This window comes from Streptomyces cupreus (assembly GCF_014257025.1).
GTDB classification, from domain to species: domain Bacteria; phylum Actinomycetota; class Actinomycetes; order Streptomycetales; family Streptomycetaceae; genus Streptomyces; species Streptomyces cupreus.
This window is the reverse complement of the sequence record NZ_JACMSF010000003.1, coordinates 1-56,236: the sequence shown is the minus strand read 5'-3', so window position 1 is coordinate 56,236 and position 56,236 is coordinate 1. Positions and strand designations below refer to the sequence as shown.

Sequence of the window (56,236 nt, the reverse complement as noted above, 5' to 3'; positions counted from 1 at the left end):
GCGCCAAGCCGGGCGGCACGATCACCGTGCTCCAGCGCGACAGCTTCGCGCACCTGGACCCCGGCCAGATCTACGTCTCCGACGAGATGGCCCTGTCGCAGCTGATCCACAGAGGACTCACCGGCTACAAGGCCACCAGCGACGACGGCAAGGAGCACGAGGTCGTCGGCGACCTGGCCACCGACTCCGGTACCACCACGGACGGCGGCAAGACCTGGAAGTACACGCTGAAGGACGGGATCAAGTGGGCCGACGGCTCCGCGATCACCTCCGCCGACATCCGCCACACCTTCGAGCGGCTCTTCGCGCCGTTCATCTCCAACGGCCCGACCTACATCCAGCAGTGGATGGCCGACACCCCGGGCGCCGAGTACCGGTCGCTGCTCAAGGACGGCCCGTACAAGGGCAAGCACCTGCCGGACACCGTCCTTGAGACCCCGGACGACAAAACGATCGTCTTCAAGTTCAAGTCGGCCAAGCCGGACCTGCCGTACGCGCTGGCCATGGCGGGCTACTCGATCGTCTCGGAGAAGAACGACACCAAGGAGAAGTACGACAAGGAGCCGATGACGGCCGGTCCGTACAAGATCCAGGAGTTCAAGTCCGGCAAGTCCATGACGCTGGTCAAGAACACCAACTGGGCCGCGGACACCGACCCGATCCGGCGTCAGTACGTCGACCAGTTCAACTTCCAGTTCAACAAGCAGTACGAGGACTCCACCAAGGCCATCCTCGACGACTCCGGCACCAACGCCACCGCGGTCAGCTTCAGCAACCAGGTCGACGCGGGCAACCTGTCCAAGGTGCTCGGTGACGCCTCCATGAAGTCCCGCACGATCTCCGGCTACCAGCCGTACGTGGGCCAGATGAACATCAACCTGTCCCAGAAGGAGATGCAGGACAAGACGGTCCGCGAGGCCATCGCCTACGCCCTGCCCGTCACGCCGTTCGTGCGTGCCTACGGCGGCACCGACGCGATGGAGGTCGCCGGCGGTCTGATCAGCCCGACCGTCTCCGGCTACGACGCGAGCTTCGACCCCTTCGGCAAGAAGAAGAAGCCCGCGGGTGACCCGGCCAAGGCCAAGGAACTGCTGGACAAGGCCGGCAAGTCGGGTATGAAGCTGACCTTCGGCTACATCAACACCCCTGAGGGCCAGCAGTACTCCACCGCCATGGCGGCGGGCCTGGAGAAGGCCGGCTTCGATGTGCAGCGCCAGGAGATCCCGGCCGAGACCTACTACGACCAGGTCTCCAGGGTGAAGAACAACTTCGACATCTTCCACACCGCGTGGGGTGCCGACTGGCCGAGCGCCTCGACCGTCATCCCGCCGCTGTACGACGGCCGCCAGATCCAGGACGGCGCCTCGAACTACTCGCACATCAACGACTCGAAGGTCAACGCCGACATCGACAAGGCGTCCACCATCACCGACCCGGTGAAGGCCGCCGAGGCGTGGAACGCCATCAACGAGTACATCGTCAAGGACGTCGTCTCCAACATCCCGACGGCGTACTACAAGCAGACCCAGATCGCCGGCTCCGGCCTCGGCGGCTTCGTCTACGACGACGTCATCGGTGGTGTCGACCCGCGCCGGCTGTTCGTGAAGTAACCCCTTCCCGACCGCGGTGCCCGGTGCGCCCCGTCCCGTGACGGGGCGCACCGCGCCGAACGGCCTTCGAGTCCGAAAGCTGCCACTGAGATGCTGCGCTTCCTCTTCCGCCGGATCCTCGGCTCGATCGTGATCCTGATCCTGCTGACCGTCGTCGCCTTCCTGCTCTTCTTCGGCATGCCCCGTGACCCGGCGCTGCTGATGTGCGGCAAGACGTGTACGCCCGAGGCACTGGAGAACATCCACCGCACGCTCGGCATCGACAAGTCGATCCCCGAGCAGTTCTGGATCTTCATCTCCGGGCTCGTCGCGGGCCGCGACGACTTCTCCCAGGGGCCCTGCCCCGCACCCTGTTTCGGGTACTCGTACCACACCAACGAGCAGGTCTGGTCGACCCTGTTGGACCGGCTGCCGCTGACCGTCTCGCTCGCGCTCGGCGCCACGGTGGTGTTCCTCTTCGTCGGGCTCGGCACCGGCATGATCGCCGCCTGGCGGCGCGGAACCCTGGTGGACAAATCCTTCACCGCGGGCTCCATGGTGCTCAGTTCCATGCAGATCTACTTCCTGGGCCCGCTGGCCATGGCCGTGCTGGTGTACCAGACCCACCTCTTCGACGAACCCCGCTACACCGAACTCACCAAGGATCCCGTCGCCTGGTTCACCGGGCTGATCATCCCCTGGGTCGTCCTGTCCACGATCTTCGCGGCGCAGTACACCCGTATGGCGCGCTCGTCGATGATCGAACAGCTTCAGGAGGAACACGTCCGCACCGCCCGCGCCAAGGGCATGAGCAGACGGTACGTCTTCTTCCGGTACGCCTGGCGTGGCTCCCTCATCCCGATCGTCACCATCATCGGCATCGACCTCTCCTCGATGCTCGGCGGCGCGATCATCACCGAGTACACGTTCGGACTGCCCGGACTCGGTCATCTGGCGGTGGAGTCGGTGCAGTTCAGCGATCTACCGCTGCTGCTCGGCGTGATGCTGTTCGCCGCCGCCGTGATCCTGCTGTGCAACATCGTCGTCGACGCCGTGTACGCCGTGATCGACCCGCGCGTGCGGCTGTCCTAGCCGCCCCTTAGGAGCACTTCGTGACCACTTTGACCAAGGAGGCCGGGGCGCCCGTCCCGGCCGGCGCGGGCGCGTTTCTCTCGGTGCGGGACCTGCACGTCAGTTTCCGGACCGAGGACGGCATCGTCCGGGCCGTCGACGGGCTCTCCTTCGACCTCGAACGCGGCCGTACCCTCGGCATCGTCGGGGAGTCGGGCTCCGGGAAGTCCGTCACCAACCTGACCATCCTCGGCCTGCACAACCCCATGTTCACCACCGTCGAGGGCGAGATCCTGCTGGAGGGCCAGGAGCTGACGACCGCCCGGGAGTCGGAGCTGGAGAAGCTGCGCGGCAACAAGGTCGCGATGATCTTCCAGGACCCGCTGACCGCGCTCTCCCCGTACTACACGGTGGGCCGCCAGATCGCCGAGCCGTACATGAAGCACCGGGGCGCCTCCAAGAAGGAGGCCTGGGCTCGGGCGGTGGAGATGCTCGGCAAGGTCGGCATCCCCAACCCCAAGGAGCGGGCGAAGGACTATCCGCACCAGTTCTCCGGCGGTATGCGCCAGCGCGCGATGATCGCCATGGCGCTGGTCTGCGACCCGGACCTGCTGATCGCGGACGAGCCGACGACCGCTCTCGATGTGACGGTCCAGGCGCAGATCCTCGACCTACTGAAGGACCTTCAGCAGGAGTTCGGCTCGGCGATCATCTTCATCACGCACGACCTCGGGGTCATCGCCGACATGGCCGACGAGATCATGGTGATGTACGCGGGCGGCGCGATCGAACGGGGCTCGGCGGGCGAGGTGCTCAGGGCGCCGCAACACCCGTACACCTGGGGCCTGCTGAACTCCATGCCACGGATCAACTCGGACGTCGGCGCACCCCTCGCGCCCATCCCGGGCTCCCCGCCGTCGCTGCTCAACCCGCCCCCGGGCTGCCGGTTCCATCCGCGCTGCACCTTCCAGGGCCGGGTGGGCGGCAACCGCTGCGTCACCGAACGCCCGCTGCTGGGCACCGACAGGGCCTCCGCCTGCCATCTGACGGCGGAACAGAAGCGGACCATCTTCATCGAAGAGATCAAGCCCCGGCTGGGCTAGGGCCAGGAGGACATGTCATGACAGAGGACCTCGTCCTCCCCGCTCCCCGGCAGGCCGCGACGGCCGGGGAGCCGCTGCTGAAGGTGGAGGGGCTGACCAAGCACTTCCCGGTGAAGGGCGGGTTCCCGATCCGCCGGACCGTCGGCCATGTACAGGCCGTCGACGGCATCGACCTGACCGTGCACGTCGGTGAGAGCTTCGGCCTGGTGGGGGAGTCGGGCTGCGGCAAGTCCACCACCGGGCGGCTGATCACCCGGCTCCTCGAACCCACGAGCGGCTCGATCTCCTACCGCGGCCAGGACATCACCCACGCCAGCCGCAAGCAGATCGCCCCGATCAGGTCCGAGATCCAGATGATCTTCCAGGACCCCTACTCCTCCCTCAACCCCCGGCAGACGGTCGGCAAGATCATCTCCGGTCCGATGGAGATCAACGGCATCAACCCGGAGGGCGGCCGCGAGAAGCGGGTCCGCGAACTCCTGGAGATCGTCGGCCTCAACCCCGAGCACTACAACCGCTTCCCGCACGAGTTCTCCGGCGGCCAGCGGCAACGCATCGGTGTGGCAAGGGCGTTGGCCCTGGAGCCGAAACTGATCGTGGCGGACGAGCCGGTGTCGGCCCTGGACGTATCGATCCAGGCCCAGGTGGTCAACCTGCTCCAGAAGGTGCAGGACGAACTCGGCATCGCCTTCCTGTTCATCGCCCACGACCTCGCCGTCGTACGGCACTTCTCGCAGCGCGTCGCGGTCATGTACCTCGGCAAGGTGATCGAGGTCGGCGACCGCGAGTCCATCTACACCCGCCCCCGCCACCCCTACACCCACGCCCTGCTCTCCGCGGTGCCCGAGGTGAACCTGGCCGACGAGAACGCGGCCCCGCGGGAGCGCATCCGTCTGGCCGGCGACGTACCGTCCCCGATCAACCCGCCCTCCGGCTGCCGCTTCCGCACCCGCTGCTGGAAGGCCCAGGACAAGTGCGCGACCGAGGAGCCGCCGCTGATCCGCCTCTCCGGCAACCACGAGGGCCACTTGACGGCCTGCCACTTCCCGGAGGACCCGACGATCGAGGCGCGGGCGGAGGACATCGTGCTGGACCCGGCGCTGGCGGCCCTGGAGGAGTCGCTGGAGGAGGCCGGTGACGGGGACTGAAATCTCCGGGCTCGCGGTTGTCAGGGACCTTCGCCCCCAGTCCCGTACGCTCGGTCACCGCGAGCCCGGACGCCCGGAGCGGCCGAGAATGGAACAGGGCCCGTGCCGGGGAGGCACGGGCCCTCGCTCCCCGGGGAAGCGGACGATCAGGGGCTCGGGTCAATGGGCCGTTGAAAGTCCGTTCCGGTGGCGGCGGCTGACGAAAAGGGGTGTGTCAGGCCGCTGCCTCGGGGTCCTTGGCGAGACGGGGCGCGGGCACGGTGGCCTCCGTCTCCGGGTAGTGGCAGGCGGTCAGATGGCCCGGCTTGTTGCCCTCGACCTGGACCAGCGGCGGCGCCTCGGAGGCGCACTTCTCCGTCGCCTTCCAGCAGCGGGTGCGGAAGCGGCAGCCGGAGGGCGGGTTGATCGGGGAGGGCACGTCGCCGGTCAGGCGGATGCGCTCGCGGGCGGGCTTGTCGTCCGCCGACGCTTCCGGTACGGCGGACAGCAGGGCCCGCGTATAGGGGTGGCGCGGGTTGCCGTACAGGTCGTCGCGGTCGGCGATCTCGACGATCTTACCGAGGTACATGACGGCCACGCGCTGTGAGAAGTGCCGCACGACGGCGAGGTCGTGGGCGATGAAGACGAACGCGATGCCCAGTTCCCGCTGCACCTTCTGGAGCAGGTTCACGACCTGGGCCTGGATCGAGACGTCCAGCGCGGAGACCGGCTCGTCCGCGACGATGAGCTTCGGCTCCAGGGCGAGTGCGCGGGCGACACCGATGCGTTGCCGCTGGCCGCCGGAGAACTCGTGCGGGAAGCGGTTGTAGTGCTCGGGGTTGAGGCCGACGATCTCCAGGAGTTCGCGGACCCGCTTCTCGCGGCCGCCCTCCGGGTTGATGCCGTTGATCTCCATCGGACCGGAGATGATCTTGCCGACCGTCTGCCGGGGGTTGAGGGAGGCGTAGGGGTCCTGGAAGATCATTTGGATCTCGGAGCGGACGGGGGCGAGCTCCTTGCGGCCCGCGTGGGTGATGTCCTTGCCGCGGTAGGAGATCGTGCCGCTCGTCGGCTCCAGCAGCCGGGTGATCAGCCGCCCGGTGGTGGACTTGCCGCAGCCCGACTCGCCGACCAGACCGAGGGCCTCGCCCTCGCCCACCTGGAAGTCCAGGCCGTCCACGGCCTGAACGGCACCGATCGTGCGCTTGATCGGGAAGCCGCCCTTGATCGGGAAGTGCTTGGTCAGTCCGCTGACGTCCAGGAGCGGTTGCGCGTTGCTCATGATGGTGAAGTCCCGTCTCGTGTACGTCAGTCAGTGCCGGGAACCGGCGAGGTCGGCGAAGAGGTCCTGGCGCTGCTCCATCGGCAGGTGGCAGGCGGAACCCCGGCCGTCCACCACCTCCAGCAGCGGCCGCTCGGTGGCACACAGCCCGCCCGCGACCTTGTCGGTGAAAGTGCACCGCGGGTGGAAACGGCAGCCGGAGGGCGGGGTCAGCAGCGACGGCGGAGCACCCGGGATCGGCGACAGCGGCACATCGACCGGGCCGTCGAGGCTCGGCATGGAGCTGAGCAGACCCAGGGTGTAGGGGTGCTGCGGGGTACGCAGCACCTCCTCCTTGGTGCCCCGCTCCACGCACCGGCCGCCGTACATGACGAGCACGTCGTCCGCGATGTCGGCGATGACGCCCAGGTCGTGCGTGATGAAGATGATCGCGGTGCCGAACTCCTGCTGGAGGTCCTTGAGCAGGTCGAGGATCTGCGCCTGGACGGTCACGTCGAGCGCGGTGGTCGGCTCGTCGGCGATCAGGAGCTCGGGGTCGCACACCAGCGCCATGGCGATCATCGCGCGCTGGCGCATACCGCCGGAGAACTGGTGCGGGTAGTCGTCCACCCGGACGTCCGGCTGGGGGATCCCGACCCGTCGCAGCATCTCGATCGCCCGCGCCCGGGCCTCCTTCTTGGAAGCGCCGGTGTGCTTGCGGTACGTCTCGCCGATCTGCGCGCCGATGGTGTGGAACGGGGACAGCGAGGCCAGCGCGTCCTGGAAGATCATGGACATCTTGTTGCCGCGCAGCAGTTCGAGTTCCTTCTCGGTGGCGGAGAGCAACTCCTTGCCGTCGAGAAGGATCTCGCCGTCGATCGTGGTGCGGCGGCGGTCGTGCAGCCCCAGGATCGTCAGGTTGGTGACGGACTTGCCGGAGCCCGATTCACCCACGATGCCGAGCGTCTGGCCCTTGGCGAGGTCGAAGGTGAGCCCATCGACGGCCTTGACGATGCCGTCCTCGGTGGAGAAGTGGACCTGAAGGTCCTTGACGGAGAGGAAGGGCTGCTGATCGGTGCTCGTCACGGGGACGCTCCTGAGGGGGTGATGCGAAGGGTCGGGGGTGGGGCGGAGGTCAGGCGAGCCGGATCCGCGGGTCGATAAGGGCGTAGACGGCATCGACGATGATGTTGAAGAAGACGATCGCGCCGGCCGCCAGGAGGGTCACCCCGAGCAGCATCGGCAGGTCGCTCTGATCCACCGACGCCACGGCGAGCCGGCCGACGCCATGCAGGCTGAAGGTCGACTCGGTGATGATGGCACCGCCGATCAGCGTGCCCAGGTCGATGCCGAACAGCGTGACGATGGGACCCATCGCGCCGCGCCAGGCGAACCGGAAGAACACGTTGGACCGGGACAGGCCCTTGGCGCGGGCCGTACGGACGTAGTCCTCGCTGAGCTGCTCGACCATCTGGGAGCGGGTCATACGGGTGTAGTTGGCGGTGAAGATGATCGCCAGGACGAGCCAGGGCAGCAGCAGGCCCGAGAACCAGGAGGACGGGTCCTCCAGCAACGTCTTGTTGTCCTGAGGCTGGTCGAGCCATCCGAGCTTCGCGACGAAGATGAACATCGCGAGGTAACCGACGAAGTAGATCTGAAGCGAGGAGCCGAGCAGCGACGCCGAGCTGGCGAACTTGTCCAGGAACTGGCCCTGCTTGAGGGCGGCGAGCATGCCCGCGCCGACACCGAAGACCAGGAAGATGGCGGCCGCGCCGAAGGCGAGCGAGAGGGTCGTCGGCAGGCGGTCCATGATCGTGTCGAAGACTGGCACGTTGTTGGCGAAGGAGTAGCCGAAGCAGGGGGCGTCGCAGCGCCCGAAGCCGGTGTAGTCCCGACCGACGAAGACGCCCTTCAGCCACTCCCAGTACTGCACCGGAATGGAGTGGTCGATGCCCAGGTTCTTCCGGATCTGCGCGAGGTTCTCGGGCGTGCAGTTCTTGCCGCAGGACATCATGGCGGGGTCACGCGGCACGGCGTAGAAGAGCCAGAAGGTGATGGCACTGATGATCAATAGGATGACCATCGCGCCGATGACTCGGCGGACAAGGAAGCGGAACATGAGGCGTGACTTTCCGGACGGGGCGCCGTCGCCGGGAGGGAAGTAGAGGGGGGTGGGCCGCAGGGGCGGCCATGTGAATGACCGCCCCGAGAGGTCTGCTCGCTTACTTCTTGGCGTAGAGCTTGCAGAGCGCGACGCAGGTGTTGGCGCCGTCCCAGAGGACGTTGCCGACCTTGGAGCCGTAGATGTAGTTACGGATCTTGTGGTAGTCCGGGACGACCGCGGCCAGCTCACAGATCATCTTGTCGACCTCGCCCCAGGCCTTGTTGGCCTCTTCCACGTCCTCGATCTTGGCGGCCGCGTCGATCGCCTTGTTGACGCTCGGGTCGTTCAGCTGGGCGTAGTTGCTACGGCCGTCGCCGATGTTCTCGCCGTGCCAGGTCGGGCGGAACTCCGAGTAGCCGTTCGGCCAGTCCGGGCTCCAGCCGGCGCCGAACAGGTCGAAGCCGTTGTCCAGCTTGCCGATCTGCGTATAGAAGGTCGACTTGTCGACCTGCTTGTTGACGACCTTGAAGCCGGCCTCCTCCAGCGCGTTCTTGAGCGCGACGGCGACCTTCACCTGTGTGTCCGACTGCTGGTAGGCGATGACCAGCTTGTAGCCGACTTGGCCGGCCTCCTCCAGCAGGGCCTTGGCCTTCTCGGGCTGCCCACCCGGGTTCTTCTTCACGTCGTACAGGTCGAACGGGGTGTAACCGGGCGTCACCGGGGCGAAGATCGTGGTGGCGATCTCGGTGGTGGCGGGGCCACCGTTGATCGTCTGGATCTGCTGGTGCGGCCAGGCGTAGTTGATGGCCTGGCGGACCTTCTTGTCCTTGACGCGGGTCATGTTGATCGGGCTGTAGTACGTGGCCGTGTCGACCGCGGTGAGGACGCGCTTCTTGTACTCGGCGTTGGTGAGAACCTGGGCGACGCGCTCGGGCGCGATCTCGTTGAAGATCGGCACCGCGTACTGGTCGTCACCCTTGTCCGCGATCCAGCGGTCGGTCGACGCGACCAGCTCGTAGCCCATCTGGAAGACGTACTTGTCCGGGTAGGCGTTGCGAATCGAGTCCGTCTTCGGGTCCCAGTGCTCGTTGCGCACGAAGGTCATCTGCTTGCCGATGTTACGGCTGTCGATCTTGTAGGGGCCGCAGGAGAACGGGCGCTGGTCGTACTTCTCCTTGGTGTCCTTCTTCTTCGGCACCAGGGAGTAACCACGCATCGCGAGCGTGTAGTTGAAGTCGACGCGGGCTTCCTTGAGGCGGAAGGTGACGGTCTTGTCGTCGATCTCGATGGAGTCGAGGCTCTTGCCGTCGAACGGGCCCTTGTACTTGTCGCCGCCCTCCAGGAAGTCCTGGACGTAGCGCGGACCCTCGGTGACGAACGTGGCGAAGAGGCGCTCGAAGGTGTGGCGGACGTCGTCCATGGAGAGGTCGGAGCCGTCCTCCCACTTGATGCCGTCCTTGAGGGTGAAGGACCAGGTCTTGCCACCGTCCTTCATGGTGCCGGCGTCGGTGGCGGCGTCGCCGACCAGGGTGGCGTTGCCCTTCTCGTCCAGCTTGTAACCGGTCAGACCACGCATGATCGGCACGGTGATGGCGGCCTCGGTCGAGACATAGATCTGCGCCGGGTCCATGTGGTCCATGTCGAACTGCTGGAACGAGTAGATCGTCCCGCCCTTGACCGCGCCCTTGACCTCAGGCGCCGGACCGGTGGAGTCGGCCTTGGTGCCCACCGGGATCTCGGTGGTCTTGGAGCCGCTGACCTTGGGGGCGTTGTTGTTGGAGGAGCCCCCCTCGTCGCCGCTGCCGCAGGCGGTCAGCACCGAGGCCGACACCGCGGCGACACCCGTGGCGATGATGAAGTTTCTGCGCGAGAAGGACATCGCAATCCTGCCTTCGAAATGTGTAGGGATGAGAGAAATCCGGCACCCCGGCGCCTTCGCCGTGGTCCTGAAAAGGGCCGGAGTCAGCGCTTGGACTTCGGGTCGAGCGCGTCGCGCACCGAGTCACCGAGGAGGTTGAACGCGAGCACGAAGATCACCATGGACAGGCCCGGGAAGAGCATGAAGGTGAGGTCCTCGGTGTAGAACTGGGCGCCGCGCTGGATCATGACGCCCCAGTCCGGGGTCGGGTCGATCATGCCGACACCGAGGAAGGCGAGGCCTGCCTCCGCGGTCACGAAGTGCGGGAGCATGAGCGTGGACTGGATGATGATCGGCGTCCACAGGTTGGGCAGGAGCTCCTTGAAGACGATGCGCCCCGGCGACGCGCCAGTGACCCTGGCGGCCTCCACGAACTCCCGCTCGCGCAGGCCGAGTACCTGGCCGCGCAGCAGTCGGGCGATGGAGGCCCAGCCGAAGGTGGACAGGACGATGATCAGGGCGGTGGCCCGCAGCCAGGTCGGGATGTTCTCGTCGGGAGCGATGAAGAGGCCGTAGACGACCGGCATGAAGGCGATGAAGAACAGAGTGGACGGGAACGACAGCAGGATGTCGATGACCCGGCCCACGAGGTAGTCCGTCTTGCCGCCGAGGTAGCCCGCGGTGACACCGATGACCACGCCGAGGATGGTCGTGAGCAGGGTGGCGGCGACCGCCAGACCCAGTGAGGTGCGGATCGCGTAGAGCAGGAAGGTGAAGACGTCGCGGCCGAGTTGAGGCTCGATGCCGAACCAGAACTCGGAGCTCATACCGCCGTTGGGGCCCGCCGGGTACGCGAACATGTTGAGCAGCTCGGGCCGCTTGCTGGCGTACGTCGTGTACGGGTCCTTGCCGTACAGCTTGGCTATGAGCGGTGCGGCGAGCGCGATCACGAAGAAGAAGATCACGATGCACGCGGATATGACGCCCGTGCGGTCGCGCTTGAACCGGCGCCAGGCGAGCTGCCCGGGGGAGCGGCTCTCGTTGGCCTTCGGGGCGTCAGAAGTGATCGACTTCTCGACGCTCTCGTCGGTCGCCTCAAGCGGGGCAGCCGCTGATGGAGTTGGGGGGGTCATGGTGCTCCTGGCCCAAGGGAGGGTCTGAATGACTCCGCAGGGCGCTCCCCTACGGGCTACGCCGGACTTTTTCAACGCAATTCATTCAAGGTCAATAAATTCTCGGTCGGCTTGGTTGTCTATTTACCTTCTTTACTCCGTCTTGACTGTTCCGTAGCTACGCGGGTAGCGCACCGTGATCGAGTTGTGCCTTGACTCGGGCCAACTGGACTATTCGGGCAAGGAGTTCGTTATGCGGACGCCCTAGTGCCGAAATGCGTACATCGGAGGGTCCGAATCCAACGGTTCGGCATCGGATGCCGAAGATCCATTGCGCCGCGCATCCAAGATCCATTCGGACGGGCCCGAATGGGTCTGAGAAGCCCCCCGAAAGGTGGGGTGCGTATGCGGATTGCCGCTTTTGCATTGATATTTGCCGGTAACGGAACAGCGCCCAGGCGCTGGAGGCACATGGCAGTCATGAGGAGGCACTCCATGCGTGGAGCCACGCACGCCAAATGGGCCGCTTGCGCGGTGGCGGTAGCGCTCGCGGCGACGGCCTGCGGAGGCGATGACAGCGACAGCGGCAGCGGCACCGGAAGCGACAGCGGCGCGGTGCTCAGCTCCTCCTGGGGGGACCCGCAGAACCCACTGGAGCCCGCCAACACCAATGAGGTGCAGGGCGGCAAGGTCCTCGACATGATCTTCCGCAGCCTGAAGAAGTACGACCCGGAGACGGGCGAGGCCGAGGACATGCTCGCCGAGTCCATCGAGACGACCGACTCGCAGAACTTCACCATCACCATCAAGGACTGGACCTTCAGCAACGGTGAGAAGGTCACCGCCAAGTCCTTCGTGGACGCCTGGAACTACGGCGCCAGCCTGAAGAACAACCAGAAGAACGCCTACTTCTTCGGCTACATCGAGGGCTACGACAAGACCCACCCCGAGGACGGCAGCAAGCAGAGCGCCGACACGCTCTCCGGTCTGAAGGTCGTCGACGACAAGACCTTCACCGTCAAGCTCAGCCAGAAGTTCTCCACCTTCCCCGAGACCCTCGGCTACCCCGCCTTCGCCCCGCTCCCGCAGGCGTTCTTCGACGACCACGACGCCTGGCTGAGCAAGCCCGTCGGCAACGGCCCGTACGCCATCGACTCCTACGCCAAGGGCTCGCAGATGTCACTGCGCGCCTGGGACGCCTACCCCGGCGAGGACAAGGCGCAGAACGGCGGAGTCGACCTCAAGGTCTACACCGACAACAACACCGCCTACACCGACCTGATGGCCGGCAACCTCGACCTGGTCGACGACGTCCCCGCATCCCAGCTCCAGAACGTCCAGGCCGACCTCGGCGACCGCTACCTCAACACCCCCGCCGGCATCATCCAGACGCTCGCCTTCCCCTTCTACGACGACGACTGGAACAAGGCCGGCATGGAGAAGGTCCGCACGGGCCTGTCCCGGGCCATCGACCGCGAGCAGATCACCGAGACCATCTTCCAGAAGACGCGCACCCCGGCCACCGACTGGACCTCCCCGGTGCTCGGCGAGGACGGCGGCTTCAAGGAAGGCCTGTGCGGCGACGCCTGCGAGTACGACGCCGACGCGGCCAAGCGGCTCATCGAGGAGGGCGGCGGGCTCCCCGGCGGCCAGGTCAAGATCACGTACAACGCGGACACCGGCTCGCACAAGGAGTGGGTGGACGCCGTCTGCAACTCCATCAACAACGCCCTCGACAACGAGCGCGCCTGCGTCGGCAACCCGGTCGGCACCTTCGCCGACTTCCGCAGCCAGATCACCGACCACAAGATGAGCGGCCCGTTCCGGGCGGGCTGGCAGATGGACTACCCGCTCATCCAGAACTTCCTCCAGCCGCTCTACTACACCAACGCCTCCTCCAACGACGGCAAGTGGTCCAACAAGGAGTTCGACGACCTCGTCGACCAGGCCAACGCCGAGAGCGACACCGCCAAGGCGATCGGCCTGTTCCAGGACGCCGAGGAGGTCGTACGGGACAACATGGCCGCCATCCCGCTCTGGTACCAGAACGGCAGCGCCGGCTACTCGGAGCGGCTGTCCGACGTGAGGCTCAACCCGTTCAGCGTCCCCGTCTACAACGAGATCAAGGTCGGCTGAGCGCCCATGGGACGGTACGTCGTCCGGCGTCTGCTCCAGATGATCCCGGTCTTCATCGGGGCGACCCTGCTGATCTTCCTCATGGTGAACGTGATGGGCGACCCCATCGCCGGGCTGTGCGGAGACCGGCAGTGCGACCCGGCGACGGCCGCCCAGCTGGAGAAGGAGTTCGGCCTCGACAAGCCGGTGTGGCAGCAATACCTGACGTACATGGGGAACGTCTTCACCGGCGACTTCGGCACCGCGTTCAACGGTCAGGAGGTCACCGAGCTGATGTCGACGGCGTTCCCGGTGACCATCCGGCTGACGATCGTCGCGATCCTCTTCGAGATCGTCATCGGCATCACCCTGGGCGTCGTCACGGGCCTGCGCCGGGGCCGGCCCGTCGACACCGGCGTTCTGCTGGTCACCCTCGTGGTGATCTCGGTGCCCACCTTCGTCACCGGCCTGCTGCTCCAGCTCCTGCTCGGCGTCGAGTGGGGCTGGATCAAACCTTCGGTCTCCACCGACGCCACCTTCGACGAGCTGATCGTGCCGGGCCTGGTCCTCGCCTCGGTCTCCCTCGCCTACGTCACCCGGCTGACCCGGACCTCCATCGCGGAGAACAAGCGGTCCGACTACGTCCGTACGGCCGTCGCCAAGGGCCTGCCCCAGCGCCGGGTGATCACCAGGCATCTGCTGCGCAACTCGCTGATCCCCGTGGTCACCTTCATCGGCACCGACATCGGCGCCCTGATGGGCGGCGCGATCGTCACCGAGCGGATCTTCAACATCCACGGCGTGGGCTACCAGCTCTACCAGGGCATCCTGCGGCAGAACACCCAGACGGTGGTCGGCTTCGTGACCGTCCTCGTGCTGGTCTTCCTGGTCGCCAATCTGCTTGTCGACCTTCTCTACGCCGTTCTCGATCCGAGGATCCGCTATGCCTGAGCAGCCTGACGACGACGGCGCGATCGCCGCGACCGGTATGGGCGGCGCCATGGACCTCGCGACGTCCGAGGGGGAGACCCTGGAGAAGACACGAGGAGGTCCGGAGGGCGCCGGCCCCCAGGAGAAGCCCCGCTCGCTGTGGTCCGACGCCTGGCGCGATCTGCGCCGCAACCCCGTCTTCATCATCTCCGGGCTGATCATCCTCTTCCTGGTCTTCATCTCCCTGTGGCCGTCGGCGATCGCCTCCGGCAGCCCCCTCAAGTGCGACCTTGCCAAGGCCCAGCAGGGCTCCCAGCCCGGACACCCCTTCGGCTTCAACGGCCAGGGCTGCGACGTCTACACCCGTACGGTCTACGGCGCCCGTACGTCCGTCACCGTCGGCGTCTGCGCCACCCTCGGAGTCGCCCTCCTCGGCAGCGTGCTCGGCGGGCTCGCCGGGTTCTTCGGCGGGGCCTCGGACTCGGTGCTGTCCCGGATCACCGACATCTTCTTCGCGATCCCCGTCGTCCTCGGCGGCCTGGTGCTGCTGTCGGTCGTCACCAACAACAGCATCTGGCCGGTCATCGGGTTCATGGTGCTGCTGGGCTGGCCGCAGATCTCCCGCATCGCCCGCGGCTCCGTCATCACCGTCAAGCAGAACGACTTCGTCCAGGCCGCCCGCGCCCTCGGCGCCTCCAACTCCCGCATGCTCCTGCGGCACATCGCGCCCAACGCCGTCGCCCCGGTGATCGTCGTGGCGACCATCGCGCTCGGCACCTATATCGCGCTGGAGGCGACCCTGTCCTACCTCGGCGTCGGACTGAAGCCGCCGAGCGTCTCCTGGGGCATCGACATCTCGGCCGCCTCCCCCTACATCCGCAACGCCCCGCACGCCCTGTTGTGGCCCTCGGGCGCCCTGGCGATCACCGTCCTGGCCTTCATCATGCTCGGCGACGCGGTCCGCGACGCCCTCGACCCGAAGCTGAGGTGACGGTGTCATGCCTCGAAAACTGCGCGGGCTCGTGCTCGGTGCGGCGGTCGGCCTCGGCTCGTCGTGGGGTTCCGGCGTCCGGACAGGTCCTGTTCCGGCGTCCGCCGTCCGCGAGGACGTGGTACGCGACGCCTTCGACCCCGAGGTGAGGTGAGTCGTGCTTCTCGAAGTGCGTGATCTGCACGTGGAGTTCCGGACCAGGGACGGCGTCGCCAAGGCGGTCAACGGCGTCAACTACTCCGTCGACGCGGGCGAGACCCTCGCCGTGCTCGGCGAGTCCGGCTCCGGCAAGTCGGTCACCGCGCAGACCGTCATGGGCATCCTCGACATGCCGCCGGGGCGGATCACCGCGGGCGAGATCCTCTTCCAGGGCAAGGATCTGCTGAAGCTGAAGGAGGAGGAGCGCCGGAAGATCCGCGGCGCCGAGATGGCGATGATCTTCCAGGACGCGCTGTCCTCACTGAACCCCGTGCTCAGCGTCGGCGACCAGCTCGGCGAGATGTTCACCGTGCACCGGGGGATGTCGAAGAAGGACGCCCGCGCCAAGGCCGTGGAACTGATGGACCACGTCCGCATCCCGGCCGCCAAGGAGCGGGTCAAGCAGTACCCGCACCAGTTCTCCGGCGGTATGCGCCAGCGCATCATGATCGCGATGGCGCTGGCCCTGGAGCCCGCCCTGATCATCGCCGACGAGCCCACCACCGCCCTGGACGTCACGGTCCAGGCCCAGGTCATGGATCTGCTCGCGGAGTTGCAGCGCGAGTACAACATGGGCCTGATCCTCATCACCCACGACCTCGGCGTGGTCGCGGACGTCGCCGACAGGATCGCGGTGATGTACGCGGGCCGGATCGTGGAGTCGGCCCCCGTGCACGACATCTACAAGGCACCCGCCCACCCCTACACCCGGGGCCTGCTCGACTCCATCCCGCGCCTGGACCAGAAGGGCCAGGAGCTCTACGCCATCAAGGGCCTGCCGCCGAGCCTGATGCACATCCCCAAGGGCTGCGCCTTCCACCCCCGCTGCCCCATGGCCCAGGACGTCTGCCGCACCGACGAACCTCCCCTGTACGAGGTGACCCCGTCCGACGGGGAACGGGGCAGCGCCTGCCACTTCTGGAGGGAGTGCCTGCATGGCTGAGCCGATTCTTCAGGTCAGCGGGCTGGTCAAGCACTATCCACTGACCACGGGCATCCTCTTCAAGAAGCAGGTCGGCGCGGTCAAGGCCGTCGACGGCGTGGACTTCGAGCTGGAGCAGGGCGAGACCCTCGGCATCGTCGGGGAGTCCGGCTGCGGCAAGTCGACCGTCGCCAAGATGCTGGTCAACCTGGAGAAACCGACGGCGGGTTCGATCAAGTACAAGGGCGAGGACATCACCACCCTCTCCGGCAAGGCCCTGAGGACGGTCCGCCGCAACATCCAGATGGTCTTCCAGGACCCCTACACCTCGCTCAACCCCCGGATGACGGTCGGCGACATCATCGGAGAGCCCTACGACATCCACCCCGAGGTGGCCCCGAAGGGCGACCGGCGCCGCAAGGTGCAGGAGCTGCTGGACGTCGTCGGCCTCAACCCCGAGTACATCAACCGCTATCCGCACCAGTTCTCCGGCGGCCAGCGCCAACGCATCGGCATCGCAAGGGGGTTGGCGCTGCGCCCCGAGATCATCGTCGCCGACGAACCGGTCTCCGCGCTGGACGTCTCGATCCAGGCCCAGGTCATCAACCTCCTGGACCGGCTCCAGAACGACTTCGACCTCTCCTACATCTTCATCGCCCACGACCTGTCGATCGTCCGGCACATCTCCGACCGGGTCGGCGTGATGTACCTCGGCCGCATCGTGGAGATCGGCAAGGACGCCGAGATCTACGACCATCCCACGCATCCCTACACCCAGGCGCTCCTCTCCGCGGTCCCCCTCCCCGACCCGGAGGCCCGGGAAAACCGCGAGCGGATCATCCTGGCCGGCGACGTCCCGTCCCCGACGAACATCCCCTCCGGCTGCCGCTTCCGCACCCGCTGCTGGAAGGCCCAGGACCGCTGCGTCCACGAGGTCCCCCTCCTCGCGGTCCCACCCCACCTCCGCCTCCTGGAAGGCCCGCAGGCACACGACTCCGCCTGCCACTTCGCGGAGGAGAAGCAGGTGGTCCCGGCCGAGGAACCGGAGTAACACGGAGGCAACTCCACTGACCCGATTCCGATATACGGACGCGTCAGTCTGAACAACGTACGGCCGTGCGGGTGCCGTAAACGGACCGGGATGCGCCATGTCATCCCGGTCCGTTGCCGTACCTACAGCCCCAGCGAACGCTTCAGGAAGTCCACCTGGAGCAGCAGCAGGTTCTCCGCGACCTGCTCCTGCGGCGTCATGTGTGTCACCCCCGACAGGGGCAGAACCTCGTGCGGGCGGCCCGCCGACAGCAGCGCCGAGGACAGACGGAGGGCGTGGGCGACCACCACGTTGTCGTCGGCGAGACCGTGCACGATCATCAGCGGGCGATGCGGATCGGCGGGGTCGGACAGGCCCTCGTCGGTGAGCAGGGAGCTCTGCGCGTACGACTCCGGGTGCGCCGCCGGGTCGCCCAGGTACCGCTCGGTGTAGTGGGTGTCGTACAGCCGCCAGTCGGTGACCGGCGCTCCCGCGATGGCGGCGTGGAAGACATCGGGGCGGCGGAGCACCGCGAGCCCCGCCAGCCAGCCCCCGAAGGACCAGCCGCGGATGGCGACCCGGTTCAGGTCGAGCGGGTGGGTCTTGGCGAGGTCCTGGAGGGCGTCGATCTGGTCGTCGAGAGCGACGGTCAGGTCGTGATGGATCTCCTTCTCCCACGCGGGCGAGCGGCCCGGCGTGCCCCGGCCGTCCGCCACGACCACCGCGAACCCCTGGTCGGCGAACCACTGCGAGGTGAGGAGAGCGTTGTGCGCGGCGACCACACGGGGGCCGTGCGGACCGCCGTAGGGGTCCATCAGCACCGGAAGGGAGGTGTCACCGCGGTAGTCCGTTGGCATAAGCACGGCGCACGGGACACGGCGTGCGCCCCCTTGGGTGAGCGTCACGCGCGGGGACAGACCGGGATTTTCGGCGTACGAGGCAATGGTCGCCGTGCCCTTCCCGTCCCGGAAGACCCGCACCCGCGCCCCCGGCCGGTCCGGCGCCGCGGACACCAATACGGTCACGCCCCCGGAGCGCACCGCCGAGTGCACGCCGGGCTCCTGGGACACGCGCTCCACCCCGAGTTCGTTCACCCGATAGACATGCACCTCGCCGATCTCCGGTTCCGCCGCCGCTTCCCCGGCGGACGCCGATACCAGCACGTCGTCGTCCGAGACGTCCAACACCGCACGGACGTGCAACTGCGCTCCCGTCAGCGGTCGTTCACCCACCGCCAGCACCCGCGCGCCCCCCTCGTCCGCGATCCGCACGAGCTGCCCCGAGGGGCTCCAGCACGGCACCCCAGGGAAAAGTTCAAGCCAAACTGGATCTTCGTCCGCGTGCACCATCCGGGTCGCCCCCGACTCCGGGTCCACGGCCAGGAACAACTGGCTGCGCTGGTCGCGCGCCTGGACGAGAAGCAGCGGCGCACCCGCCGCTGACCAGTGCACATGCGCCAGATACGGATAGCGCGCCCGGTCCCACATCACCTCCGTGCGCCCCCCGTCGAGGCCGATCACGAACAGCCGTACGTCCGCGTTGGCGGTTCCCGCCGCCGGATACGCCACCCGCTGCGGCTCACGTTCCGGATGGGCCGGATCGGAGATCCACCACCGGCTCACCGGCGCGTCGTCCACCCGTGCCACCAGCAGCCGGTCCGACTCCGGACCCCACCAAAAGCCCCGCGAACGCCCCATCTCCTCGGCCGCGATGAATTCCGCAAGACCGTAGGAGACCTGCTCCGACTCCCCTTCGGCGAGCGTCCGTTCACCCTCGCCCTCGGCGCCGACCACATGCAGGGCGCCCTGGGCGACGTAGGCGACATGGTGGCCGTCGGGGGAGGGGCGCGGGTCGATCACCGGTCCCCTGACGGGGAGTTCGCGTGCCGTCCCGGCCCGCAGCTCGGCCACGAAAAGCCGCCCTGACAAGGCGAAAGACGCCAGCTCCAGGGCCTCGTCGGTGGCGTAGCCGACGATGCCGGCGCCGCCCTCGCGGCTGCGTTCGCGCCGGGCCCGCTCCTGCGGGGAGAGGTGCTCCGCCGTACCGCCGAGGAGGGCGCGCGGGTCCGCCGCCACGCGCTCCGTGCCGTCCCCGGGGTCGAGCACCCACAGCGCGTTCGCCCGGTCCGTACCGGAGGAGGAGCGCAGGAACGCGACCCGCGAACCGTCGGGCGCCACGGTGAACGCGCGTGGCGCGCCGAGCGTGAACCGCTGGGTGCGCGCGTGCCGTCGGGGGAAGGAGTCAGACATCGTCGTCATGCCCCGACCATATTGGCCATGCGCCCCCTTGTGCGGCCGTGCGCCGATCGATGCGCGCGTACGGATAGTTATGATCACTAGCGCATAGTGGGTATGAACCTGCTGGCTGCCTTATGGATTTATCTGCCCCCTAAGTCCGACCCCCGCGCTCTTGGGATCTTTGGAGGTGAGCCGCCGTGGCACTCTCGATTTCGGCGGTGGTGCTGCTGGCGATCATCGTCTTCTTGCTGATCAAGAAGTCAGGACTGAAGGGCGGGCATGCGGTCGTCTGCATCCTGCTCGGCTTCTATCTCGCCTCCTCGACGATGGCACCCACCATCAGCGACCTGACCACGAGCGTGGCCAGCATGATCGGCAGCATCAAGTTCTGATCACTCCATGACCTCCCCCTTAGGGTGGGGTCCATGACGGAACTGCCCGCCCGTCGTCTGCTGCTGGTGCACGCGCACCCGGACGACGAGTCGATCAACAACGGCGCGACGATGGCCGCGTATGCCGCCGAGGGTGCCCATGTGACCCTGGTCACCTGCACGCTCGGCGAGCGCGGCGAGGTCATCCCGCCCGGCCTCGCCCATCTGTCCGGCACCGCCCTCGGCGAGTACCGCCTGGGCGAGCTCACCGCCGCCATGAGCGCGCTCGGCGTCGACGACTTCCGTCTGCTCGGCGGCCCCGGCCGCTACCGCGACTCCGGGATGATGGGCCTGCCCGACAACGACGACCCGGACTGCTTCTGGCGGGCCGACGTCGACGAGGCCGCCGGCCATCTGCTGGAGGTGATCCGCGAGGTACGCCCCCAGGTCCTGATCACCTACGACGACAACGGCGGCTACGGCCACCCCGACCACATCCAGGCCCACCGCGTCGCCATGCGCGCCGCCGAACTCGCGGCCGACGCGGGCTGCCCGGTCGCCAAGGTCTACTGGAACCGCGTCCCGCGCACCGTCGGCGAGCAGGCCTTCGCCCGCCTGCAGGCCGCCCTGCCACAACTGCCGTTCACCAAGACGGCCACCCTCGACGACGTCCCCGGAGTGGTCGGCGACGAGCGGATCACCACCGTCGTCGACGGCACCGCGCACACCGCCGCCAAGACCGCCGCGATGGCCGCGCACGCCACCCAGATCGAGGTGTCCGGCGAGTACTTCGTCCTCTCCAACGAGCTCGCCCAGCCCGTCTTCACCACCGAGTACTACGAGTTGGTACGCGGCGAGAAGGCCGGAGCGCCGGAGACCGACCTGTTCGCGGGGATCGAGGACGCGTGATGAAGAACGACCGGACGCCGATGCTGGCCCAGCCGCTGGGCCTGCCCTCCTTCACCCGGTTCGCCCTGCTGTTCGGGCTCTTCGTGCTCGGCGCGGTCGTCGCGGCCGCCGGTGCGCTGATCCAGGGCGCCTGGTTCCCGGGCGGGCTGATGCTGGCGCTCGCCGGTGAGATCGGGCTGTGCCTCGGCGGCGCGCTCATCGCCCGCGGCCGGGCCGGGGCCGTCGCACCGGCAGGCGGCTGGATGCTCGCCGTCATCCTGCTCACCGCCAGCCGCCCCGAGGGCGACTTCGTCTTCGCCTCGGACGGCGGCTCGTACGTCTTCCTCCTCGGAGGGATGGCCACAGCTGTGATGTGCGCCACCCTCGCGCCGACGCGGCAACCGAACGACGACGACGTCCGACTTGGCAAGTGACGTACTACTTCTCCGCGCCGCGCACGTGCGAGTCCCGTGTGGTTTCCCCGGCGGTCGTGGGATACGGGCCAGAAGTGGCCAGTATGGTGGTGCGCGCCGCCGAGCCGCCCGGAGCAGTGAGGTCGAGTCGGGCGGCGGAGCCAACCGGGAGAACCTGCCTTGAGTCGTGAAACTGACAGTCCGTCCTCCGGGCCCAACGGGCGCGGCGGAGCCGCATACCCCTCGGGCACGCCGCCTTACGGGACGCCTGCGGTTCCCGACGGCGGTCCGGATGCGGGCCGTTCGGCCGCGCGGCCGGAGGAACGCAAGACCGAGACCACGCTGACGACCCGGATCCGGATCAACATCCCCGGATCGCGGCCCATTCCGCCGGTCGTCGTGCGCAAGCCCGTCGGGGACACCGAGAACTCCGACGCCGGCATCGACACGCAGCCGCCCGCGCCGGGCACCGTTCCCTCCGCGCGCACCCCCGAGCCTCCCGCCGAGCCCGCGCCCGCGGCCGAGGAGAAGGCGAGCGAGTGGTTCGCGCCGCGCAAGTCCTCGGCCCCGAAGGCCGGTCCGGGCGGCAGCCCGAGCAACGGGGCCGGTGCGCCCGGGGGTTCGGCGCCTTCGGGTGCGGCGCCCTCGGGTCCGCGTCCCGGCGCCGGTGCGGCCGGTGGCACGGGTGCGCCCGGTGGCGCGCGGCCCGGTGGTGTCGTCGGCTCCATGAACATGCAGGGCGGCCCCCGCCCCGGCGCCACCAACGGCGCGGGGCTCCCGGGCGCGACCGGCGGACCCGTGGCGCCCGGACACGGCGGCGGCACCGGCTCCTTCGACGTCACCGAGGCGCTGGCCTCGGGCCCGCTCGGGGGCGGCCCCCGTCCCGGCGACGAACCGCGCCGCGACGACCTGCCGTACTTCTCCGACAACGGCGGCCAGCACGGCTACGGCGGCCAGGGCATGCCCGGCGGTCCGAACGGCGGCCCCGCGGGACCGGGCGGCCCGAGTGGCTTCAACGGCCCCGGTGGACCCGGCGCCCCCGGTGGCCGCGGCGGACAGCAGGGTCCCGCGGGCCCGACGACCGGTCCGGTGACCGGGGACGGCCCGCTGGTGCCCCCGATGGGCGGCGGCCCCGGCGCGATGGGCGGCGCCCCCGGCATGCACGCCCCCGGCGGCGGCCTGAGCGACGACACCGCGATCCTCACCCCGCAGAAACCGGCCCCCGAGCCCGGCACCCCCGGCTACGGCAACCCCGCGGACAACGTCTCCGGGCACACCGTCACCAGCGGTATCCCCGTCGTGCCGCCCACCGCCCAGAACGCCCCGTTCGGCCCAGGCGCGCACACCGACGGACCGCTCTCGCACACGCCCCCGAAGCTGCCCGAGCCCATCGCGCAGAACGTGCCCTCGGCGCCCGCGCCGAAGAAAAAGAAGGGCCGCGGCAAGCGGGGCCTGCTCACCGGCGGCGTGATCGTCCTGGCCGGCGGCGTCTACGGCGCCGGGCTGCTGATGAACCACTCCGATGTGCCCAAGGGCACCACCGTGCTCGGCGTCGACATCGGCGGCGGCACTCGTGACGACGCGGTCAAGAAGCTCGACGACGCCTTCGAGGACCGCGTGAACAAGGAGCTGAAGCTGACGGTCGGCGGCAAGACCGTCACCCTCAAGCCGGACCAGGCGGGGCTCCAGTTCGACGCCGCGGCCACCGTCAGCGAGGCCGCGCAGAGCGACTACAACCCGGTCTCCGTGGTCGGCTCGCTCTTCGGCCAGGAGCGCGTGGTGGAGCCGGTCATGCCGGTCGACGAGGAGAAGCTCCAGGCCGCGCTGGAGAACGCCGCCGGCGGCTCCGGATCGGTGACCGAGGGCACGATCAAGTTCGACTCGGGCAAGGCCGTCGCCGTGTACGGCAAGGCGGGCCAGGGCATCGAGGTCGCCAAGTCGACCGGCGCGGTCGAGGAGGCGTACCGCACCCAGGTGGAGACCGGCACGGCGCCCGCGGTGCCGGTCGCGACGACGACCAAGCAGCCGACGGTCGACAAGGCCGAGGTCGACCGGATGATGAAGGAGTACGCCGAGCCCGCGATGTCGGCGAACGTCGTCGTCCGCACGGACGCCGCCCGCTTCATCGAGTTCAGCCCGGAGAACTCGCTGTGGAAGTTCCTTCGCGTCAAGGCAGTTGACGGCAAGCTCGTCGACAGCCCCGACCTGAACGCGCTCAAGGAGCTCTACGGCCAGACCTTCGACGGGGTGCTGATCACCCGGGGCACCGGCAAGAAGACGGCCGTCACTCCCCAGGACGTCTACGTCGCCCTGCGTCAGGCACTGCTGAGCAAGACCGACCGGGACGTCACCATCGAGACAAACCCGAGCTGACCGGGCCGGAGTGCCGTACGACATCGCTCGTACGGCACTCCGGACGCACCGTCAGTTCAGCATGGCCCGCGCGGCATGGGCCTGCTGCCGGACACGGGCCGCGGCGGGCTCGTCGACCGCCCCCACCACTTCGGCGTACGCCTCCAGCTCCACCGCTCCCTTGACGAAGTCCCCCCGCTGCACGAGCAACTGAGCCCGCTCGTACCGCAGCCGGGCCGGATGCGCGGGCAGCAGCAGCGCCAACTCGACGGCCCACAGCGCCACATCCGACCGCTCGGGCCGAGCCGCGGCCCACGCCCGGATGTTGTTGAGGATCCGCGAGACCACCTCCAAAGGCGCCGCGGGCACCAGCATCGACGGATGCAAGGAGGCTCCCGTGGCCCCCGCCACCAGCAACTCCGCATCGGCCCCGGTCAACGCCCGGCCTTGATTGAACGGATCGGCGAGCACCTGCTCGTCCGGCTCCCCGAACCCCACGATGAAGTGCCCCGGCAGAGCCAGCCCGTACACCGGCGCCCCGGCCCTGCGCGCCACCTCCATCCACACCACCGACAGCAGGATCGGCAGCCCGCGCCTGCGCCGCAGCACCTCGTGCAGCAGCGAGGACTCCAGCCGCTGATAGTCCCCGGGCGCGCCCCGGAAGCCGAGCCGGTCGCCGAGCAGCCCGCGCAGGGACACGGCCCAGGAGCGGGGGCCGCCGGGCCGGAACGGCAGTTGCCCGGCCAGCCGGTCCAGTTCCATCTGGGCCGCGTCGATGCCCGCCTCGTCCAGCGTGCCGTCCGCCTCGGCGCCCACCAGCAGACACAGCGTCGACAGATCGGGCCGCTCGCAGCGGGCCTCCTCGGCGAACCGCCGACGCAGTTCGGTCGAGCGTTCGGGTGGCGGGGGGTAGGGGGGACGCATAGCAGGCTCGTGCCCTCTCACGGCGATCGGTTACCGGCCGGAGCCGGAGTTCTCCGGCTCGCGGTAGTGGTGGTACGCGTGATGCGCCGAGAAACCCATTCTGGCGTACAGCTCCCGTGCCCCCATGTTGTCCGTCTCGACCTGGAGCCAGGCCGCCGACGCCCCCTCGTCCAGGGCCCGCCCGGCCAGCGCGGCCATCACTGCGGAGGCCAGCCCTTGCCGCCGTAGCGCCGGATCGACCTCGACGGCGGCGAAACCCGCCCAGCGTCCGTCGACGACGCACCGGCCGATGGCCGCGGGAACACCACCGTCACCAGGAATGGTCGCGAACCACACCGAGGGCCCGCTGCCCAGCACCTTCAGGGCGACCTCGCTCAGCCCCTTGCGCTGGTAGCGCGCGAGCCACGCCTCGTCCGCCTGTCGGGACAGCACGACCTCGGCCGACTCCTCCCGGTCGGCGAGCGGCGCCAGCGCCCCGATCCACAGCTCGGCGGTCACCTCACGCGTCCAGCCCCGCTTCTCCAGCTCCGCGCACAGCAGCTCCTGGGTGCCCTCGGCGCCGGTCGCGGTCTGCACGTAGGCGGGCAGCCCGCGCTCGCGGTACCACCGCCGGACGGCGGACAGCGCCTCGTCGAGCGGCAGGCCAGGGTCGCCCAGCGGGAGCACCGAGTTGGCACGGCGGGTGAAGCCGGAGGCGGCGCGCAGCTCCCACCCGCCGAGCCGCTCGCTCTCCACCGGCCGCCACGCGCGCGTGCAGACGTGCGCCAGCTCCTCGTACGAGGCGGCGGGACCCCGGCGGCGGGCCGGAGCACTCGGCACGACCTTGCCCGCGACCAGCGACGATTCCGGGATGCGGACGGTTTCGCCACTCTTCCGTGTGATCAGCAGCACACCGTCGTCCCATGATGCGAGAACACCCACCGTGTCGGTGAACTTCTCACCCGCCCGCGCGGGATCGTTCAGGCATCGCACAGAGACCCGTTTACCCACGTCAGCAGCGGTGATACGGATCTCAAGGCGCCCCGTCGCAGAGATTTCCACAGGTCAGTTCACCCCTCCTGTTCGGATCATGCCCAAGAACGGAGATACTAGGGGCGGGCATCGACGACGCCGCGCTCCCGCGCGCCAGGCGGCGGAGCCTGTGGAGGCCCGCCAGCGCCCTATCGAGGAGGAACGACAGCGTGACCTACGTCATCGCGCAGCCTTGTGTCGACGTCAAGGACAAGGCGTGCATCGAGGAGTGCCCGGTCGACTGCATCTACGAGGGCTCCCGGTCCTTGTACATCCACCCGGACGAATGCGTCGACTGCGGAGCCTGCGAGCCGGTCTGCCCGGTCGAGGCGATCTTCTACGAGGACGACGTGCCGGAGGAGTGGAAGGACTACTACAAGGCGAACGTCGAGTTCTTCGACGAGCTCGGCTCTCCCGGCGGCGCCAGCAAGCTGGGCCTGATCGAGCGCGACCACCCCTTCGTCGCCGCGCTCCCGCCGCAGGCCGAGTAATCACCCAAGCGGCCCGCACAGCTGTGCCGCCTCGGTCCCGCACGCCCCGATCGCCCTCGAAGGCCGTGCGGGGCCGAGGCGTTTGCCGTACGGACGAGAAAGTGAGCCAGATCCCGTGTCCGCAGTCTCCGACCGTCTCCCCGCCTTTCCCTGGGACAAGCTGACGCCCTACAAGGCGACAGCCGCAGCACACCCGGGCGGCATCGTCGACCTGTCCGTCGGCACCCCGGTCGACCCGGTCCCCGAGCTGATCCAGAAAGCGCTGATCGCGGCGGCCGACTCGCCGGGCTATCCGACGGTCTGGGGCACGCCGGAGCTGCGTGACGCGATCACCGGCTGGGTGGAGCGCCGGCTGGGCGCCCGTGGGGTGACCCACCGGCACGTCCTGCCGATCGTCGGCTCCAAGGAACTCGTCGCCTGGCTCCCCACCCAGCTGGGCCTCGGCCCCGGCGACCGCGTCGCCTACCCGCGCCTGGCCTACCCGACCTACGAGGTCGGCGCGCGCCTGGCCCGCGCCGAGTACGAGGTCTACGACACGGAGACATTTGCGGCTACCGCCGCGGGGACCGAGCTGGACCCCGAGGGCCTGAAGCTCCTGTGGCTCAACTCCCCGTCGAACCCCACGGGCAAGGTCCTGTCGAAGGAGGAGCTGACGAGGATCGTCGCCTGGGCCCGGTCCCACGGCGTCCTGCTCTTCTCCGACGAGTGCTACCTGGAGCTCGGCTGGGAGGCGGACCCGGTCTCGGTGCTGCACCCGGACGTGAACGGCGGCTCCTACGAGGGCATCGTGGCCGTCCACTCGCTCTCCAAGCGCTCGAACCTGGCGGGCTACCGAGCGGCCTTCCTCGCGGGCGACCCGGAGGTCCTCGCCCCGCTGCTGGAGATCCGCAAGCACGGCGGCATGATGACGTCGGCGCCGACCCAGGCGGCCGTTGTCGCGGCCCTCGGCGACGACGAGCACGTCCGCGTCCAGCGCGAGCGGTACGCGGCCCGTCGGGACGCCCTGCGCACCGCCCTGGTGAACCACGGCTTCCGCATCGAGCACAGCGAGGCCAGCCTCTACCTCTGGGCCACCCGAGGAGAGTCCTGCTGGGACACGGTCGCCCACCTGGCCGAGCTGGGCATCCTGGTGGCTCCGGGCGACTTCTACGGCGTGGCGGGCGAGAAGCACGTACGCGTGGCGTTCACGGCGACGGACGAGCGGGTCCGGGAGGCCGTGAAGCGGCTCGGCTGAGCGGATACGCAATGACGAAGGGGCCCGGGGAGCTGTGCAGCTCCCCGGGCCCTTCGTCGGTTCGGTCAGGCGGTCAGCCGCCCAGCGGCAGGCTCTGGACCGGCAGGGAGTCCGCCGCCGGCAGGCCCCCGCCCTTGGTCAGGGAGTCCGTCGGCAGACCGCCCTTCGTGGCGGTGGACGTCGTGTCGCCCAGGATGTCCCCGGCCGACCCGGCGGCGTCACCCGCGGTCCGCTGCGCGGCGGGCGCCGCCTTCTTGACGGCCTTGCCGCCGGTCTTGCCCGCGGCCGGCACCGACTTCTTGACCGCCTTGCTGCCGGTTTCGCCCGCGAGCTCGGTGACGTTCTGTGCCGCACCGTCGACCGTGTTGCCGACGCCCGCCCCGTCCAGGGCGGTCAGGCCGCCGAGGTTCGGGGTGGCGGGCAGTTCGGGGGCCGCGCTGGCGGAGCCGGCCGCACCGACCCCGGCGGCCGCTCCCGCAGCGACGAGCAGCGCGGCACGGGCGATCCGACGGGTCAGGGGGAGGGTCATGATGCTCCTTCGACGGGTCTGTCTGTGAGAACGGTGAAGTCTTCGACCGGACTTGATCTCCGGCCTCGGACGCAGTGACTACCGCTCGAAGTCCGCGAAGGTTGCGGCGGAGTAACGTAAAGAGTTGGTAATGCGTCGCATTATCGGCTGTGGATAAAAGCGGGCAAAGAGTCCGCGGTCCGAAAGTCTGCCGAATCCTTACAGCCCTTTGTTCTCAAGGGCTTCGCAGGATTCGAGGATGCGTGTGCCAAAACCCCCGCACCTCATGAACCCCGTCCCGCGCAGTAACCCGTGCGGATGACTCCCCGCACTACTGCGCGGTCACGATACGGACCGACCCCGTGTTCCTCTCGGCCCCCGCGGCGCCCGCGGTCCCGATCGGGCGCCACTGACTGTCCGTGTTCCCGGCGGTCCACTCCCGCCCGGCGTACGCCACGCGCTCGATGCGCAGGGCGGAGGCGTTGGCCACGGCCCAGTGCGCGAGCTGCCAGCCGCGCCGCGTCACACCGCTTCCGCCGGTCTCCTCGTCGCCCTCGGCCACGGGCAGGGTGAGGGTCCGTCCGCCGTTCTCGGTGCTCGGGGAGGCCGAGGGCGTGGAATCCCCGTCGACGACCACGGCACCGGCGGGCTCCAGCACATCCCGGCCGAAGTCCCGCGCGAGCGCGGCCCGCACCGACTCCGCCCCCGCCGCCCGGGTCGTGTCCGGGCGTCCCTCGCAGGTCAGCGTGGCGGCCGAGCGGCCGGTCAGGGCGGCGGCGAGCAGCGTGGCGTCCGGCTCGTGCTTGGCGTACGCCTCCGGGTAACCGCTGCGCTGCACGCGCTGCGCGGCGACGGTGAGCGGCAGCTTCGTGTAGCCGTCCACCTTGACCAGGTGGTCGTAGAAGATCCCCGCCGAGTAGGTCGGGTCCATGATCTCCTTCTCGGTGCCCCAGCCCTGCGAGGGCCGCTGCTGGAACAGGCCGAGGGAGTCCCGGTCGCCGTGGTCGATGTTGCGCAGCGCCGACTCCTGGAGCGCGGTGGCGAGCGCTATGGTCACGGCCCGCTCGGGCAGGTCCCGCCCGGTGCCCACGGCGGCGATCGTCGCCGCGTTGACCGCCTGCTCCGGCGTGAACTCGTACGTCGCCCCGTCGTCGTCGCCCGAGACGACCTCGCAGCCCGGCGCTCCCGCGCCTCCGGTGACGTACTGGACGACGAGATAACCCGCGACGGCGAGCAGGACCACGAAGGCCGCCCCGAAACGGAAGAGGCGGCCACGGCGTCTGGGAGTGGGGGACGGCTCTGGCACGCGTACAAGGTACTGGAGAGTAGAGCGGTGCCCGAGTCCGGTGCGAAAAGTGAGTGCGGGGCCGGGGGCGCTAGGGTCGAGGGCATGCCCGAGACCCCGCTTGACCTCACACTGGACGCCGCGCGGCTGACCGCGCAGCTCGTCGACTTCCCCTCCGAGAGCGGCACCGAGAAGCCGCTCGCGGACGCGATCGAGACTGCCCTGCGGGCCCTGCCGCACCTGAGGGTCGACCGGTACGGCAACAACGTCGTGGCACGCACGAACCTCGGCCGCGCCGAGCGCGTGATCCTCGCAGGACACATCGACACCGTCCCGATCGCGGACAACGTCCCCTCCCGGCTGGACGACGACGGCATCCTCTGGGGCTGCGGCACCTGCGACATGAAGTCCGGGGTGGCGGTACAACTGCGCATAGCCGCGACGGTCCCCGCCCCCAACCGCGACCTGACCTTCGTCTTCTACGACAACGAAGAGGTCGCCGCACACCTCAACGGCCTGCGTCATGTGGCCGAGGTACACCCCGAGTGGCTGGCCGGCGACTTCGCTGTGCTGCTGGAGCCGTCCGACGGCCAGGTGGAGGGCGGCTGCCAGGGCACCCTGCGGGTGCTGCTGAAGACGAAGGGCGAGCGGGCGCACTCGGCGCGCGGCTGGATGGGCTCCAACGCGATCCACGCCGCTGCCCCGATCCTGGCCCGCCTGGCCTCGTACGAGCCGCGCTGGCCGGTGATCGACGGCCTGGAGTACCGGGAGGGCCTGAACGCGGTGGGCATCTCGGGCGGGGTGGCGGGCAACGTCATTCCCGACGAGTGCGTGGTGACGGTCAACTTCCGCTACGCCCCCGACCGTACGGAGGAGGAGGCCCTCGCCCACGTCCACGAGGTGTTCGCGGACTGCGGGGTGGAGGAGTTCGTGGTGGACGACCACAGCCCCGGGGCGCTGCCGGGTCTTTCCCACCCGGCGGCGGCCGCCTTCATCGCGGCGGTGGGCGGGACGCCGCAGCCGAAGTACGGCTGGACGGACGTGTCCCGTTTCTCCGCCCTCGGCGTTCCCGCGGTCAACTACGGTCCCGGCAACCCGCACTTGGCGCACAAGCGGGACGAGCGGGTGGAGACGGGGAAGATCCTCGCGTGCGAGGAGCGGCTGCGGGTCTGGCTGACGGTGTGACGCCCCGCTGGATCGGGGGCCGCCGGACATACCGATGTCCCCCCTCCGTAACCCGCGTAGATCTACGCTGAGGTGGAACGACCGCAACCGGAGGGAGCGCACATGGCTACCGGGAACCCCGAGGGCAAGAAGCAGCCGCCGCAGGAGCAGCGCCTGGGACCGGTCCTCCGACGGCGGGGCCAGGTCACGGCGAGCACGACGGATCAGCGGCTGCTGGACGCGGGCGGACCCTCGGACTGGGTCCACACGGATCCCTGGCGGGTCCTCCGCATCCAGTCGGAATTCATCGAAGGCTTCGGCACGCTCGCCGAACTCCCGCCCGCGATCAGTGTGTTCGGCTCGGCGCGGACGCCGGTGGACTCGGCGGAGTACGAGGCGGGCGTGCGGCTGGGCAGGGGCCTGGTCGAAGCGGGCTTCGCGGTGATCACGGGTGGCGGCCCGGGGTCGATGGAGGCGGCCAACAGGGGCGCGTGCGAGGCGAACGGAATCTCGGTCGGACTCGGCATCGAGCTGCCCTTCGAACAGGGGCTGAACCCCTACGTCGACATCGGCCTGAACTTCCGCTACTTCTTCGTCCGCAAGATGATGTTCGTGAAGTACGCGCAGGGCTTCGTGGTCCTGCCGGGCGGCCTGGGCACCTTGGACGAGCTCTTCGAGGCACTGACCCTGGTCCAGACCCAGAAGGTCACCCGCTTCCCGATCGTCCTCTTCGGCACGGAGTACTGGGGTGGCCTGGTCGACTGGCTGCGCAACACGCTGGTGGCCCAGGGGAAGGCGTCGGAGAAGGATCTCTTGCTCTTCCATGTCACGGATGACGTGGAGGAGGCGGTGGCACTGGTGTCGAAGGAGGCGGGTCGCTAGCGCGGGCGGGCACCAAGAGGATTTCGCGGGGGCGAAGAAAGCCCTACGCCAGCCCGCGTCGGGCGACCGCCGGTGGGCGGTGGCCCGCGATCGACGCCACCATGTCCACCACCTGGCGGGTCTCCGCGACCTCATGGACCCGGTACACCTGCGCCCCCAGCCACGCCGACACCGCAGTCGTCGCCAGCGTCCCCACAACCCGTTCCTTCACCGGCCTGTCCAGCGTCTCCCCGACGAAGTCCTTGTTGGACAAGGACACCAGCACCGGCCAGCCCGTGGCGACCATCTCCCCCAACCGCCGCGTCGCCTCCAGACTGTGCCGCGTGTTCTTCGCGAAGTCATGCCCGGGATCGATCATCACCGACTCCCGGGGCACCCCCAACGCCACCGCCCGCTCGGCCAACCCCAAGGTCACCCGAAGAATGTCGGCCATGACATCGTCGTACGTCGCCCGATGCGGCCGAGTACGAGGCTCCGCACCCCCGGCATGCGTACACACCAGCCCCACCCGGTACCGAGCCGCCACCTCCGCCAGCCGGGGATCCACCCCGCCCCACGCGTCGTTCAGCACATCCGCCCCGGCCTCGCACACCGCTTCCCCGACCTCGGCCCGCCACGTGTCCACGGAGATCACGACATCGGGGAACCGCCGCCGCACCTCCGCCACGAACCCCACTGTCCGCCGCGCCTCTTCCGCCGCGGACACCTCTTCCCCCGGCCCTGCCTTCACCCCACCGATGTCGATGATGGCCGCCCCCTCCGCCACGGCCTGCTCCACGCGCGCGAGGGCCGGCTCGTCGCGAAACGTCGCCCCTTGGTCGTAGAAGGAGTCCGGGGTCCGGTTCACGATCGCCATGATCACCGGCTCATGCGTGTCGAACTCACGCCTGCCCAGCCTGAGCATCCCCTGTGAACCTCTCCGTACGTCCTGATCACCGGCCGTCTGCGACCCTAACTGTCAGACTCGCATGGCACGATCGGACCCTGACACACTCGACCGCACAATCGCACCGACCGTGGGGACCTCAGCGATGGTTATGTTCTTGTTCCTGGTCGTCGCGCTCGCCGTCGTGGTCGCCGCGGTGACCCTCGCGGTGGTGGGCGGCGGCGAGGGCGGCGGCCCGCTGCCGGAGGCCGCGCCGGAGCGTCTCCAGGACCCGCTCCCGTTCGACCGGCCGGTGAACCGCGCCGACGTCGACAGCCTCCGCTTCCCCCTCGCCGCCCGCGGCTACCGCATGGCGGACGTCGACGACGCCCTCAGCCGGCTCGGCGCCGAACTCGCCGAGCGCGACGCCCGTATCGCCGACCTGGAGTCCGCCCTGGCCGGTGCCCGGGCCGGCACCCGCCTCTCCATGGAGAAGCCGACCGAGGAGGACCAGTGACCGCGGCCCTCGCCGGCCCCGACGGCGTACTGCGCTGCCCCTGGGCCCTGTCCACCCCGGACTACGTGACGTACCACGACGAGGAGTGGGGCCGCCCGGTCCACGGCGACGACGCCCTCTTCGAACGCCTCTCCCTTGAGGCCTTCCAGTCCGGCCTCTCCTGGATCACGATCCTGCGCCGCCGCCCCGGCTTCCGCGCGGCCTTCGCCGACTTCAGGATCGAGAAGGTGGCGGCCTTCACCGATGAGGACCGAGACCGCCTCCTCACCGACGAAGGCATCATCCGCAACAGAGCCAAGATCGACGCCACCCTCGCCAACGCCCGAGTCCTGTCCGACTGGACCCCGGGCGACCTGGACGACCTGATCTGGTCCCACGCCCCGGAGGCGGGCCCGGCCCCCAAGACCTTGGCGGACGTCCCGGCGGTGACCCGGGAATCAACGGCCCTGTCCAAGGCCCTGAAGAAGCGGGGCATGAGGTTCGTGGGCCCCACGACGGCGTACGCCCTGATGCAGGCGTGCGGCCTGGTGGACGACCACTTGCAGACTTGCGCGGCGAGAAACCAGCCTCAGGGACGGCGCTTCGGACCCGAGCTCACCGGCCCAAGTACTTCGGCTGCTCCTTGTTGACGAAGGCCCGCACAGCGATCGCATGGTCCTCCGACGCCCCCGCCCGGGTCTGGAGCTCGTCCTCCTTCTCCAAGGTCTCGGCGAGCGAGTGCGAGAACCCGTACGCCACGGCCTCCTTGATCGCCGCATACGCCACCGTCGGCCCCTCGGCCAACGCCCGAGCCACCTTCTCGGCCTCCTCACGCAGCGAGTCCGAGGGCACCACCCGATTCGCGATACCCAACTCGTACGCCTCCTGAGCCTTCACACTCCGAGGGAAAAGCAGCAGGTCAGCCGCACGCCCCGGCCCGACCACCCGCGGCAGCGTCCATGAGATCCCCGAGTCCGCGGTCAACGCCACCCCCGCGAACGACGTATTGAAGGCAGCCGAGTCGGCCACGACTCGATAGTCCGCGGCGAGCGCGAAGCCGAAGCCCGCTCCCGCGGCGACGCCGTTCACCCCGGCCACCACGGGCTTGGCCATCGACGTCAGCGCGAGGGCGATCGGGTTGTAGTGCTCACGCACCGTGCTCATCACCTGTCCGGACCCCTCGGCCAGCAGCCCGATGTGCTCCTTGAGGTCCTGCCCCACACAGAACGCCCGATCCCCGGCGGCGGTCAGCAGCACGGCCCGCACGGAGGAGTCGGCGCCCGCCTCGGTCACGGCCTCCCGCAGCGCGACCTTCGTCTCGATGTTCAGCGCGTTCATCGCCTCGGGGCGGTTCAGCGTGATCGTCGCGAGTCCGTCGCTCACCTCGTAGAGCACGGTGTCGGCCATGGCGTATCCCCTCCGGTGTCGCGGCTCATGTCTGAGGACAGCATGGCGGAGATCGCCGGGACCGCACGTGTGACCTGCGTCAAAGAAATCTGGGCGGTTTCCGTTCGGCGGACATGCGTGCGGTGGCGCAGTATCGCAGTCACATCGCCGAATTGAGTGGTTTTGCTCGCGCGCGTTGCCCAAGCGATGCCGACTGATGTTGGTCATCGGGTCCTGCGATGCGGGATAATGGCTTGGAAGCAATGTGTTCGATGCCGGTGTCGCGTGTCCCTCAAGGACCGCGCATGCCCTCCATGGGGCCGTCGGCTTTGACGATGAGCTGGTTTCAGGAAGGGGAACGAGCATGGCGGCCATGAAGCCGCGGACGGGCGATGGCCCGCTCGAGGTGACCAAGGAGGGGCGGGGCATCGTCATGCGCGTTCCGCTCGAAGGCGGCGGTCGGCTCGTCGTCGAGCTGACCCCTGACGAGGCCGACGCACTGGGCGACGCCCTCAAGAAGGTCGTCGGCTGACGCGCAAGCGACCATACTCTTTCAACCGCCCCGGCATCCCATGAGGTGCCGGGGCGGTTGTTTTACGGCCGTACCGCTCCAGGCGTCAGCGCTTGACCGCGCACAGCAGCCCGTCGCCCACCGGCAGCAGCGAGGGCACCAGATCCTGGCTCTCGCGCACCGCGCGCAGCAGCTCACGCAGTCGCAGCACCTCCGTCGGCTGCGGGCCCGAGTCGACCGTACGGCCGTTCGCGAAAACGCCCTCGAAGACCACCAGGCCACCCGGACGCAGCAGGCGCAACGATTCAGCGAGGTAGTCCAGGAACTCAAGACGATCGCCGTCGCAGAAGACGAGGTCGTAGCCGGCGTCCGCGAGCCGGGGCAGCACGTCCAGCGCGCGGCCGGGGATGAACCGCGCCCGGTTGCTGGCGAAGCCGGAGGCCCGGAAGGCCTGCCGGGCGAACTGCTGGTGCTCCGGCTCGGGGTCCACGGTGGTCAGCACGCCGTCGGGGCGCATGCCGTGCAGCAGATGGATGCCGGAGACGCCGGTCCCGGTGCCGATCTCCGCGACCGCTTTCGCGTCCACGGTGGCGGCGAGCAACCGCAGCGCCGCGCCCGTGCCGGGCGACACCGAGCGCAGCCCTGCCTCGCGGGCCCGGTCGCGGGCCCAGCGCAGCGCGTCGTCCTCGGCGACATAGGCGTCGGCGAACGCCCAGCTCGTCTGCCGGTTGCCGGTAATGACCCTCTCCTGTCCCCGTGGTTGCCTGGGCGTGACTGTATCCGCTGCGGCCGGGAACCCGCAGATGGGACCGGGCGTTTAGAAGGGTGGGAGACGACAGGGGGGACACGGTTGGATCACGACGGCGGGCCGGAGGTCGAGCACATGCTGACGCAGTCGCATGAGCCGTATCAGCCCAGATCAAATTCTCGTAAAACCGCTTATCCGGAGCTAACGGGCGAGGTGGCTATGGTAGGGGCTCCACTGGACACCACCAGAGCCGACAGGGGAGGTGCGGCTGCGCCTGTGGATCGGGGAGGAGTGCTACGGCGCTTTCTCGGATCGGCGGGCAGGCCGAAATCCGTGAACGACACCGCTGCTGACCACGCCGACCACTACGCCCAGACCGCGACCTTCTCCACCGACGCGGACGGGCAGGCGTGGACTCCGCCCACGTGGGAGGAGATCGTCAGCACGCACAGCGGCCGCGTCTACCGCCTCGCGTACCGGCTCACCGGCAACCAGCACGACGCCGAGGATCTCACCCAGGAGGTCTTCGTCCGCGTCTTCCGCTCGCTGTCCACCTACACCCCGGGCACCTTCGAGGGCTGGCTGCACCGCATCACCACCAACCTCTTCCTGGACATGGTCCGCCGCAAGCAGCGCATCCGCTTCGACGCCCTCGGCGAGGACGCGGCCGAGCGCCTGCCCAGCCGGGAGCCGTCCCCGCAGCAGGTCTTCAACGACGCGCACTTCGACGCCGACGTCCAGCAGGCCCTCGACACCCTCGCGCCCGAGTTCCGCGCCGCGGTCGTCCTGTGCGACATCGAGGGGCTCTCCTACGAGGAGATCGCCGCGACCCTCGGCGTCAAGCTCGGCACCGTCCGCTCCCGTATCCACCGCGGCCGCTCGCAGCTGCGCAAGGCCCTCGCGCACCGCTCCCCGGAGGCCCGGGCCGAGCGTCGGTCCTTCGTGCCGCGTGTGCCCGCACTGGGGGGAGGGGGCGCGTCCGCGTGAGTGGATCCCGGCCCGATCCCGGCGAGCGGCGCCTCGCCGAGCAGCATCTTGGAGACCGACTCTCCGCCCTGGTGGACGGAGAGCTCGGTCATGACTCGCGCGAGCGGGTCCTCGCCCACCTGGCCACCTGCGCCAAGTGCAAGGCGGAGGCGGACGCCCAGCGCCGGCTGAAGAACGTCTTCGCGGAGGCGGCCCCGCCGTCTCCCTCCGAGAGCTTCCTGGCCCGTCTCCAGGGCCTGCCGGGAGGTGACCCGGGCAGCGGTGGCTCACCGCTGGGCGGGGGAGCCTTCGGCGGTTTCGCCGAGCGCCCCACCACCGGCGCCTTCGGCGTGAGGCGCGGCGAGCGCTTCGAGTTCGGCTACGTCCCCGCCCGGCCGCACACTCCCGCGCTCACCGGCTCCTCGGCGGGCGGCTTCCGGGTGCACCCCGTCGGCCGCCCCGACGTCGACCGGCCGTCCTCGCGCGGGCTGCGGTTCGCCTTCGTCGCCGCCGGAGCGGTGTCGCTGGCCGCCATCGCGCTCGGCGGTGTCACCACCGGCGTCCCGGCCGAGACGGACGCGCGCGGTTCCGGCTCCGGCAGCAATGTGACCCCGGCGCGCAGCCAGGGCACCGGAGCGTCGACGGCACCGGAGAACCAGCGCCGCCGTGGCGTCGGACCTCTGCTCGTGCAGGGACAGCGGGCGCTCGGCGACACCCCGGTCGCCCCGACCGCGGTGTCCGCGCCTCTGCTGCCCGGAGCGCCCGTGCTGGGCGCCGGCCAGGCGCAGGGCTCCCAGGACTCGCTGACCACCCCGGTGGTCGCGGGCGCCGCCGCCATGTCCCCGCTCATACGCCCGCTCAGCACCGCCCCGCCGCTCACCCTGACCACCTGGCACACCGCCCCGGAGGTCGCCACTCCGGGCCTGCTCGCCGCACCCGTCCCCGACCCGACCTCCTCCCCGTCCATCTCCGCCACCTCCTCCAGCACCGACCGCTGACCTGGCCTCTGCGCGGCGGCCCATGAACCTGGTTGAATCCAGGGTGGGCCGCGCTCATGGCTGGCAGCCGGGCGCGGAGGCGGAGTTCGAGGAGCCGCGGCGACCGCCGACGAGCGTGCCGCGGCCGGCTGTGGGGAGAGCATGAACGAGGGGAAGCCCACGAAGGCGAAATGGTGGAGCCGTCCTAGGCTCCAGGGGCCTTCGGCTCAGACGGACGGCGCGGCCGAGGCGTTGCCGCCCGGACCGGCCCCGGTTCCGAACGCGGACGGTGACTATGAGCTGAGCCGGCCCGCCGCGGAGACGGTTCCGGCGACCGAGGTCGCGGGGTCTGCCGACTCCGGTGCCGTGGACGCCGTAACGCCCGCCGACACAGTCGTAGCGCCCGCCGACGAGCGCCCCCGCCCCCTGCACGACCCCGACCCCTACAGCACCCCGCCCTATGGCGAGCCAGGCCCCTGGGCGCCCGCCCCGCCCGTGCAGCACCCGGCGACGACCCCGGCGCACGGCACGGCCGTACCGGCGCCGACGCCCGCCCCGGCACACGGCGCCCCTCTTCCGCCCCCGGCCCCGCTGCCCAGCGCCGCCGCTCCCGCCCCCTGGAAGAACTACGACCCCTGGGCCGCGGCCCCCTTCTCCAGCCCCCTCCAGCAGAACGGCGCCGCCGTCCCCACCAAGGACCAGCGGCGCAAGAAGGGCAAGCGGCTGCTGCTCACCGGTGCGCTGCTGCTCGCCCTCGTCTCCGGGGGCGTCGGAGGGGTCGTAGGGGCGTATATGGAGCGGAACGGCGGTGTGGGGGACGTAGAGCTGCCGCAGGCCGCTGCCGAGCCCACCGGGCGGGCTCCGGACAGCGTGGCCGGGATCGCCGCGCGGGCGCTGCCCAGTGTGGTGACCCTGCATGTGTCCGGTTCCGAGGAGCAGGGCACCGGCACCGGGTTCGTGCTCGACGACCGGGGCCACATCCTCACCAACAACCACGTCGTCGAGCCCGCCGGATCCGACGGCGAGATCTCCGTGACCTTCCACAGCGGTGACACCGCCAAGGCCACCGTCGTCGGACGGGACAGCGGATACGACCTCGCCGTGGTGAAGGTGACCGGCGTCAAAGGGCTGACCCCGATGACCCTCGGCAACTCCGACAACGTCCAGGTCGGCGACCCCGTCGTCGCCATCGGCGCCCCCTTCGACCTGGCCGGCACCGTCACCTCCGGCATCATCAGCGCCAAGGAGCGGCCCATCACCGCCGGCGGCGAGAGCGGCGACGCCAGCGATGTGTCCTATGTCGACGCCCTCCAGACCGACGCCCCCATCAACCCCGGCAACTCCGGCGGGCCCCTGCTCGACGCCAAGGCCCATGTCATCGGCATCAACTCCGCCATCCGCTCCGCCGACAGCTCCGAGCTGGACGGCGGTCAGGCCGGTTCGATAGGGCTCGGGTTTGCCATCCCGATCAACCAGGGCAAGCGCGTGGCCGAGGAGCTGATCAACACCGGACGGGCCACCCACCCGGTCATCGGCGTCACCCTCGACATGGACTACGCGGGCGACGGCGCGCGCGTCGGCATCAAGGGCAGCGACGGCGGCCCCGCGGTCACCACGGGCGGTCCCGGCGACAAGGCAGGCATCGAGCCCGGCGACGTGATCACCGAGGTCGACGGCCAGCGCGTGCACTCCGGCGAGGAACTGATCGTCAAGACCCGCGCCCACCGCCCCGGCGACCGCCTCGAACTCACCCTGGAGCGCGATGGCGAGGAGCTCACCATCTCGCTGGTGCTCGGCTCCTCGGACGGCAACTGACAAGAACCTCACAGGTACGGGCAGGCACCGCCTCCCACAAGGCAAACAACGCGGAAAACCCGCCATCCGCGCACACACGGAGCCGACGGGACAGTACCGGTCGTACGGGAACGGCAGGTACCGTGGACCCGGCCCGGATCGCAAGGAGCTTCAGGTGTTCAATGACATAGGACCGCTAGAGCTGGTGACGCTCATCGTCCTTGCCGTGCTCGTCTTCGGTCCGGACAAGCTCCCGAAGGTCATCCAGGACGTCACGCGGACGATCCGTAAGATCCGCGAGTTCTCGGAGAGCGCCAAGCAGGACATCAGGCAGGAACTCGGCCCGGAGTTCAAGGACTTCGAGTTCGAGGACCTCAACCCCAAGACGTTCATCCGCAAGCAGCTGGACAACGACGACCTGGGGCTCAAGGAGATCCGCAACGGCTTCGACCTGAAGAAGGAGATGGCCGAGGTCACGGACGTGGTCCACGGCCGCGACTCCGACTCGTCCTCGTCCTCCTCCTCGTCCGGCGACCGCGTCGACATGACGAAGAAGCCCGACGAGCGCCCGCCCTACGACGCGGACGCCACCTGAGCCGTACGCGCGCGTACGTGATGCGTTTCATACCGCCTCAAGGCGCCCGCACGGCCTGAACACGCCGCCCTGACGCCCCGCGCGCCGGGCGGTTTCCCGGCTGCTCACAGCAGTGTGGCTATGCTGCCGAGTTGTTGTGCGGGCCGTACGCCAAAAAGCGAGGCCGCCCGAAGGGGGGCGGGCCGCCCCGGTCCGCCGAGAGCAAGGAGGCGTCCGGGCACATGGAGACGACGAGTCAGGCAGTCGCACAGGCGCCGGCCGCGGAGGGCGGACAACAGGTCCCCTCCGCCCGGCGTACGGTCGACGGCTACCTGCTGGCGCCCTTCCCGTGGTACGGCCTCGACGAGGCGTTCACGGGGCCGCGCTGGCTGATGCAGGTCGGTACGGCGGCCGACGGGGCCGTCGAGCACGGGTCGATCGGACACGGCGACGAGCCCTCGGTACGCAGTGAGGCGACGGAGGACCGGGAGAAGTTCGCGGTCGTGGTGACCGTCGCGGCGAGTCCGTCCCGCAGGAGTGCGGACGGGACGGGGCTTCTTGAGGCCACGTCCGTCTCTTCGGCCGCCTGGCTGGCGGGTGTTGGGCTGCTGTCCTTCACCTGGCCCGGGCAGATGGACCACTCGCTGCGGGACGACTGGCTGGAGCAGCAGACCGAGACGGCGTGGGCGCTGGCCGACGATCTGGATGGGTCCGAGTGGTCGACGCTGTCTCTGCCCGTCGACGGTGCTCCCACGCCCTTCCACTACCGGGAGTCCGAGTTCGGGTGGGTGCTCGCCGGGTCCACGCAGGAGGGCGTGCATGTGGGGGCGTACGGGCGGGGCATGAGTGCGTACGGTCTTGGCTTCGCCATGATCAAGGACATCGGCGAGTACGCATGACAAAGGGGCGCCGTCGGAATGCGGCGCCCCTGCGTTGTCGGCCGGTCAGAACTTGTTCTTGGGCGTGATCCCCAAGGACAGCCCCGAAAGGCCCCTCTGCCGCCCGCCGAGCTTCCCCGCGATCGCGCGCAGCGCGCTGCCCGCCGGGCTGTCGGGGTCGGTCAGGACCACCGGCTTGCCCTCGTCGCCGCCCTCGCGCAGGCGGACGTCGATCGGGATGGCGCCGAGGACCGGGACCGTGGCGCCGGTCGTGCGGGTCAGGCCGTCGGCGACCGTCTGGCCGCCGCCCGTGCCGAAGACGTCGACCATCTCGTCGCAGTGCGGGCAGGGCAGCCCGGACATGTTCTCGACCACGCCGACGATCTTCTGGTGGGTCTGGACGGCGATGGAGCCGGCCCGCTCGGCCACCTCGGCGGCGGCCTGCTGCGGGGTCGTCACGACCAGGATCTCGGCGTTCGGGACCAGCTGGGCCACCGAGATGGCGATGTCACCGGTGCCGGGCGGCAGGTCCAGGAGCAGGACGTCCAGGTCGCCCCAGTACACATCCGCCAGGAACTGCTGGAGCGCGCGGTGCAGCATCGGGCCGCGCCACACGACCGGCGCGTTGCCCGGCGTGAACATGCCGATGGAGATCACCTTCACGCCGTTCGCGGACGGCGGCATGATCATGTTCTCGACCTGGGTGGGACGGCCGTCGGCGCCGAGCATGCGCGGCACGGAGTGGCCGTAGATGTCGGCGTCCACGACACCGACCTTCAGACCGTCCGCCGCCATCGCCGCCGCCAGGTTCACCGTCACCGACGACTTGCCGACGCCGCCCTTGCCGGAGGCGACCGCGTACACACGGGTGAGCGAGCCCGGCTTGGCGAAGGGGACCTCGCGCTCGGTCTGGCCGCCGCGCAGCGCGGTCGCCAGCTCCTTGCGCTGCTCGTCGCTCATGACGTCGAGCGTGACGTCGACCCGGGTGACTCCCTCGACCCGGGAGACCGCCTCCGTAACGCGCTGCGTGATCGTGTCCCGCATCGGGCAGCCGGAAACCGTCAGGTACACGGTGACCGCGACCGCTCCGTCCGCGCCGATCTCCACCGACTTGACCATCCCGAGTTCGGTGATGGGGCGGTTGATCTCGGGGTCGTTCACCGTCGACAGTGCTTCACGCACCGCGTCTTCCGTAGCCATAAGGACGATGGTACGGCGATTCGAGGGGCCCTCGGGATGCCCGTCAGCGGTCGTCTACGTCACGTCCGTGCGAGCGTTCTGCCGGGAATACGACCGGGCCGTCCACAGGACGGTGTCCGTCCAGCTCTTTGAGCACGTCCTGGAGCTCGGAGCGGATCCAGTCGCGGGTGGCCACCTCGCCGAGGCCGATCCGGAGCGCGGCGATCTCCCGGGTGAGGTACTCGGTGTCCGCGATCGACCGCTCGTTCTGCTTGCGGTCCTGTTCGAGGTTGACCCGGTCGCGGTCGTCCTGCCGGTTCTGCGCGAGCAGGATCAGCGGGGCCGCGTAGGAGGCCTGCAGGGACAGCGCCAGGGTCAGGAAGATGAACGGGTACTCGTCGAACTTCAGGAAGCTCGGCGCGGCGATGTTCCACAGCACCCACACGATGATCACGACCGTCATCCAGACGAGGAACCGTCCGGTGCCGATGAAGCGGGCGATCCGCTCCGAGAGCCGTCCGAAGGCCTCCGGGTCCCATTCCGGCAGGAACCGGCGGCGCGGCGCCCGTGGCTGGTCCAGACGGACGCGCGGCCGGGTGGTGGCGGTCGCCCCGGACAGGACGCGCTCGCGTCCGCCCTCGCGCTCAGGAGCCATGCGCCGGGGCCCCCTCGTCCTCGTCCAGATGGAACTCCGTCTCCCGCCAGTCCTCGGGCAGCATGTGGTCCAGTACGTCGTCCACGGTGATCGCGCCCAGCAGCGACCCGGACTCGTCGACGACGGGCGCCGCGACCATGTCGTACGTGGCGAAGAATCCGACGACGACGGGCAGCGCGGCGTCCGGGTCCAGCGGTTGCAGATCGTCGTCGACCAGCGAGCTGACGAGCGTGTACGGCGGATCGCGCAACAGGCGCTGGAAGTGGACCGTGCCGAGGTACTTGCCGGTCGGGGTCTCGTCGGGCGGGCGGCAGACGTAGACCTGGGCGGCGAGCGCGGGGGAGAGGTCGGCGTTGCGGACCCGGGCCAGGGCGTCGGCGACGGTGGCGTCGGGCCGCAGCACGATCGGCTCGGTCGTCATCAGACCGCCGGCCGTGCGTTCCTCGTACGCCATCAGCCGCCGCATGTCCGCCGCGTCGGCGGGCTCCATCAGGCTCAGCAGCCGCTCCTTGTCCTCCTCCGGCAGCTCGGAGAGCAGGTCGGCCGCGTCGTCGGGGTCCATGGCCTCCAGGACGTCGGCGGCCCGTTCCTCCTTCAGCTTGCCGAGGATCTCGATCTGGTCGTCTTCCGGCAGCTCTTCGAGCACGTCGGCCAGGCGGTCGTCGTCGAGGGCGGCGGCGACCTCGGCGCGCCGTTTGGGGGAGAGGTGGTGCAGCACGTTGGCGAGGTCGGCGGGGCGCAGTTGCTCGAAGGTTGCGAGCAGGCTCTCGGCGCCCTGGCCCTTCTCCTCCAGCGAGAAACCGGTGACGGCGGACCACTCGACGGTCAGCGACTCGCCCTTGGCGCGCCGGAGCGGCCCGCTCTTGCCGCCCTTGCGCACGAACACCCGGTCGATCTCCCAGTCCCGCCGGGCCGGCAACTGCTGCACCGACAGATCCAGGACCGTGACCTCCTCGCCGGTATCGACAAGCGTGACCCGCCGGTCCAGCAGCTCACCGAAGACCAGCCGCTCGGTCGGCCGCTGCTCGAAGCGGCGGACGTTGAGCACACCGGTGGTGATGACCTGGCCCGACTCGATGCTGGTCACCCGGGTCATGGGCAGGAAGATGCGGCGCCGGGTGGACAGTTCGACGACCAGACCGAGCAGCCGGGGCGGCCGGCGGCCGACGCGCAGCATGACGACCAGGTCGCGGACCCGGCCCACCTGGTCGCCGTTCGGGTCGAAGGCGGCGACGCCGGCCAGGTGCGAGACGAAAACCCGGGGGGTGCCTCCTGCCATGACCGCACCTCCTCGACCTGCGGGTGTCCGCTTTGCCCGCTCGGATGGGCTTCAGGCTAGCCCGTCCCGATCGGATACGCCCTGGTGAGCGGTCCGGACGGACTGGCTCCGCCGGGCTGCCAGGACCCCGGTACGCTGCCGTACGCCGATCAGGACCCCGTCAGAAAGGCAGCCCCACCAGTGACTGCAATTCCCCAGGGCCGTACCCGCCGGGCGGCGCTGCTGAGCGCGCTGTGCGCCCTGGTCGTGACGGGTCTGACGGGATGCAGCAGTGAGGACCCCGACGCGGGGACGAACGGGCTCGGCAAGCTGCCCGCCGACCAGATCCAGCGCAAGACCGTGGGCGCCGCCGAGTCCGCCGACGCGGTACGCCTGGCCGGGAACGTGGTCACCAGCGGGCGCACCTACACACTCGACATGCGCCTGAAGGCCGACGGCGGCGTGGGCTCGGTCACCGCAGAAGGGGCGACCTTCCGGCTGCTGAGGATCGACGAGCAGTTGTTCCTGATGGCGGACGCGGACTTCTGGAGCAACGGCGACGCGGACGCGGCGGCGACCGCCAAGCTCGACGGCAAGTACGTCAAGGTGCCCGAGGGCGATCCCTCGTACAAGAAGTTCAGCGGGTTCACGGATCTGGACGTGCTGCTGGAGGGCCTGCTGACCCTGCACGGCAAGGTCGAGACCGACGGCCGCCATGAGCAGTCCGGCACCCGCACGATCCGCATCACCGGCGACGGCGGCTCCGGCGGCACGCTGGACGTCTCCCTGGAGGGCACGCCGTACCCCCTGCGCCTGGTGCGCGGCGGCGGCGCGGGCACGCTGACCTTCTCCTCCTGGGGCGAGAACTTCACCCTGGAGGAGCCGAAGAAGGACGAGACGGTGGACTACGGCAAGCAGCTGCCGACGTCGTAGGGGCGCTACTTGCGCTTGCGCCGCTTCATGAGCAGTTTCGGCAGCCCCGCGGGGATCGGCCGGCGTGTGGTCGCCGGGGACGGCAGCGGCGCCGAGGACAGGTCGCGGTCCGGCAGCGGCGCGGTCGATCCCGTCGGCACCAGCCGCAGCACCCGGCACTCCCGCCCCCAGCGCTCCGGCATCGCCTCGCCGTCCGGGGCGTTCAGCCGCTTGCCCTTGAGCTCGGCGACCGTCGCCTCCCACTGCTCGGACCCCGAGGTCAGCTCCACGACCTTCGCCGTCCAGGAGACCAGCCGGCCGCCCTTGTCCTTGCTGCGGACCGTCACCTCGGCCTCGCCCCCGTCGGCGAGCCCCGGCAGCGGCTGCTCGCCGGGCCCGTCCCCGACGACACACGCCGCGCCCTCGTGCCACACGTGCCACAGCGCCCGGGCCGGGACACCGGGCGCCTTGACCCAGATCAGCCCGGACTTCTTCGTGGCCTCCTCGACGAGGGCCTGATCGAGCAGCTCACTTGTCATGAGCCCAGCCTAGTCAGCCCCGCCGGACGCTCCCTAGAGCCAGCCGTTGCGCTTCAGCGTGCGGTGGATGCCGAGGCAGATCATCACCGTGACGCCGAGCACCAGCGGGTATCCGAACTTCCAGCGCAGCTCGGGCATGTAGTCGAAGTTCATGCCGTACACACCACAGACCATCGTCGGTACGGCGATGATCGCGGCCCATGAGGTGATCTTCCGCATGTCCTCGTTCTGCGCCACGGACGCCTGCGCGAGGTTGGCCTGGAGGATGGAGTTCAGGAGCTCGTCGAACCCGACGACCTGCTCCTGGACGCGGGCGAGGTGGTCGGCGACGTCCCGGAAGTACTTCTGGATGTCCGGGTCGATCAGTCGCATCGGCCGCTCGCTCAGCAGCTGCATCGGCCGCAGCAGCGGCGACACCGCACGCTTGAACTCCAGGATCTCGCGCTTGAGTTGGTAGATCCGGCCGGCGTCCGTACCGCGCGGCGTGCCCTTGCGGCCCGGCGAGAAGACGTCCGTCTCCACGTCGTCGATGTCGTCCTGGAGCGCGTCGGCCACCGCGATGTACCCGTCGACCACATGGTCGGCGATGGCGTGCAGCACCGCCGAGGGGCCCTTGGCGAGCAGCTCCGGGTCGTCCTGGAGCCGGTGCCGAAGCGCCCGCAGCGAGCCCTGTCCGCCGTGCCGGACGGTGATGAAGAAGTCCCGTCCGGTGAAGCACATGACCTCGCCGGTCTCCACCACCTCGCTGGTGGCGGTGAGTTCGTCGTGCTCGACGTAGTGGACGGTCTTGAACACGGTGAACAGGGAGTCGTCGTAGCGCTCCAGCTTCGGCCGCTGATGGGCCTGGACGGCGTCCTCCACGGCCAGCGGGTGCAGCCCGAACTCGGCGGCGATACCGGCGAATTCGGCCTCGGTCGGCTCATGCAGCCCGATCCACACGAACCCTCCGTCGCGCCGCACCCGGCGCATCGCCTCGTGCGGGCTCAGCTGCCCTCCGCTCTCGACGCGCGCGCCGTCGCGGTAGACGGCGCAGTCGACGACGGCGGAGGGCGTCGCGGGGTCACGGGTGGTGTCGTACGCACCGCTGTCCATGCGCACGCTCTTGTGCAGCGAGGGACGGGACGGGCGGACCGCGGCACGCAGGTCACGGATCATCGACATGGCAGGCTCCTTCGCGAGCAGGCAACGAAAGGCCGCTACGACGGGTGGAACTACCCGGAATGGGGACGTCCTGACTTCAGATGTTTGGCACGTCCACAAAGCGGGGAGCACCGCACCGTCGCGGTGGCGAGCATCGCTGCTGTTTCAGCTACTGCTGCTGACTGACAGATCAGGCAAAACGAAACGAAGGCTCTTCCGCGGTGAAAGGCAGGCGAGAGGTGGCAGCCGGCTAGAAGCAGAGCAGCTACGTCAGCGGCGGGAAGAGCGGGTGCTACTGCACGGTCGACTTCGATCCATTGCAGCCCCACCTCCTCCGGCCGGTCCCTCGTAAGGGAGTGTCGTCGGCGTCGGGGCTTGACCGCGACGCTTCAGCGTGCTGCCCCGAACCACCGGGCAAGAGTATCAGCCGACTGAAGTGTCAAGGCGCTGCTTTGCCCGGTACTGACGAGTTCTATGCTCGCGGCATGGCTGATGTTCTTCCTCTGGTCGAGGCCCGGTTGCGCTCCGCGCTCGGCGAACCGGACGCCCGCGCCGCGGTCACCTTCCTCGGTACGGACCGCATCGAGGTGCTGCGCTTCCACGAGGACGACATCGTCCGCTACGCCACCCTCGGCATGTCCACGCACCCCATGACGGACCCCACCGCGATGCTCGCCGACCCGGTCAAGGGGCCCCGCGCCGAGCTGGTCCTCTCGGTCCGCGCGGGCCTCGCCGACACCGACAAGGTGCTCCGCGCGCTCGCCGTGCTGGCCGCGTCCCCGCAGGTCGAGGGCGTGGTCGTGGCGCCCGGCGCCTCGCTGGACGTCGGCGAGCCGCTGTGGCCCGGCGCCCCGTTCAGCTCGGTCCTGGTCGCCGAGCCGGGTGGTCTGGTCGAGGACCTGGAACTGGACGAGCCCATGGACCCGGTCCACTTCCTGCCGCTGCTCCCCATGACCCCGAACGAGGCCGCCTGGAAGCGCGTGCACGGCGCCGGGGCCCTCCAGGAGCGCTGGCTGACGAACGGGACGGACCTCAGGGATCCGTCCCGCGCTTCCGTCTCGCTGGCGTGAGCGAGGACGTGAGCAAGCTCACCAACCAGCCACCGGTATCCGTCAGTTGGCGAACACCGTGACCCCGACCTCCGCCGCGCCGACGATCACCGCGAGCGCGGTGGACACGAAGAGCGCGTTGCCGAGACCCTGGCCTGCCCGGAAGCCGACGAGCTCGGCGACCGAGCCGGAGGTGCCGGCGAGGCCCGCGAAGACCACCGCGAGGGCGGAGGTCGAGCCGGCTGGAGACGAAGATCGACGGCGGGATCGGGTCGACGAGGCCGATGCCCAAGAAGGCGACGGCGGATGCGCGGGCCGTCGTCCACACGGCCCTCGGCTGCCGAGGAGACCCAGGCGGTTCCGCCCGGACGGGTGATCGTCCTTGACGTGGCGGAGAAGGGGTAGGACCGTGGAGCCCTATGAGGGGCGAACCCAGTTGCCCGAAGTGTGGTGGCCGGGTCAGGGCTCCCGGACTCTTCGCCGATTCCTGGCAGTGCGATGTTCATGGCACCGTGCATCCGCTGCAGCCCGTGATCCCGCCCAGCGTCGAGGCTCTCAGCGTCGTCGTGCATCGCACCCAGGTGCCGGTGTGGATGCCGTGGCCCTTGCCGGTCGGCTGGCTGTTCACGGGTGTCGCCTGCGCGGGCGACGACCGCAGTGGGGGACGCGCGACCGCCGTCGCCTGCACCGGCCCCGGTCCGCTGGGCGGTATGGGCGAGCTGATCCTGGTCGCCGAGGAGCTCGGGGTCGGGCTCGGAGCGCGGTACGCGGGCATCGACGGGCCGGATCCGGGGCCGTACATGAACGTCGAGAAGCCGGCTCAGACCAAGGTGCTGGCGGCGGGGCGGCCGACTCCGCTGTGGCATGTCAACAAGACGCCGGACGACCGTGCCGTGTTCGCCGGCGAGGCCCTGGGGCTGTGGCTGTGGGCCGTGGTGTGGCCCGAGCAGACGGGTCTGCTGATGTACGACGAGCTGGTGCTGACGGATCTGCGGGATGCGGGGGCCGAGGTGGACCTGGTGCCATGCGGAGCCTTGTCGCCGCGCTTGCTCGAGCCGTAGGGCGCCCGGGCCCCGGCACGGCCGGTTCGTAAGAAGTGAACCTGGAGAGCGGGTGTGACACGGGTGGGTGAATCAGCCGCTATCCTTGGCGTGTCCCCTTTCCGTCCGTCCCCGTTGGAGCTCGCGCGTGCGTATCGATCTGCACACCCACTCCACCGCTTCCGACGGTACGGACAGCCCGGCTGAGCTGGTGCGCAACGCCGCCGCTGCCGGTCTTGACGTCGTGGCGCTCACCGATCACGACACCACCCGTGGGTACGCCGAGGCCATCGCCGCGCTGCCCGAGGGGCTCACGCTCGTCACCGGTGCCGAACTGTCCTGTCGTATCGACGGGATCAGCATGCACATGCTGGCCTACCTCTTCGATCCCGAGGAGCCGGCGCTGCTCGCCGAGCGGGAGCTGGTGCGGGACGACCGGGTGCCGCGGGCGAAGGGGATGGTCGCCAAGCTGAACGAGCTGGGTGTGCCGGTGACCTGGGAACAGGTCCTGCGGATCGCCGGGGACGGTTCCGTCGGGCGGCCGCATGTCGCCACCGCGCTGGTCGAGCTCGGGGTCGTGCCGACCGTGGGCGACGCCTTCACGCAGGACTGGCTGGCCGACGGCGGGCGGGCCTTCGTGGAGAAGCACGAGACGGATCCCTTCGAGGCGATCCGGCTGATCAAGGGCGCGGGCGGAGTCGCCGTGTTCGCGCACCCGGCGGCAGCCAAGCGGGGCCGTACGGTCCCCGAGTCTGCCGTCGCGGAACTCGCCGCGGCCGGACTCGACGGCATCGAGGTCGACCACATGGACCACGACCCGGACACCCGGGCGCGGCTGCGCGGCCTCGGCAAGGAGCTCGGTCTGCTGATGACGGGCTCCAGCGACTACCACGGCAGCCGCAAGACCTGTGTGCTCGGCGAGTACACGACCGACCCCGACGTCTACGGCGAGATCACACGGCGCGCGACCGGGGCGTTCCCGGTCCCCGGGACCGGCGGAGCCTGAGGCACCCCCCTCACACTCACCCCCGTTCGTTTCTTCGCAAGGCCTCACTGATGTTCGACGTTGCCGTCTTCGGCTCTCTCTTTCTGACCCTTTTTGTCATCATGGATCCCCCTGGGATCACCCCGATCTTCCTGGCGCTGACCTCGGGACGCCCCGCGAAGGTGCAGAAGCGGATGGCGTTCCAGGCCGTCTGTGTGGCCGGCGGAGTGATCACCGTCTTCGGGCTGCTCGGCCACCAGATCCTGAACTATCTGCATGTGTCCGTGCCCGCGCTGATGATCGCGGGCGGGCTGCTGCTCCTGCTCATCGCGCTGGACCTGCTCACCGGCAAGACGGACGAGCCGAAGCAGACCAAGGACGTCAATGTCGCCCTCGTACCGCTGGGCATGCCGCTGCTGGCGGGGCCCGGTGCGATCGTGTCCGTCATCCTGGCCGTGCAGAAGGCCGACAGCGTGGCCATGCAGGTCTCGGTGTGGACGGCGATTCTCGCCATCCATGTCGTGCTGTGGCTGGTGATGCGGTACTCGCTGCTGATCATCCGGCTCATCAAGGACGGCGGTGTGGTGCTGGTGACCCGGCTCGCGGGCATGATGCTCTCCGCGATCGCCGTGCAGCAGATCATCAACGGCGTCACGCAGGTGATCCAGGCGAGCTGACCGCTGACATGCACAGGGCCCCGTACGGCGTTTCCGTACGGGGCCCTGGAACTTTTGGGCGGATCCGGGTTACGAGGCGGAGGCCTCGGCCGGGCGGATCCACAGCCGCTGTCCGATCGCTGCGGCCTGCTGAACGATACGGTTGACGGAGGCGGCATCCACGACGGTGCTGTCCACGGTCGTACCGTCGACCTCATCGAGTCGCATGATCTCGAAGCGCATCGCTTCTCCCTTCGTCTGGTTCCTTGATACGTAGGAGTCAACGGCTTGCGTGTTACAAACATTCCCTACGCTAAAGAAATTTTTCGAACGGCTAATTACTGACCGGTAAGCGGCACGTGGGGGACCGAGCGGGACCGGTTGTGTTCGCAGCGTGACCGCCGGGACAATGGAAGCGATGAACGACGACCTCACGGCGCTCGGCGCCCGTATCGACCGCACCAACGCGTTGCTCCAGCGCATGCTCGCCGAGGTGGCGAAGACACCCTCGACCCATGCGATCTTCGTCGACGCGGGGTATCTGTACGCGGCCGCGGGCCGGCTGGTCGCCGGGACCGAGGACCGGCGCGCCTTCGACCTGGACGCCGAGGGCCTGATCGAGGCCCTCATCGACCGCGCCCGGACGATCTTCGCGGACAGCAGACTGCTGCGCGTCTACTGGTACGACGGCGCGAGACGCCGTATCCACACGGCGGAACAGCAGTCGATCGCCGAGCTGCCGGACGTGAAGGTGCGGCTCGGCAACCTCAACGCCAACAACCAGCAGAAGGGCGTCGACTCCCTGATCCGCAGCGATCTGGAGTCACTCGCCCGGCACCGCGCCATCAGCGACGCGGCGCTCCTCGGCGGCGACGAGGACCTGGTCTCCGCGGTGGAGGCGGCGCAGGGGTACGGCGCCCGGGTCCACCTGTGGGGCATCGAGGCGCCGGAGGGACGCAACCAGGCCGAGCCGCTGCTCTGGGAGGTCGACAGCCAGCGCACCTTCGACCTCGACTTCTTCAAGCCGTACGTCTCCCGGCGCACGGCCGCCTACGAGAGCACGGCGGCCCGGCCCACCCGCGAGGACGTCCGCTTCGTGGGCGCGCAGATCGCGGCGAAGTGGCTGGCGGCCCGGGGCAGGGAGTCCCTGGTGGAACTCCTGCCCGGGCACCCCTATCTGCCGGGCTCCGTCGACCAGGACCTGCTGGTGGAGGCGGAGGGGCTTCTCCAGTACTCCCTGCGCGGGCAGGCGGACCTGCGGCGGGCGCTGCGGGACGGGTTCTGGGAGCACTTGCAGGCGCAGTACTAGCCGTTGCCGTCCCAGAAGTCGGCGAGGGCGTCGGCGGTGGCGAGGGGCTGTTCGGCGTTGGGGGAGTGCTCGGCGCCGGGGATGACGGTGCGGCGGGCGCCGAGCCGCAGGGCCATGTCGTCGAGGAGCGGCACGGGCCAGGTGTCGTCCTTCTCGCCCGACAGGACATGGAACGGCAGCGGTACGGCGGCGAGTTCGGCGACGCGGTCCGGCTCGGTGCACAACTGGTGGCCCGCGGCTCGGAGTTGGGCGGGCTTGTTGCCGAGCCAGCGTCGGCGCAGCTGGTCGATGCCGCCGATCCCGCGGGCAGGTCCGCCGACCTCCTCCGGCGGTCCCATGGCCAGGATCGCCTCCCACACCTCCGGCATCGTCATCACGGCGAGCGCGTCGCGGAGCAGTTTGACGCGCTGCTGCTGGGGCACGGAGATCTGGGCCGGCCCGGACGCGACGAGCGTCAGGGACCGGAAGGGAGAGGCGTCGAGGAGAACGGCGGCACGGGCGATCTGGCCGCCGAAGGAGTGCCCGAGCAGATGGGCGGGGGCGCCGACGGCTTCGGCCTGCGCGAGGACGTCCAGCGCCAACTCTTCTCGTGCGTAAGCGGATTCGTCGTCGGCGGGCCCGTCCGACTCGTACTGTCCCCGTCCGTCGATGGCCACGCTCCGGTAACCGCGCGCTGCCAGCGGTGCGTGCAGGAGGGCGAAGTCCTCTTTGCTGCCCGTGAAGCCGGGGAGGAGCAGGGCGACGCCACGCTGTTCCACTCCGGGGGGTACGGGGGAGTCGACCACGGCGAAGGCTCCGCGGGGGGTGCGGAGTTGGTGAGCGCGGGCGTCGGGGGGTGGGGCGGGGGTCGTCACGGGGTGAGGGTAGCGGGGTTGGAGGCCGGGTTCTTTCGTGGGTGGGCGGGGTGGCCAAGGCCGGGGAAAGCGAACGGCCCGGTCCCACTCGGGGTGGGACCGGGCCGTTCGCGTGGGAGATCAGCTCTCCGTGGGCTCTGCGGCGACCGTGGCCTTGCGGGTACGGCGGACCTTGGGCTTCGCCTCGGCGACCTCCGGGGCTTCCGTGGCCTGGGCCGGGATGCCGGCCGGCTCGGTCACCTTGCGGGTGCGGCGCGTCCTCGGCTTGGCCTCGGCGGCAGCCTCCGGCTCGGGCGCCGTCGCGGCGACCTTGCGAGTGCGGCGGACCTTGGGCTTGGCCTCGGTGGCTTCGGCGGTGTCCAGCGCGGTCTCGGCGGTTGCCGTTGCCTTGCGGGTGCGGCGGGGCTTTGCCTCGGTGGTCGCCTCCGGCTCGGGGGCCGTCTCTACGGCCTTGCGGGTGCGGCGCGTCTTCGGCTTGGCCTCGGTGGCTTCGGCGGTGTCGACCGCGGTCTCGGCGGCTGTCGTTGCCTTGCGGGTGCGGCGGGGCTTTGCCTCGGTGGTCGCCTCCGGCTCGGGGGCCGTCTCTACGGCCTTGCGGGTGCGGCGCGTCTTCGGCTTGGCCTCGGTGGCTTCGGCCGTGTCGACCGCGGCCTCCGCCGCCTTACGCGTGCGGCGCGGCTTGGCTTCCGTCGTCTCGGCGGTGTCGACCGGGGCCTCAGCCGCCTTGCGGGTGCGGCGCGGCCTTGCCTCTGCCGTCTCCGCGGTGTCGACCGCGGCCTCCGCGGCCGGTTCGGCCGTCTTGCGGGTGCGGCGGCGCGGCTTGGCGGGCTCCGGCTCGGACTCCGTGGGCTCTGCCGGCGGTGCCGGGGTCTCCACGACCGTCTGCTCCACCGAAATCACCGTCGGCTCCGTGGACTTGCGGGTGCGGCGGCGGCGCGGCTTGGCCGGGGCCTCCTCGGTGATCGCCTCGGCGGTGTCCACCGCGGCCTCCGCCGACTCCGTCACCGTGGACGTCGTCGGCACCGACTCCGGTGCTGCCCCGCCACGGGTGCGGCGACGGCGGCGCGGGGTGCGGGTCGCGGTGGCCTCCTCGGCCGCCGGAGCAGCCTCGGGCGCGTCCGTGCCGGCCGGTGCCGGAGCCGCGTTCGGGTCCAGCGCGGACCCGCCGCGAGTGCGGCGGCGACGGCGCGGGGTGCGGTCCGAACGCTCGCGGTCGGCGGAACGGGACTCGTCCCGGCCGTCACCACGACCGCCCCGGCCACGCCCACGCGCACCGCGACCGCCGGTCTCGCCGAGGTCCTCGAGCTCCTCCGCCTCAAGACCGGCGCGCGTCCGCTCCGAGCGCGGCAGGACCCCCTTGGTGCCCGCGGGGATGTTCAGCTCCTCGAAGAAGTGCGGGGAGGTGGAGTACGTCTCCGGCGGGTCGTTGAAGCTGAGCTCCAGCGCCTTGTTGATCAGCTGCCAGCGCGGGATGTCGTCCCAGTCGACGAGCGTGATCGCCGTACCCGACGCGCCCGCGCGGCCCGTACGGCCGACACGGTGCAGATACGTCTTCTCGTCTTCCGGCGACTGGTAGTTGATGACGTGCGTCACGCCCTCGACGTCGATACCGCGGGCGGCGACGTCGGTGCAGACGAGGACGTCCACCTTGCCGTTGCGGAAGGCGCGCAGTGCCTGCTCACGGGCGCCCTGGCCCAGGTCGCCGTGGACCGCGCCGGAGGCGAAGCCACGCTGCTTGAGCTGGTCGGCGAGATCGGCGGCGGTGCGCTTCGTACGGCAGAAGACCATGGCCAGTCCCCGGCCGTCGGCCTGCAGTATGCGTGCGACCATCTCGGGCTTGTCCATGTTGTGCGCGCGGTACACGTGCTGCGAGATGTTCGCGACCGTCACGCCCTCGTCGTCCGGCGCGGTGGCGCGGATGTGCGTGGGCTGCGACATGTAGCGGCGCGCCAGGCCGATGACCGCGCCCGGCATGGTCGCCGAGAACAGCATGGTCTGACGGCGGGCCGGCAGCATGTCGATGATCTTCTCGACGTCGGGCAGGAAGCCCAGGTCGAGCATCTCGTCGGCCTCGTCGAGGACGAGCGCCTTGATGTGCTTGAGGTTGAGCTTCTTCTGGCCCGCGAGGTCCAGCAGCCGGCCCGGGGTGCCGACGATGACGTCGACGCCCTTCTTCAGGGCCTCGACCTGAGGCTCGTAGGCACGGCCGCCGTAGATCGCGAGAACGCGGACGTTACGCACCTTGCCGGCGGTCAGCAGGTCGTTGGTGACCTGCGTGCAGAGCTCGCGCGTGGGGACGACGACGAGCGCCTGCGGGGCGTCGGTGAGGTCCTCGGGCTTGGCGCGCCCGGCCTCGACGTCGGCGGGAACGGTGACGCGCTCAAGAAGCGGAAGGCCGAAGCCCAGCGTCTTGCCGGTGCCGGTCTTGGCCTGGCCGATGACGTCCGTGCCGGAGAGGGCGACGGGGAGCGTCATCTCCTGGATGGGGAAGGGGTTGATGATGCCGACGGCTTCGAGGGCCTCGGCCGTCTCGGTGAGAATCCCGAGATCGCGGAAAGTCGTAGTCAGGGTGCTGCCTCTTCTGTGTGCGCGGTGCGAGGCGAGCGCGGGGGTCTTTGACGGACCGTGCCGGGGGACGTCGGCTGCCATACGGTCGGGCCGTAAGGCACGGGACCACTGCCGACGCTCTAGCGCTCGTACCGCTGAGGGTGTCCCCCCGGGAATCCGTACGCACTGTGCCGTACGGACGAGGGGCTGTCGGGTCGGAGCCGATCGGGCCACCGACCGGGCATCCTCATACGTGCGGCCCGTCGAGACACCGTCGAATTACGTCGACGTACTCAGCAGGCGCATTACCACCATACCCCGGAATCGCGCACATGCGATGGCCGAATTGGTCACGTAGTCGTCGTCACACTGATTGACCAGGGACTTCCCCCGCGCGGAGAGCGGGCTATTGTGCGCTTCATGACCACCTCTGACAAGCCTGACCCCGCCGCGGACAGCTCGGAAGCCCCCGTCGAACACACCGGCGTCGCCGCCCAGGACTGGGCGACGGCCTCCGCCGACCCGCAGTACCGCGCCGCGGTCGTCGATCTGCTCGGCGCGCTCGCCTACGGGGAGCTGGCGGCGTTCGAACGGCTCGCGGAGGACGCCAAGCTGGCGCCGACGCTGGAGGACAAGGCGGAGCTGGCGAAGATGGCGTCGGCCGAGTTCCATCACTTCGAGCAGCTGCGCGACCGGCTGACCTTGATCGGCGAGGAGCCGACGCGGGCGATGGAACCGTTCGTCGCCGCGCTGGACGGCTTCCACAGGCAGACGGCGCCGTCGGACTGGCTGGAGGGGCTCGTCAAGGCGTACGTCGGTGACTCGATCGCCAGTGACTTCTATCGGGAGGTCGCGGCCCGGCTCGACTCGGACACGCGTGAGCTGGTGCTCGCTGTGCTGGACGACACGGGGCATGCAGGGTTCGCGGTGGAGAAGGTGCGGGCCGCGATCGAGGCGGATCCTCGTGTGGGCGGGCGGCTCGCTCTGTGGGCGCGACGGCTGATGGGCGAGGCGCTGTCGCAGTCCCAGCGGGTGGTCGCGGATCGGGATGCGCTGTCGACGATGCTGGTGGGTGGGGTGGCCGACGGGTTCGACCTCGCTGAGGTCGGGCGGATGTTCTCTCGGATCACTGAGGCGCACACCAAGCGGATGGCTGCGCTTGGGTTGGCGGCGTAAGCGCTCTGTGGGGGGCGGTTGCTGTTTGATTCGCGGCTGCGGGGTGCGTGGGGCTGGTCGCGCCCACGCGGCGGAGCCGCACACAGCCCCGCCCCCAGGGAGTTTTCCCCTTGCCGCTCAACGCCCTTTTCGATCTACGCCGTTGCCGAGCGGCCCAGGCGTCTTCCCGACGGGCGGAGCAGGAGCGAGAGCGACGCCGCTGAGACTGTCGCCGCGCCCAGGAGGATCAGGAACAGGTTTCCCGGGTCCAGGGCCGTGTGCGTGACGAACGCGCCGAAGAGGGCGCCGGCCATGCCCGTCGGCAGGACCAGTTTGCGGGCGGGCAGGCGGTGGGGCAGGCGGTGGGCCGCCGCCCATGAAAGGGCCAGGCCGAGGATGGCGGAGCTCAGCGCTTCCAAGAGCATGTTGGGGTCCCTCCCACATGGCCGGCCTGCTCGAAACGGTCGTAGCCGGTCATACCCCTGACCTGCGGAATCCAATCCTCCCCTGTGTTCGACTTGCGCTCCATCCATGAGGGAGAGCGGGTGGGGGAGCGGTGGAGGAACGACGGAGGGCCCGGCGGTTTCGGAAA

Annotated in this window: 55 protein-coding genes and 1 pseudogene (1 of these 56 cut by a window edge); 33 read left to right on the top strand and 23 right to left on the bottom strand. The window is 69.7% G+C overall.

The features are described from left to right. From H4N64_RS03640 to H4N64_RS03625, 4 genes are all read left to right on the top strand, one after another. Positions 1–1,610 carry the 3' portion of an ABC transporter substrate-binding protein gene (locus H4N64_RS03640; protein WP_186280618.1) on the top strand. 199 nt of this gene lie to the left of the window's left edge, so 1,610 of the gene's 1,809 nt are visible here — the last part of the coding sequence; the start codon falls outside the window, past its left edge; it ends in the stop codon at positions 1,608–1,610. 90 nt (positions 1,611–1,700) lie between these two features. Next, positions 1,701–2,681: an ABC transporter permease gene (locus H4N64_RS03635; RefSeq protein WP_186280617.1), complete on the top strand. Its 981-nt coding sequence runs from the start codon at positions 1,701–1,703 to the stop codon at positions 2,679–2,681. 20 nt (positions 2,682–2,701) lie between these two features. Continuing rightward, entirely contained in the window at positions 2,702–3,763 is a 1,062-nt protein-coding gene (locus H4N64_RS03630) for an oligopeptide/dipeptide ABC transporter ATP-binding protein (RefSeq protein ID WP_186280616.1), read from the top strand. Positions 3,764–3,780: 17 nt separating this feature from the next. Beyond that, positions 3,781–4,911 (top strand): ABC transporter ATP-binding protein, encoded by a 1,131-nt coding sequence (locus H4N64_RS03625; protein WP_186280615.1) that lies wholly within the window; start codon positions 3,781–3,783, stop codon positions 4,909–4,911. Between the two features lie 214 nt (positions 4,912–5,125). Here H4N64_RS03625 and H4N64_RS03620 read toward each other — a convergent pair whose 3' ends face one another. The 5 genes from H4N64_RS03620 to H4N64_RS03600 all read right to left on the bottom strand — a co-directional run bounded on the left by H4N64_RS03620 (position 5,126) and on the right by H4N64_RS03600 (position 11,246). Next, on the bottom strand, positions 5,126–6,172 hold the full coding sequence (locus H4N64_RS03620; protein WP_186280614.1) for an ABC transporter ATP-binding protein: 1,047 nt from the start codon (positions 6,170–6,172) through the stop codon (positions 5,126–5,128). Between the two features lie 30 nt (positions 6,173–6,202). Beyond that, complete coding sequence (locus tag H4N64_RS03615; protein WP_336246625.1) at positions 6,203–7,237, bottom strand: ABC transporter ATP-binding protein; 1,035 nt, start codon at positions 7,235–7,237, stop codon at positions 6,203–6,205. 49 nt (positions 7,238–7,286) lie between these two features. Further along, positions 7,287–8,270 (bottom strand): ABC transporter permease, encoded by a 984-nt coding sequence (locus tag H4N64_RS03610; RefSeq protein ID WP_186280612.1) that lies wholly within the window; start codon positions 8,268–8,270, stop codon positions 7,287–7,289. A 103-nt stretch (positions 8,271–8,373) separates the two neighbouring features. Continuing rightward, complete coding sequence (locus tag H4N64_RS03605; RefSeq protein WP_186280611.1) at positions 8,374–10,134, bottom strand: ABC transporter substrate-binding protein; 1,761 nt, start codon at positions 10,132–10,134, stop codon at positions 8,374–8,376. 83 nt (positions 10,135–10,217) lie between these two features. After that, the gene (locus H4N64_RS03600) at positions 10,218–11,246 is read right to left on the bottom strand and encodes an ABC transporter permease (RefSeq protein WP_186280610.1); all 1,029 of its coding nucleotides are present in this window, start codon (positions 11,244–11,246) and stop codon (positions 10,218–10,220) included. Positions 11,247–11,720: 474 nt separating this feature from the next. Here H4N64_RS03600 and H4N64_RS03595 point away from each other — a divergent pair, with 474 nt between their 5' ends. From H4N64_RS03595 to H4N64_RS03570, 6 genes are read left to right on the top strand one after another with little or no spacing between them, the layout of a single operon-like run. Continuing rightward, positions 11,721–13,361: a peptide ABC transporter substrate-binding protein gene (locus H4N64_RS03595; RefSeq protein ID WP_186280609.1), complete on the top strand. Its 1,641-nt coding sequence runs from the start codon at positions 11,721–11,723 to the stop codon at positions 13,359–13,361. A gap of 6 nt (positions 13,362–13,367) precedes the next feature. Then, the gene (locus H4N64_RS03590) at positions 13,368–14,291 is read left to right on the top strand and encodes an ABC transporter permease (protein WP_186280608.1); all 924 of its coding nucleotides are present in this window, start codon (positions 13,368–13,370) and stop codon (positions 14,289–14,291) included. Then, positions 14,284–15,261 carry an ABC transporter permease gene (locus tag H4N64_RS03585; protein ID WP_186280607.1) on the top strand — a complete coding sequence of 326 codons (978 nt, stop codon included), beginning with the start codon at positions 14,284–14,286 and terminating at the stop codon, positions 15,259–15,261. Before H4N64_RS03590 ends, H4N64_RS03585 begins: the two co-directional genes overlap by 8 nt. 7 nt (positions 15,262–15,268) lie before the next feature. Next, complete coding sequence (locus H4N64_RS03580) at positions 15,269–15,415, top strand: hypothetical protein (protein WP_186280606.1); 147 nt, start codon at positions 15,269–15,271, stop codon at positions 15,413–15,415. A gap of 3 nt (positions 15,416–15,418) precedes the next feature. Next, positions 15,419–16,402, top strand: coding sequence for an oligopeptide/dipeptide ABC transporter ATP-binding protein (locus H4N64_RS03575; RefSeq protein WP_186280605.1), 984 nt, complete (start codon positions 15,419–15,421; stop codon positions 16,400–16,402). After that, positions 16,395–17,432, top strand: a complete 1,038-nt coding sequence (locus H4N64_RS03570; RefSeq protein ID WP_186280604.1) for an ABC transporter ATP-binding protein — start codon at positions 16,395–16,397, stop codon at positions 17,430–17,432. The genes H4N64_RS03575 and H4N64_RS03570 overlap by 8 nt, the downstream gene beginning before the upstream one ends. A 122-nt stretch (positions 17,433–17,554) precedes the next feature. On the opposite strand, the gene H4N64_RS03565 is transcribed toward H4N64_RS03570, so the two are convergent. Continuing rightward, positions 17,555–19,669, bottom strand: coding sequence for a S9 family peptidase (locus H4N64_RS03565; protein WP_186280603.1), 2,115 nt, complete (start codon positions 19,667–19,669; stop codon positions 17,555–17,557). 176 nt (positions 19,670–19,845) lie between these two features. Between H4N64_RS03565 and H4N64_RS03560 the strand changes: the two genes are divergently transcribed. The 4 genes from H4N64_RS03560 to H4N64_RS03545 all read left to right on the top strand — a co-directional run bounded on the left by H4N64_RS03560 (position 19,846) and on the right by H4N64_RS03545 (position 23,693). After that, complete coding sequence (locus H4N64_RS03560; RefSeq protein WP_186280602.1) at positions 19,846–20,040, top strand: hypothetical protein; 195 nt, start codon at positions 19,846–19,848, stop codon at positions 20,038–20,040. A 33-nt stretch (positions 20,041–20,073) separates the two neighbouring features. Continuing rightward, positions 20,074–20,928 carry an N-acetyl-1-D-myo-inositol-2-amino-2-deoxy-alpha-D-glucopyranoside deacetylase gene (gene mshB / locus H4N64_RS03555; protein ID WP_186280601.1) on the top strand — a complete coding sequence of 285 codons (855 nt, stop codon included), beginning with the start codon at positions 20,074–20,076 and terminating at the stop codon, positions 20,926–20,928. Further along, entirely contained in the window at positions 20,928–21,341 is a 414-nt protein-coding gene (locus tag H4N64_RS03550) for a DUF6113 family protein (protein WP_186280600.1), read from the top strand. The genes mshB and H4N64_RS03550 overlap by 1 nt, the downstream gene beginning before the upstream one ends. Positions 21,342–21,500: 159 nt before the next feature. Continuing rightward, positions 21,501–23,693 (top strand): hypothetical protein, encoded by a 2,193-nt coding sequence (locus tag H4N64_RS03545; protein ID WP_186280599.1) that lies wholly within the window; start codon positions 21,501–21,503, stop codon positions 23,691–23,693. Positions 23,694–23,744: 51 nt separating this feature from the next. Here the strand turns inward: H4N64_RS03545 and H4N64_RS03540 are convergent, their stop codons facing one another. Next, on the bottom strand, positions 23,745–24,596 hold the full coding sequence (locus H4N64_RS03540; RefSeq protein WP_186280598.1) for a transglutaminase family protein: 852 nt from the start codon (positions 24,594–24,596) through the stop codon (positions 23,745–23,747). Between the two features lie 30 nt (positions 24,597–24,626). After that, entirely contained in the window at positions 24,627–25,637 is a 1,011-nt protein-coding gene (locus H4N64_RS03535) for a GNAT family N-acetyltransferase (protein WP_186280597.1), read from the bottom strand. 140 nt (positions 25,638–25,777) lie between these two features. On the opposite strand from H4N64_RS03535, the gene fdxA reads away from it, so the two are divergent. Continuing rightward, positions 25,778–26,098: a ferredoxin gene (fdxA, locus tag H4N64_RS03530; protein ID WP_003998156.1), complete on the top strand. Its 321-nt coding sequence runs from the start codon at positions 25,778–25,780 to the stop codon at positions 26,096–26,098. A gap of 115 nt (positions 26,099–26,213) precedes the next feature. Then, positions 26,214–27,332 (top strand): bifunctional succinyldiaminopimelate transaminase/glutamate-prephenate aminotransferase, encoded by a 1,119-nt coding sequence (locus H4N64_RS03525; RefSeq protein WP_186280596.1) that lies wholly within the window; start codon positions 26,214–26,216, stop codon positions 27,330–27,332. Positions 27,333–27,405: 73 nt separating this feature from the next. Here the strand turns inward: H4N64_RS03525 and H4N64_RS03520 are convergent, their stop codons facing one another. Both H4N64_RS03520 and H4N64_RS03515 read right to left on the bottom strand, forming a co-directional pair. Then, the gene (locus tag H4N64_RS03520; protein WP_186280595.1) at positions 27,406–27,861 is read right to left on the bottom strand and encodes an ATP-binding protein; all 456 of its coding nucleotides are present in this window, start codon (positions 27,859–27,861) and stop codon (positions 27,406–27,408) included. A gap of 310 nt (positions 27,862–28,171) precedes the next feature. After that, complete coding sequence (locus H4N64_RS03515; RefSeq protein ID WP_186280594.1) at positions 28,172–29,146, bottom strand: VldE C-terminal domain-containing protein; 975 nt, start codon at positions 29,144–29,146, stop codon at positions 28,172–28,174. An 84-nt stretch (positions 29,147–29,230) separates the two neighbouring features. Here H4N64_RS03515 and dapE point away from each other — a divergent pair, with 84 nt between their 5' ends. Together dapE and H4N64_RS03505 are read left to right on the top strand one after the other, a co-directional pair. Beyond that, on the top strand, positions 29,231–30,310 hold the full coding sequence (gene dapE / locus H4N64_RS03510; protein WP_186280593.1) for a succinyl-diaminopimelate desuccinylase: 1,080 nt from the start codon (positions 29,231–29,233) through the stop codon (positions 30,308–30,310). A 102-nt stretch (positions 30,311–30,412) separates the two neighbouring features. After that, positions 30,413–31,171: an LOG family protein gene (locus H4N64_RS03505; protein ID WP_186280592.1), complete on the top strand. Its 759-nt coding sequence runs from the start codon at positions 30,413–30,415 to the stop codon at positions 31,169–31,171. Positions 31,172–31,214: 43 nt separating this feature from the next. Here the strand turns inward: H4N64_RS03505 and folP are convergent, their stop codons facing one another. Then, the gene (gene folP, locus H4N64_RS03500; RefSeq protein WP_186280591.1) at positions 31,215–32,075 is read right to left on the bottom strand and encodes a dihydropteroate synthase; all 861 of its coding nucleotides are present in this window, start codon (positions 32,073–32,075) and stop codon (positions 31,215–31,217) included. 133 nt (positions 32,076–32,208) lie between these two features. Here folP and H4N64_RS03495 point away from each other — a divergent pair, with 133 nt between their 5' ends. Beyond that, positions 32,209–32,553: a DivIVA domain-containing protein gene (locus H4N64_RS03495; RefSeq protein ID WP_186280822.1), complete on the top strand. Its 345-nt coding sequence runs from the start codon at positions 32,209–32,211 to the stop codon at positions 32,551–32,553. Next, complete coding sequence (locus tag H4N64_RS03490; RefSeq protein WP_186280590.1) at positions 32,550–33,182, top strand: DNA-3-methyladenine glycosylase I; 633 nt, start codon at positions 32,550–32,552, stop codon at positions 33,180–33,182. Before H4N64_RS03495 ends, H4N64_RS03490 begins: the two co-directional genes overlap by 4 nt. On the opposite strand, the gene chcB is transcribed toward H4N64_RS03490, so the two are convergent. After that, positions 33,148–33,939 carry a 2-cyclohexenylcarbonyl CoA isomerase gene (chcB, locus tag H4N64_RS03485; protein ID WP_186280589.1) on the bottom strand — a complete coding sequence of 264 codons (792 nt, stop codon included), beginning with the start codon at positions 33,937–33,939 and terminating at the stop codon, positions 33,148–33,150. The genes H4N64_RS03490 and chcB overlap by 35 nt on opposite strands. A gap of 343 nt (positions 33,940–34,282) precedes the next feature. Between chcB and H4N64_RS03480 the strand changes: the two genes are divergently transcribed. Further along, positions 34,283–34,450, top strand: coding sequence for a DUF3117 domain-containing protein (locus H4N64_RS03480; RefSeq protein WP_003966491.1), 168 nt, complete (start codon positions 34,283–34,285; stop codon positions 34,448–34,450). An 85-nt stretch (positions 34,451–34,535) separates the two neighbouring features. Here the strand turns inward: H4N64_RS03480 and H4N64_RS03475 are convergent, their stop codons facing one another. After that, positions 34,536–35,234 (bottom strand): O-methyltransferase, encoded by a 699-nt coding sequence (locus tag H4N64_RS03475; protein ID WP_336246631.1) that lies wholly within the window; start codon positions 35,232–35,234, stop codon positions 34,536–34,538. A 234-nt stretch (positions 35,235–35,468) separates the two neighbouring features. On the opposite strand from H4N64_RS03475, the gene sigE reads away from it, so the two are divergent. From sigE to H4N64_RS03450, 5 genes are all read left to right on the top strand, one after another. Beyond that, a complete protein-coding gene (gene sigE, locus H4N64_RS03470) occupies positions 35,469–36,164 on the top strand; it encodes an RNA polymerase sigma factor SigE (RefSeq protein ID WP_186280820.1) in 696 nt (231 codons plus the stop codon). Further along, the gene (locus H4N64_RS03465) at positions 36,161–37,141 is read left to right on the top strand and encodes a zf-HC2 domain-containing protein (RefSeq protein WP_186280588.1); all 981 of its coding nucleotides are present in this window, start codon (positions 36,161–36,163) and stop codon (positions 37,139–37,141) included. Before sigE ends, H4N64_RS03465 begins: the two co-directional genes overlap by 4 nt. A gap of 141 nt (positions 37,142–37,282) precedes the next feature. After that, positions 37,283–38,935: a S1C family serine protease gene (locus H4N64_RS03460; RefSeq protein WP_186280587.1), complete on the top strand. Its 1,653-nt coding sequence runs from the start codon at positions 37,283–37,285 to the stop codon at positions 38,933–38,935. A 154-nt stretch (positions 38,936–39,089) separates the two neighbouring features. Further along, complete coding sequence (locus H4N64_RS03455) at positions 39,090–39,509, top strand: sec-independent translocase (RefSeq protein ID WP_186280586.1); 420 nt, start codon at positions 39,090–39,092, stop codon at positions 39,507–39,509. Positions 39,510–39,730: 221 nt separating this feature from the next. Beyond that, positions 39,731–40,387, top strand: coding sequence for a hypothetical protein (locus H4N64_RS03450; protein ID WP_186280585.1), 657 nt, complete (start codon positions 39,731–39,733; stop codon positions 40,385–40,387). A 45-nt stretch (positions 40,388–40,432) separates the two neighbouring features. Here H4N64_RS03450 and H4N64_RS03445 read toward each other — a convergent pair whose 3' ends face one another. Genes H4N64_RS03445 through H4N64_RS03435 form a run of 3 tightly spaced genes read right to left on the bottom strand, consistent with a single transcriptional unit; the run spans position 40,433 to position 43,479 of the window. Then, on the bottom strand, positions 40,433–41,566 hold the full coding sequence (locus tag H4N64_RS03445; protein ID WP_186280584.1) for an Mrp/NBP35 family ATP-binding protein: 1,134 nt from the start codon (positions 41,564–41,566) through the stop codon (positions 40,433–40,435). 43 nt (positions 41,567–41,609) lie between these two features. Beyond that, positions 41,610–42,200 carry a DUF1003 domain-containing protein gene (locus H4N64_RS03440; RefSeq protein WP_186280583.1) on the bottom strand — a complete coding sequence of 197 codons (591 nt, stop codon included), beginning with the start codon at positions 42,198–42,200 and terminating at the stop codon, positions 41,610–41,612. Beyond that, positions 42,190–43,479: a magnesium transporter MgtE N-terminal domain-containing protein gene (locus H4N64_RS03435; RefSeq protein ID WP_186280582.1), complete on the bottom strand. Its 1,290-nt coding sequence runs from the start codon at positions 43,477–43,479 to the stop codon at positions 42,190–42,192. Before H4N64_RS03435 ends, H4N64_RS03440 begins: the two co-directional genes overlap by 11 nt. A 180-nt stretch (positions 43,480–43,659) precedes the next feature. On the opposite strand from H4N64_RS03435, the gene H4N64_RS03430 reads away from it, so the two are divergent. After that, complete coding sequence (locus tag H4N64_RS03430) at positions 43,660–44,391, top strand: hypothetical protein (RefSeq protein WP_186280581.1); 732 nt, start codon at positions 43,660–43,662, stop codon at positions 44,389–44,391. Between the two features lie 5 nt (positions 44,392–44,396). On the opposite strand, the gene H4N64_RS03425 is transcribed toward H4N64_RS03430, so the two are convergent. Then, entirely contained in the window at positions 44,397–44,909 is a 513-nt protein-coding gene (locus H4N64_RS03425; protein WP_186280580.1) for a hypothetical protein, read from the bottom strand. A gap of 33 nt (positions 44,910–44,942) precedes the next feature. Further along, positions 44,943–46,070 carry a magnesium and cobalt transport protein CorA gene (locus H4N64_RS03420; RefSeq protein ID WP_186280579.1) on the bottom strand — a complete coding sequence of 376 codons (1,128 nt, stop codon included), beginning with the start codon at positions 46,068–46,070 and terminating at the stop codon, positions 44,943–44,945. A 464-nt stretch (positions 46,071–46,534) separates the two neighbouring features. Between H4N64_RS03420 and H4N64_RS03415 the strand changes: the two genes are divergently transcribed. Beyond that, positions 46,535–47,119 (top strand): suppressor of fused domain protein, encoded by a 585-nt coding sequence (locus H4N64_RS03415; RefSeq protein ID WP_186280578.1) that lies wholly within the window; start codon positions 46,535–46,537, stop codon positions 47,117–47,119. A gap of 63 nt (positions 47,120–47,182) precedes the next feature. Here the strand turns inward: H4N64_RS03415 and H4N64_RS03410 are convergent. Next, positions 47,183–47,426, bottom strand: a pseudogene (locus tag H4N64_RS03410) (MFS transporter); the annotation flags it as partial. Between the two features lie 91 nt (positions 47,427–47,517). Here H4N64_RS03410 and H4N64_RS03405 point away from each other — a divergent pair. The 3 genes from H4N64_RS03405 (at position 47,518) to H4N64_RS03395 (ending at position 49,800) form a co-directional block, all read left to right on the top strand. Beyond that, positions 47,518–48,159, top strand: a complete 642-nt coding sequence (locus H4N64_RS03405) for a DUF6758 family protein (RefSeq protein ID WP_186280577.1) — start codon at positions 47,518–47,520, stop codon at positions 48,157–48,159. Positions 48,160–48,286: 127 nt separating this feature from the next. Continuing rightward, positions 48,287–49,144, top strand: a complete 858-nt coding sequence (locus tag H4N64_RS03400; protein ID WP_186280576.1) for a PHP domain-containing protein — start codon at positions 48,287–48,289, stop codon at positions 49,142–49,144. Positions 49,145–49,194: 50 nt separating this feature from the next. After that, positions 49,195–49,800 carry a MarC family protein gene (locus H4N64_RS03395; RefSeq protein WP_186280575.1) on the top strand — a complete coding sequence of 202 codons (606 nt, stop codon included), beginning with the start codon at positions 49,195–49,197 and terminating at the stop codon, positions 49,798–49,800. Between the two features lie 69 nt (positions 49,801–49,869). On the opposite strand, the gene H4N64_RS03390 is transcribed toward H4N64_RS03395, so the two are convergent. Next, positions 49,870–50,022, bottom strand: coding sequence for a hypothetical protein (locus H4N64_RS03390; protein ID WP_167357496.1), 153 nt, complete (start codon positions 50,020–50,022; stop codon positions 49,870–49,872). 175 nt (positions 50,023–50,197) lie between these two features. Between H4N64_RS03390 and H4N64_RS03385 the strand changes: the two genes are divergently transcribed. Next, entirely contained in the window at positions 50,198–51,088 is an 891-nt protein-coding gene (locus H4N64_RS03385; protein WP_186280574.1) for an NYN domain-containing protein, read from the top strand. Here H4N64_RS03385 and H4N64_RS03380 read toward each other — a convergent pair. Then, on the bottom strand, positions 51,085–51,942 hold the full coding sequence (locus tag H4N64_RS03380; protein ID WP_186280573.1) for an alpha/beta fold hydrolase: 858 nt from the start codon (positions 51,940–51,942) through the stop codon (positions 51,085–51,087). The two genes, H4N64_RS03385 and H4N64_RS03380, sit on opposite strands and share 4 nt — an antisense overlap. A gap of 120 nt (positions 51,943–52,062) precedes the next feature. Beyond that, complete coding sequence (locus H4N64_RS03375; RefSeq protein WP_186280572.1) at positions 52,063–54,591, bottom strand: DEAD/DEAH box helicase; 2,529 nt, start codon at positions 54,589–54,591, stop codon at positions 52,063–52,065. A 309-nt stretch (positions 54,592–54,900) separates the two neighbouring features. Between H4N64_RS03375 and H4N64_RS03370 the strand changes: the two genes are divergently transcribed. Continuing rightward, positions 54,901–55,665 carry a ferritin-like fold-containing protein gene (locus H4N64_RS03370; RefSeq protein WP_186280571.1) on the top strand — a complete coding sequence of 255 codons (765 nt, stop codon included), beginning with the start codon at positions 54,901–54,903 and terminating at the stop codon, positions 55,663–55,665. Between the two features lie 134 nt (positions 55,666–55,799). Here H4N64_RS03370 and H4N64_RS03365 read toward each other — a convergent pair whose 3' ends face one another. Beyond that, positions 55,800–56,069, bottom strand: a complete 270-nt coding sequence (locus H4N64_RS03365; RefSeq protein ID WP_186280570.1) for a hypothetical protein — start codon at positions 56,067–56,069, stop codon at positions 55,800–55,802. Positions 56,070–56,236: the final 167 nt, after the last annotated feature.

Coding starts and splice junctions, on each gene's coding strand:
- H4N64_RS03635 (WP_186280617.1), top strand. CDS start 1,701: ATGCTGCGCTTCCTCTTCCGCCGGATCCTCGGCTCGATCGTGATCCTG.
- H4N64_RS03625 (WP_186280615.1), top strand. CDS start 3,781: ATGACAGAGGACCTCGTCCTCCCCGCTCCCCGGCAGGCCGCGACGGCC.
- H4N64_RS03620 (WP_186280614.1), bottom strand. CDS start 6,172: ATGAGCAACGCGCAACCGCTCCTGGACGTCAGCGGACTGACCAAGCAC.
- H4N64_RS03610 (WP_186280612.1), bottom strand. CDS start 8,270: ATGTTCCGCTTCCTTGTCCGCCGAGTCATCGGCGCGATGGTCATCCTA.
- H4N64_RS03605 (WP_186280611.1), bottom strand. CDS start 10,134: ATGTCCTTCTCGCGCAGAAACTTCATCATCGCCACGGGTGTCGCCGCG.
- H4N64_RS03600 (WP_186280610.1), bottom strand. CDS start 11,246: ATGACCCCCCCAACTCCATCAGCGGCTGCCCCGCTTGAGGCGACCGAC.
- H4N64_RS03595 (WP_186280609.1), top strand. CDS start 11,721: ATGCGTGGAGCCACGCACGCCAAATGGGCCGCTTGCGCGGTGGCGGTA.
- H4N64_RS03590 (WP_186280608.1), top strand. CDS start 13,368: ATGGGACGGTACGTCGTCCGGCGTCTGCTCCAGATGATCCCGGTCTTC.
- H4N64_RS03585 (WP_186280607.1), top strand. CDS start 14,284: ATGCCTGAGCAGCCTGACGACGACGGCGCGATCGCCGCGACCGGTATG.
- H4N64_RS03580 (WP_186280606.1), top strand. CDS start 15,269: ATGCCTCGAAAACTGCGCGGGCTCGTGCTCGGTGCGGCGGTCGGCCTC.
- H4N64_RS03570 (WP_186280604.1), top strand. CDS start 16,395: ATGGCTGAGCCGATTCTTCAGGTCAGCGGGCTGGTCAAGCACTATCCA.
- H4N64_RS03565 (WP_186280603.1), bottom strand. CDS start 19,669: ATGACGACGATGTCTGACTCCTTCCCCCGACGGCACGCGCGCACCCAG.
- mshB (WP_186280601.1), top strand. CDS start 20,074: ATGACGGAACTGCCCGCCCGTCGTCTGCTGCTGGTGCACGCGCACCCG.
- H4N64_RS03550 (WP_186280600.1), top strand. CDS start 20,928: ATGAAGAACGACCGGACGCCGATGCTGGCCCAGCCGCTGGGCCTGCCC.
- H4N64_RS03540 (WP_186280598.1), bottom strand. CDS start 24,596: ATGCGTCCCCCCTACCCCCCGCCACCCGAACGCTCGACCGAACTGCGT.
- H4N64_RS03520 (WP_186280595.1), bottom strand. CDS start 27,861: ATGACCCTCCCCCTGACCCGTCGGATCGCCCGTGCCGCGCTGCTCGTC.
- dapE (WP_186280593.1), top strand. CDS start 29,231: ATGCCCGAGACCCCGCTTGACCTCACACTGGACGCCGCGCGGCTGACC.
- H4N64_RS03505 (WP_186280592.1), top strand. CDS start 30,413: ATGGCTACCGGGAACCCCGAGGGCAAGAAGCAGCCGCCGCAGGAGCAG.
- folP (WP_186280591.1), bottom strand. CDS start 32,075: ATGCTCAGGCTGGGCAGGCGTGAGTTCGACACGCATGAGCCGGTGATC.
- H4N64_RS03495 (WP_186280822.1), top strand. CDS start 32,209: ATGTTCTTGTTCCTGGTCGTCGCGCTCGCCGTCGTGGTCGCCGCGGTG.
- chcB (WP_186280589.1), bottom strand. CDS start 33,939: ATGGCCGACACCGTGCTCTACGAGGTGAGCGACGGACTCGCGACGATC.
- H4N64_RS03480 (WP_003966491.1), top strand. CDS start 34,283: ATGGCGGCCATGAAGCCGCGGACGGGCGATGGCCCGCTCGAGGTGACC.
- H4N64_RS03460 (WP_186280587.1), top strand. CDS start 37,283: ATGAACGAGGGGAAGCCCACGAAGGCGAAATGGTGGAGCCGTCCTAGG.
- H4N64_RS03450 (WP_186280585.1), top strand. CDS start 39,731: ATGGAGACGACGAGTCAGGCAGTCGCACAGGCGCCGGCCGCGGAGGGC.
- H4N64_RS03445 (WP_186280584.1), bottom strand. CDS start 41,566: ATGGCTACGGAAGACGCGGTGCGTGAAGCACTGTCGACGGTGAACGAC.
- H4N64_RS03440 (WP_186280583.1), bottom strand. CDS start 42,200: ATGGCTCCTGAGCGCGAGGGCGGACGCGAGCGCGTCCTGTCCGGGGCG.
- H4N64_RS03435 (WP_186280582.1), bottom strand. CDS start 43,479: ATGGCAGGAGGCACCCCCCGGGTTTTCGTCTCGCACCTGGCCGGCGTC.
- H4N64_RS03425 (WP_186280580.1), bottom strand. CDS start 44,909: ATGACAAGTGAGCTGCTCGATCAGGCCCTCGTCGAGGAGGCCACGAAG.
- H4N64_RS03420 (WP_186280579.1), bottom strand. CDS start 46,070: ATGTCGATGATCCGTGACCTGCGTGCCGCGGTCCGCCCGTCCCGTCCC.
- H4N64_RS03415 (WP_186280578.1), top strand. CDS start 46,535: ATGGCTGATGTTCTTCCTCTGGTCGAGGCCCGGTTGCGCTCCGCGCTC.
- H4N64_RS03405 (WP_186280577.1), top strand. CDS start 47,518: ATGAGGGGCGAACCCAGTTGCCCGAAGTGTGGTGGCCGGGTCAGGGCT.
- H4N64_RS03395 (WP_186280575.1), top strand. CDS start 49,195: ATGTTCGACGTTGCCGTCTTCGGCTCTCTCTTTCTGACCCTTTTTGTC.
- H4N64_RS03390 (WP_167357496.1), bottom strand. CDS start 50,022: ATGCGCTTCGAGATCATGCGACTCGATGAGGTCGACGGTACGACCGTG.
- H4N64_RS03385 (WP_186280574.1), top strand. CDS start 50,198: ATGAACGACGACCTCACGGCGCTCGGCGCCCGTATCGACCGCACCAAC.
- H4N64_RS03375 (WP_186280572.1), bottom strand. CDS start 54,591: ATGGCAGCCGACGTCCCCCGGCACGGTCCGTCAAAGACCCCCGCGCTC.
- H4N64_RS03365 (WP_186280570.1), bottom strand. CDS start 56,069: ATGCTCTTGGAAGCGCTGAGCTCCGCCATCCTCGGCCTGGCCCTTTCA.